Here is a 57671-nt window from a genome sequence, read left to right as displayed (position 1 = left end):
GGAGGCCCCTCCCCTCCCGGAAACAGCGCCGGAGGCAGATCCGAGTCCGAGGATTTAGAGGACTGATTCCTTGTTACGTTTTTTGAACATTCAAAAAATGTTATGGATCGCTTTTTTTCTTTTTGGAATTCCGATTCGATCCTTTTTCGCTCAGGAAGTTCACAGGGCCGCCGCAACATATCGGAGTTCCATTTCCTTTTCGGAACCTCGGATTTCCGATATTAAAGAATCCTTATCTTCGGAATCTCCCAATTTTCCGAATTCGTTTAAACTTTTTTTTCAGGAACTCAAGGGAAACTACGCGATTTTTTACGACTGGAACGGCGAAACGGTATATTATAAATATAGAATCAACAAATTTGACAAGTCCAGACTCAGACAAGTTCGTAAACTCGCGGAAGGTGGTGCATACGAAGTGCGCGGAACTTGGGAAGGTATGATCGTTTTTCAAGTTTCCACCGTTCCGCTTTTTAAAAAGACTTCCGGAATCAGTCTCGAAGAAAAAAAGGAACGATTCTCCATTCCCGTTTTTGATCTGGTAGAATTCAGGGAACTGGCTTTGGATGAGATTATTTATTAAGAAAATTTTAAAACGAAATTTCGAAAGAAAAAATCCCTATGTTTCGTTTATCCTACTTTGTTTTTTAGTTCATTTCTCCTTCAAACAACTGTATGCCTTAGATCCGCTGGACCCGAATCTCTTTTATCAAACTCCGGCCACTCCTTTCGTTTTGAATTTTATTAAGATTCGTTTTCCCGAAAAATGCGAAGTAAGACGCCTGGGAACGGGAAGTCATTGGAAGGCGGTTCCAAGGGAAGGAAGAGCTTGGATGATGATTTTCCGAGAATGGGAAGGAGTTCCTTCCGATGAAGAATCCCTCAAATCCCTTTTGAAAGATTTATTTCCGGACTCAAAGAACTTAACTCTTCCGCAGTTCCAAGGTTTAAAAACGATCGGAGCTGAAAGAAAAGAAATCGTTTCCGGAACCCCTCTTACCGTCCGTTATTTTCTTTTGGAAAAAAATGGAAGGCTCGTTTCAATCTATCTCGCTTTCGATTCCGAAAACAAAATCGTTTCGCTTTTTTTTCAAGACCCGAATCGGTTTCTCGTCGTCTCGGATTCTTTTTAATCCTTTTCGAGAAATTCACTTGAAGAACAAGACTTCCCGAAAATATTGGAGACACTCCGGGCCTATAGCTCAGTTGGTTAGAGCGGCAGACTCATAATCTGCGGGTCGAAGGTTCAAGTCCTTCTGGGCCCAACGGAGTATGCAGTTTCACATGCTTGATCTGCAGACTCATACTCTTCGGGTTGCAGGTGCAAGTCCTTCTGGGCCCAACGGAGTAAACTTCCTTCAAACGAAATCAAACATCAACTCAAACAAAGTTCCAGGAGGACTTGAAGCTTTCTTGCGAGAGCGTTTTGAGCTTCCATAAGAAGCGATAAAACGCGTCGCGAGCCATGGATGGCGAAGTGCGCAAGAAAGACGCCGTGGAGCTTAGTCGAGCACGATGCGAGACTGCGTAACGGCAAGTCCTTCTGGGCCCAACGGAGTAAACTTCCTTCAAACGAAATCAAACCTATATTTCTATAAAGTAACTGAACAGATTCCTCCGAAAGCCGAAATTAGCCAGAGTGGAAACCGTGAATGATCAACGAAGCAAAAGCTGAAGTTAGTCGCTACGTTGCTCTTTCAAAGAACGTAATATAATAATCGGAACTTCTGAAGGACAAAAAAATCGAATAGGGAGAATTGACCAACCGATACCGGATGAAATGAAGACATTCTCCCCTAACTTACTCATTTTAAAACCCTTATCAAAGTTTTGATCCTTTACCGGTAAAATAGGTGAAAAGTTAAAAATTGGAACCCTTACTTGCCCGCCATGCGTATGTCCTGTTAGAAATAAATCCACTTTCTCTTTATGTTTAATATTTGATGAATCAGGGTTATGAGATAATACGATTCTTAGATCATTTGAAAATGTTCCGGACAAAGCTGTATCAATCTCCGTAACGTCCTCCCAAAAATCTCCAATCCCAGCAACTATAAATCGTGAAGTATTCCGGTTTATTGTTATATTTTTGTTTCTAAGTGATCGTTCGCTTTTTTCTAAAAGTTCAAGTGATAAATCGTGATTAGCCCAATGATCATGATTCCCATTTACGAAGTAAACTCCGTCCTTTGCCTTAAGCTCTTTTAGAATAAGCCAAACCTTTAATAATTCCTCATCTGAGTTTCGCTTTTTTACATAATCTCCGAGCCCAACTATTAAATCAGCCTCTTTGGCATTAACTTTATCAATAATCCATTGAATCCAGAATTCCGGATTCAAAAAACCATAGTGAAGATCTGAAATAATTACGATTCGATATCCATCGAAATCTTTGGTGACTTTCTTTGATTTGAACTCATATTCAGGAAATCTAACAAAATATCTTTCAATAAAGAGAGAATCTATTCCTAGAATAAAAACGATTATCACCAAAAACAAAAATATTCTTTTCATAAAATTAAATCCTGCAACATTGCGCCTAACAAGAAACGTTTGTAAAGTTCTAAAGCCCAAACCTTCACTACTTGAAACGTGGGAACTCTTGCGTACTTCCGGCGACTGTTTTATATAGTTCCGAGTAAAATTCAAATCATCGCCTATAAAATGAACGGAAGCTTGAAAATCGGAAACAACTATCGCTCCCTTGCAGATCTCCATCCGCTGAATTATCCGAGCTACCGCAACAATTCGGTTTTACGACGAGTTTCTAAATATCCGTAAAATCCATATTCATTTCTTTTAATTCAAAATTAGATTATAATGAGCTATGAAATCCTTTTTATAGTTATAATTTAGAAAAAGTGACACTCACCTGAAATCGAATTTTTCATTGAAATTCCAAATTTGAATCCGAATATGCCCCTATGAAAAAACAAAACATACTCCTATTTGTCGCAACGATTTGTTGCATTTACATTTCTATATCCGGTTGCAAACAAGATCCGGTAGACTATAATAACAAAATTATGGAAGTCTTGAACGGTTCCATCGACGATTTGGACGCGTTAAACTCCGCAATGGAGAAAGACGATTTTACAAATGCAGAAACCGTTAGGAAAACCTGGGAAGAGAAGCTGAAACAAGCTTCCGAAAAGCTAAAAGGAATCGGAGAGTTTAAAGGTAATTCCGACTTTAAAAACGCAAGCATTCAAGCGATCGAAACTTATAAAAACGTCGTAGGCAAAGATTACAAACGTCTCATAGAATTGCGTGGATTGGGTTCAAAAGCCGACCAGAATGAAGTGAACGAAATCCTAAATCGTATCAACCAGGATTTTGAAAAAGCTGCAACTACTTTAAACACGGCTTCCGACAAATTTGCTAAAGAGTACGCTCAATAATCCTTTCCAAGTTTTTTCCTAAAAGCAAAAAACCAGCAAATTCCTTTATAGCGGCGCTTTGTAGTAAGGTGCCGTTTTTTTTTGCAAAACGGATTTAGAAACATTAGAATGAAACCTTTATTTTTTACTGTCGGATTATTTATAATTTCTTTTTATTCAAACTGCCGTGAGCCGGATCGTTCGCAAGATAAGATCCTTCAGGAAAAAATAGACTATATCGAAGATTGCAACACGATTCTCGGATTGTTTGGAAATATCAGGGACTTTAGAAAGAAAAAATCCGACACGCCCTTTCAAGAAACTCTGAAATTAAACCGAATCGATAAAAAACAAGAAGATCTTCTTGAAATCTGGAAAGGAAAAAGAATCTTCTTAAAAGGCGCGGAACTCGTCGGGCGTCCTCGTCGAATTTATAATTTAGATAAACTGAATATAGACTTCTCCGAATTTTTGGTCGAGGAATATACGGTTACACATCCGCTCGGCGGACTCGACGGTTTTTATATCGTTTCCGATAAAAACGACCTTTCTAAAAAGGAATTCCTACAGGTCCGAATTTTTCGGCTTCTCAAAAATTCCGATCCGAGTGTTCTCGAAATTCGCGGAAGAGCGCCGCTTGAAGGCAAAATTATATCCGTTCATTACGACGGCGGACAAAATAAAAGTCCGAATTCGTTTGAATCGATATACGTCGTTCTGGAATAGAATGAAATGAAAAATAATCTTCCCCAATTCGAAACTACAATCTTCCCTATAAAAAATTCACGTTTATTTAAAGTTTATCTAGGAGTGCGAACCCATGGAATCCAATCTACTGAATTCTCGTTTGCTTAAGGAAGCAAATCAATACCAGCCGAATCTACAAAAAATACAGAGCTATTTGGAACAAGGAGCCGACATCAATTGTCGGAGCGGCCAAACTGGCGGCAGAGACAATTGGGGAAACACACCTCTCCATATCGCAGTGAAAGAAGCGCGATTTCCTATTATCGATTTTCTACTCGATCGGGGAGCCGATATTCACTCTAAAAATACGGAAGGTTATACTCCCGTTTTTAAAATTCCATGGGGGCGGAAGGAAGGATTAGAAATATTGCAACTTCTTCAAAAACGAGGGGCAAACCTTCGGGACGCAAGTAATACCGGAGTTTCTTTGCTTCACTATGCGGCGCTGAACGACAACGTTCCCATTATCCAATACCTTCTTCAAAATAATTTAGATCCGAACTCGTTGACCGAAGAACGAGAAACTCCACTCCATTGGGCGTCGCACGAGAACTGCGTGAAGAGTACAAAAGTTTTGCTCGCCGCAGGTTGCAAAGTGAATCTTCAAAATGCGGAAGGACGTACCGTTTTACACGAAGCCGCGGAACGAGATTCTCAAGAACTGATTCAAGTTTTTTTAGAATCCGGTGCAGATACTGAGATAAACGATGAGAACGGAGACAAACCTATAAACTTGGCGAAAAAAGAAAGAACGAAGAATTTACTTACCGGCAAATCTCTTTCGAAAGAGGATCCGCAACTCCAGTCTATAATTCAACATTTTCTACTTCACCAAAAAGAAAACTTAGGATCGCTTCGAAAAGAAATTCGAGACAACATTTGTACAGCCTTTTCGAAAATCGATAGAACCGATCTAATTCGATCCGTTTCCGAACGTTTACCGATTTTAAAAGAGAAGTGGCAAACATCCTTTCCGGATGTAACCACAATCCTTTTAGAATGGGCCGGAAATACGCAGTCTCCATTTAGCGGCTACGCGTATGCTCGAGGATACGAACAGTTTGAAGCGCTTGGCAAAGATAAGATCCATTTTGAAAACGAACATCTAAAATTCGAAGATTTCGAAAATGGAATCGATTTTACAGAAGCGTTTCAAGGAATCGATTCCATTTTGGAATCCTGTAATTCTAAAGAATACCCTATCATACAAAAAATCTATAATTCGTTTCTAACCGTTTTATTAAATGAGGTTTTTTCCGAGACATTCCGAGCCGAATCGGAATCCGACGATGATTGGTTTATTTTCGGTTCGGAACACGACCAAGATCCCTTTTTGATCTTTCAGTGTTAAATAGAATGCCGATCTTAACTCAAATCTCACTTTCCGTCGGGCGCTCGATAGTGAGTGAAGGCGCTGAGTTTCCCTCGGTCGCAATTTCTTTGCTTTCGCAAAAAGCCACTCTCAACGCTCCACTGCTCGTGACGATCTCGCTTCCCATCGCTCGATAGGGTAAAAATAAAAAGGTCCAAAATGAAATCCAAATACAAACTCGGTACGGTAATCGCTCAAAGAGAAATCCGGATTCAATTCGGAAAAAAGAAATACGAGATCACGATCAAAATCGGCAAACCTATACTGCACCCGGAGCCCGATTTAGACTGGTATTGTCCCTTTCAAATTCTCGGAATCGCTACGGAGCACGTTTCTTCAAAGATTTTCATAAGCATCGGTTTCGATTCGGTAAATGCCATCCATCAAGCTCTTGTATTAGCTGGAATCTTTTTGAGTTCGTATCTTCGAAAGAAACATCCCGAACTCAAACGACTGAATCCCAAAGATTTCGATCTTCCCCAGGCAATGACTCTGAAACGGATTCGATTGGAAGAATTCCTTCGAAAGTTTCGAAAGAAACATTTCACCGTAGAATGGAAGAGTAGTTCTTCCAATTCCGAATCTTGGATCTAAATTTCATTGATCCAAAATATAAATCTCCACCATCCCAAAACTTGTCTTCGTTTAACAAATACAAACCCGCGTGAGCGGTTCGGAAGGCGCGAAGCGTCTTGCAAAGACGAGCGCGGATTCTAACTCAATGTCTCGCTTTCTATGGATCGCTCGACACCTAGAGAGACGCGACCCTGCGACATTACTACTTCATCAAACTCTTATATACTCAGAGTAACAATGTCGCAGGGACACGCCCGTGTGTTTTCCTTATCTTCGCGAAAAATTAATTCCTTTTTTAAAAAAATCATTTTCTTTCGAATCAAAGATTTTATCGCGAACACTCGGCATCGGACATTCCTAAAAAGATAAAACAATCAAGATTCGAACCGAAACTAAGATACAAATTTCGATCGATCCACTCCTGCTTTAATTCGCTTTCGATAGAGATTCTCGTTAAAAAAGATTGAAAATCGTTTAAATCCAGGTTGGCACAGAAGTTTTTGCTAACAATTCTGGCCGTAGTATGGCTGAACTCCTGGAAAAAAAAACTGTAACTCGTAAAAGAAGAGGTAAAAGCGGACTTAACGTAGCGGCTGACGACATTTTTATTTTTCCAATCCCGAATCAGACCTATAAATTTTTGGAAAAGGTCTGGTCCTCCTTCGTAAATAAAATCGTAGCATTAACTTTTACGAACAACCAGCCCATGTTCAACTATGCGGTCTTTGAAGCGATCCAAGACAAAAATCTTAAGATCGTCGCCTCCGCGACTCATTTTAAAATGAAAGAGATCGCAACCCGAATCGGACTTAAGGATATTCAGGAATTTATCAACAGAACGCTTCCCGTTTCGATTCAGGATCAGGACAATCTTTCCGCGAACTTTATCCGAGAAGCGATCATCGCGGTGGAAACCAAAAAACGTCCCGAAGTGGTTTTCAGCAGCCTCAAGGACGAAAAGATTCACCCGAATTTAAGACATCTTCTTTCCGGAACCATGAACTACGCCGCGGGAATTCCTCTTTTCGTAAAAGGAAATCCGATCGGTATGATCTGGGGAATTCGAAGAGATAGAATGAGCGACGAACAAAGGGAGGAAGTCCGGGAACAATTGAGTTCCTTTTACGACGTAGTGGACTTCGTAGTCGCCCGAGAGATGGACAATAAAGCGGACCCTTACATCGCGAAGAAGAATATAGAAAAAGCGGACCTTCATTCCTACGCAAAACATCTCTACTACACGAGAACCGGAGGACAACAACATCCGGTTACTTCGATCATTTTCGATTGTCATACTTACAATTGTTCTTATCGTTTGGATGCCAGTTATATCATCCCGTCTAACAACGGTTTTTCGGTGAGTTTAAAACGGTTCGAACCGGAAAAAACGAATGGCGGCGGAAAAATTCTTCTTTTGATCCCCGGTTTTTTCTGTAGAAGATCCGTGATGGATAAGGTCGCCAGAGAGATGGCCCTCAAATACGGTTACCGAGTCTTTTCAATGGATATGCGGGGTCGCTCCAGACAAACTCTTCCTTACAACGGAATCAAGGAAGGTTGGACGATCGACGATTTCATCCAAGAGGATTTTCCGGCCGTCTTGAACTGGATTCGGGAAAGTTTTCCCAAGGATAAAATCGTAGTGATGGGTCACAGTATGGGAGGAATGATTCCCCGCTACTACGTATCCGCTTACGAAACTTTTATCGCGAAGTATCCGCAGAACAAGGTCTCCCTTCCCGATCCCAAAGAAGTGATTTCCGGAATCATCTCCGTAACCTCGCCTAACTTCGTTTCGGTGGGAACGAATATTCCGGGAATGAGCGCTCTCAAAACGGGGCTCAGTCTGCTTCCCGCAAAATCGATTTCCGATTTTATCTTCGATCTTACCACGTTCTCTCTTCAATCCACTCTTCCGACAGTGGATCTCAATAAATTCTTTAAGTTCTTATTGGGACTTCATTCTTCCTTGAGAACGGTCTCTTTCGAACTCAGCACAAAAGTCGTCAATCTAAGGGACTTTGTAGGCTACAGACAAATCTCTCCTCCGGAATGGTATTTTCTGATCGAGGATATTTTTTGCGAGGAATCGACTAAGGTCATTCTGCAATTCATCCGCTCCCAATTAAGTAAGGATCACGCGTTTTTCTCTTTCGACGGTTCGATCAATTACACGGAACTGCAAAGAAACTTCCAGCTTCCGATTTATTCCGTTTTGGGCACGTTGGATAAAATCGTTCCAGTCGATTCGGTGGAAGAAGAATTAAGGTCGCTCCCTTCTCCCAACAATCAAATCGTAAAATTCGATCAGGGACATTTGGGAATTCTATTTCACATGCCTACGGTTCGCGAAATGTGCGCGGGCTTTCACGATTGGATTCAGAAACTGGACTAATTTCATCGGGAAAGCATTTGACACCATAGGTTTGCAGGGATAGCCTCCAAGGGAATGGATCTTGTAGAAGCAAAAATTTCGGATATTTCTCTAACAAACGTAGGATTCGCCGTCTTTCTAAAAACGAAGGACGATTCCGATTCCAGAGTGGTCCCGATTTTTATCGGACCCTTGGAAACCCATTCCATCACTTCCGTTTTGGACGGCACCAAACCTCCCAGACCGATGACCCACGATTTGATGACCGTACTTCTCGGAACTTTAAACGTGAGTATCATTAAAATTTCGATCGAAGAAATCATAGACAACACCTTTTACGCGAAAATCACTCTGCGTAAGGACGAAGACGTAATCGTCCTGGACGCAAGGCCCAGCGATTCCATCGCACTTGCACTGCGTGCAAACGCCCCGATCTATCTCGCCAAAAAAGTGATCGAAGAAGCCGGAATCGAAATGAAAGACGAGGAAATTCCCGGAGAATCCATTGCGAGAGAAAAAATTTCCCAACTTCCGAAAACTCAATTGGAAATCCTACAAGAATCCTTAAACAATGCGCTGAGAACCGAAGATTACGAGACAGCCGCCAGAATCCGAGATCAGATCAAAAAGTTAATAGAGAATTCTTAATTTTCCAGATACAATTTTAAAAAAGAGACGACTTAGAGTCGGTACCAGTTCTACAATAATCGGTCGAACTCAATGGATAGATCAAAAGGAGAAGCAGATTGGAAAGGTTATTGATGGATATTCTAAACGCGGGAATCGCCCTGTTTCAGAACGGAGAGGTAAAAATCAAACAGTCCTTGGTTGAATTGGATAAGATCTACCAAGAACTGAGAGAAAAAGGGGAAGTGAATCAAAGTATAAAGGCCAATCAGGTTCGAGAACTTCTCAATAAAACGGTTCAAGATGCGAACGAAATTCTTTCCAAAGGTGAGGAGAGCAGCCAACAAGCGTTGGCTAAACTTCAGGAAAATTTCATTCGTCTTTCCGCCGAAATCGAATCGTCCATTCCGGAACCGTTCAAAGCGGCGGCGAAAAACACATTCGAAGAACTGAAACACCTCTTAAGTAAAAAACAATAACTCCCTTTTTTCGAAAATGTTAAGACAAGGCGTGTGGCTTGAAAGACTGTTGTTTTCAGGCCATTCTACCTCACATGAATAAAATCTCTTTTGTACTTTTTTTTACCGTATTTATCGATATGATGGGATTTTCCGTAATCTTTCCCATCTTCCCGGAAACGCTCAAAGCCTTTCTCTCCCAATCCGGAGACCCTGTTCTCGATAAGTTTACCGATTTTACAAGAATTTTGATAGAAGCTTCTTCCGGAGATTGGTCCTTATTCGTCGCTCTTTTCGGTGGAATCGTCGCCAGTCTCTATTCCCTTTTGCAATTCGCATTCGCGCCCATCTGGGGAAGAATTTCAGATCGTGTGGGCCGTAAACCCGTGCTGGTTCTTACGAGTTTCGGAAGTCTTTTCGGTTATGCAGTCTGGTTGTTTTCCGGAAGTTTTTCTCTTTTCGTTCTTTCCAGAGTGATTACCGGAATGATGGGAGGAAACATCTCCGTGGCCTCTGCGGCGATGGCGGATATTACCAACGAAAAAGACCGCGCGAAGGGAATGGGACTCATCGGAGCGGGTGTGGGTTTGGGATTTATAGCGGGTCCTCCGACGGGAGGATTGTTTGCGAAAGTGGATCTGAGCTTTTTAGAACTTACGTTTCCGGATATTACGTTTACCGTTTTTCCTGCGTCGGCTTTGGCCGCCGCCGCGATCGCTTTCGTCAATCTACTCATGATCGTTTTTTGGTTTCGGGAAACTCTGAATCTCGAAGATCGCGCCTCGTCGGAGACGAAAAAGATACATCCGATCATTGGAGTTTTCACTTCCAAAAATAAGGAAGTCGTATTGTACTCTCTCCTTTATTTTGTATTCGTTTTCGCATTTTCGGGTTTCGAGTTTTCGATCAATTTTTATCTGAGTCAATTTTTGAACTATAGTCCGGTTGCGATCGGTTTTACGTTCGTTTATATAGGGATGATCATCGTTCTGATTCAAGGCGGGGTTTTTCGAAAACTCTCCGGCAAGGTTAAGGAAACGAAACTGATTCGAGCCGGAGGACTTTTTTTGCTCATAGGTTTTTCACTCCTTTACTTCGTTTCCAATTCCTATCAGCTTTTTATTGCGCTTACTTTCCTCGCCGGCGGAAGCGCATTACTTCACCCCGCATTGTCCACGTTAGTTTCCCTTGTATCCGGCAAAGAAGCACAAGGAACCAATCTAGGAATGTTTCGAAGCCTCGCTTCCTTGGGAAGAGGACTTGCTCCGTTCGCATTCTGCTTGATCTATTTCAGCAGAGGTCCGGCGATTTCGTTTTTGACTTCGGGAATTATTTGTTTTCTATTTTTGCTTTTTATCTGGAAATTGAAACAACCGAGACAAGTTCTAAATGTTCATCAAAACAATATCGAGCGAGCATAAAAACGAGATAATCAAAATGAAAATGAGGTTCTCAGATAAATTCTAAAATAATTTCCGGCGGATATTTTAAAAACGACAACCGGATCACAATTCAAAATCGTTCTTGTAAATTATTTTTATAAAATCGTCTTTAAAGCGGTGGCCAATCTTTCAAAGTGAAGAGTCTCGTCGAGTTTACTTCCGTTTTCCAATCGGAGTAAAAACGTATCCCGAACTCCGCCGGAATCCGTAACCGCTTTGAAAGAAAGAATATCGATCCCGTAGAGAAACAAAAGTTGCGATATTTCAAAGATGATCCCGGGTCTGTCCTTCATTCTCAAATCCATCACGGTGCAATCGCTTCCTTGAGAATTGAATAAGAACAATTCGATCGGATATCTTTCCTTATTCTTGAGATATTCCGCTTTTTCCGGAAACCTTTCTAGGTAGCTCAGAACGGAAACACCTTGGAAAAACATTTCCTTCAAATCGGTCTGAATGACCTGAAGCGCCTCCTCGGTCATCGGAAGATTCTCCATATTCCTAACGATGAATATATCGCTGATATAACCGTCTTGAGAGGTTTCAGCCACGGCTTCTTCGATCGTCCAACCTCTCACAAAAAGCGCCGCGGTTACTCTATAGATGATTCCGATTTCGTTATTGGAAATATTTACTTTCAACGCATAGGAATCGTCTCTCGGAATACAGGAAATATGAACGGAAGATTCTGTGGACGTTTGAATCATAACGGTTTCCTTAAATACATTCTGTTTATTTCTAATACACTCTTCACAAAAAACGAATCTTTCTGGAAGAGATATTAATTAGAATGCAAAAAACGTGCCGCTCTCTTCAAAGCGCGAACTTCACGCCCAAGTTTGCTGAATAAATCTTGTCGGAAACCATACCTTCCACCAAAATTTTAAAGGCGAGAAGATTGATTTCCACGCCTCCCAAAAGATAATTAAAACTGTCTTTCGCCTTCGCGTCTCCATGACTCCGAATCACTAAGTTTCCCGCAGCAGTTGCGGATTGTCCTTTTAAAAAATCATAAGGTAGACCGGCCGCCGCCGCTTCCAGGGTAAGAGCCACCGGACCACTTACCCCAAGATGTATATTGGAATTTCCCGAATTTTGGCTCATCCCTGCTCCGACAAAGATCGTAAGAAAATAAAATAAACGAACCCCCGTGCGAATATCGATCGGTAAGGATTCGGATCTAGATCTGTAACCCAAAGCAAAGTCCGCGTCCCATCTCCCCGTTGCGGGACCGAAAGAGATCTTCGGAATTGAAGTCGGAGAGTAACCCAAGTTCATCTCTTCGGTCTTACGATGAAATCCGAGTCCCAAACTGAGACCGGTAAACCCGAAAAAGTCCAAACGCGTATAACGTTCTTTGATCAACTGAAAACGAACCGTAGCGCCAAAGGAATTATAGTTACCCGAAAATTTATACTGCTCCGACTGATCGTTCAGAGCTTTCAAATCTCCCTGATCCAACTTTCCTTGAAAACCGTGGACATAAAGATTGATTCTATGAAGAAAAGATCTTCCTTCGTTACTATCTTTCCCATCCTCTTTTTCTTTCTGATCGGCAGGTCCGTTCCCAGTCAACCAACCCAAATTGACACCTGCCATCAAAGTAGGCGCAAGAGATGCTCCCCCATTCGGCAAATTGGGAAGTGTGATTCCCCCATATTGGATTTGGATGTCTTCATTTTTAACGCCCGCTGCGGATACACCGCCGCCGATCTGAAATCGATTGATCGTTCCGGAGCCCATCATGGAAGAATTGATCGTCGTAAGTAAAGCCGCGTCCTCCATCGAGTTGACGACCTCGTTTAGATATTTAGTCCGAATTTCATTTTCCAACCCGTTGAACTGGGAAGAAATATTGCTCGGAATCATCGCACAGGCGGCTCCCGTACATTCGACTTGGGCAAGTAGAGAACTCACCGGAACGAGTCCGGCAAAAGAAAGTATCAAAATAGGAAAAATTTTTCCTACATTAAAGTTGCGGCAGGTATACATCATTACCCCGTTTTCATTGGACGGGAATCGTTGGAAATTTCTTTCAGAGTCCTAGACTTCTTCCTATGATCTCTTTCATAATTTCCGTCGTTCCCGCGTAAATTGTCTGGATTCTCGCATCCAGGTACGCTCTGGCGATCGGATACTCCATCATATAACCGTAACCGCCGAAAAACTGCAAACATTCATCCGTATGACGTTTTTGCATTTCGGTGGAATACCACTTTGCCATCGAAGCTTCCGCGGTATTCGATCTTCCGGCCATAGTCTCCAGAGTAATCTTATCGACAAAAATACGGCACATCTCCAGCTCCGTCGCCATTTCAGCCATCTTAAATTTGATGGTTTGAAAGGTTCCGATTTTCTTTCCGAAGGCCTGTCTTTCCTTAATGTATTGAAGGGTAATTCTTTGTACGAGTGCGGTCGCCTCTACGGCTGCGATGGAAAGTACCAATCGTTCCGTAGCCAACTTTTGCATAAGATATCGAAAACCTTGGCCTTGTTTTCCGATCAGGTTTTCCTTAGGAACGATCACGTCGTTGTAATACAGTTCCGAAGTATCCTGCGCTTTCAGACCGATCTTTTCTAATCTTCTACCTCTTTCAAAACCTTTCATTCCCTCTTCTACCATAAGGAGAGACATCGTGCCGTTGTCATGTTTAACAGCCGTGATGATTAAATTTGCCAATTGTCCGTTGGAAATGAAGGTTTTTTGTCCGTTTACGACGTAATGATCGCTTTTTTCAATCGCGGAGGTTCTGATATTTTTCAAATCGGAACCGGCCCCCGGCTCCGTCATCGCAACGGCAAGAATACTGTCTCCGGTCGCACAACCCGGCAGCCAGCGTTTCTTTTGCTCGTCGTTTGCGTAAGTCGAAATATACGGCGCAATTACGTCGTTGTGTAAGGAAATAAAAAATCCGCTATTCCCTACTCTCGAAGATTCCTCTATTACAATTACGTTATACAAAAAATCGGCGCCGGATCCGCCGTATTCCACGGGAATATCCGGACAAAGTAGGCCGCTGGCTCCCGCCTTTTTCCAAATTTCTTTCGGAACAATTCCGACTTTTTCCCAGGATTCGTGATTCGGAGCGACTTCCGTTTCAAAAAATTTTCGAGCCATACCGCGGAAGGTTTCGTGTTCTTCCGTAAATTGAAGGATTCTATCCATTATTTCTCCCTACGTCTACGAATAGACCGTGTTCATTCTCATGTAAACGCCGGGATTCTTCTTTACGTAATCGATCAGATCATTCTGCTGAATGGAATATAACTCTGTATCGACTTCTGCTTTAAACGTATAATTCGATACGAAGCTTTTGGAGATATTGTATATCTCTCCAACGAAGTCCCCATCCGTTAGTTCGGCTAACAAATTACCGTCCTGATAGACGTTTACTTTTCCATTGCGAATGATATAGGCATCACCGTAAAATTCTTTTTCTTTCACAAGTATTGAACCTGCGTTCACTTTATGCAAAGTCATGATCAACTCTAACTGAGTGATTTGATGACTGGTCAATCCGCGAAAATGTCTGGATTCTGCCAATGCCTTCCACGAGTTCGAATCTCGGATTTCATTCAATCTGGTTAGGTTATTTTTAAGATCCGAATTCCGTATGAATTGTAAGAACTTATTTTTTTCGATCGTAAGTGCGAGCACGTCCGTTTCCGCATAAACGTCAGCCGCCCTCGGGAGATCCAATACGAGAGAGGCTTCTCCAAAATACTCGTAAGTTCCATAACGTTTGATCGGCCCTTGACCCGATTCGTCCTGGTTAAGCCCTTCGAACTTCACGTTTCCGGACGCGATGATATAAAACTTATCTCCGGGAGTTCCCTTACGGATGATTTGATCTCCGCGTTTGTATCTTTCTTCGTTTACGATGAGTAAAAATTCCTTGGCCTTTTCGATCGGAAATCCGTGAAAGATATCGATCTGCGTCAATACGTCCAAAAGATTGTAGGCTTCGATATGTTTCGGAGGAATGATTTCGGGATAAAGGGTGTTCTCTATCCCGAATCTCGCAAGTTTGAGTTTGGTTCCCTCGGGCATATCCTTTCTTGCGATATGATAAACCGTAATCTTTTCCTGAACGTCCTCCGGCAAAGAGGCAAGATAACTGATTCGAGTGTGCAGAGGCGGAATCCCCGCTTCGTGATAAATGATTCTTCTTTCCCAAGGAAACTCCTTGAAAAATTTCCATCTGGATTCCGGAAGAATTCCCTGTGCGTACATTTTGTCGTGAATTTCAGGCTCGTTCAAATGATCCGACGTATAGATAAAGGACTGATCTTGAAAGAAAAATTCGAAACCCACCGAAGGAATCGAATGAAGCGCATAATGAAAATTGAATTCTCCTCCGTTGATCATAGTCGCTTTTCCGATGATGATCGGTTGGAAATGAAAAAGTTCCTGCAATTCCTTTTTGGGAATTTTCGTCAGCGCGGAATACTTCCTTAAGAAACTGTCCATCACGGTTTCGGTCGCGTGAATCGTGATCTTGTTTTCTTCCAAAATCTTTTGAAACGTACCCGCGTCGTGATCGGCGTGGCAGTGGGTTAAAATGACGTTATTGATGAGTTTCGGATTTACGTTCGACTGACGCAACCACTCCGTGGAATTTACGGGCGGATCCACCATAATTCCTTGGTGATTCAGCCAAATGATAAACCCGGAAGTGTTGTCTTCCGGATCGAATCCGTGTGATGGTCCGAGGCAGGTAATTCCGATGATCGGCGCTTGAAACGGTTCGGTCGGTCTTTCACCGATATCATACTTGATGTTAAATCCGACTTCTCCCGGAACCTCGATTTTCCTTTCTCCGTCCTGAATGAGGAAGTCCCCGTTTTCGAGTTTAAGAATAATTACATTTCCGTAATATACTTTGTTGGCCGCGTCGAACACCTTGAAGTCCACGACGTCGTCAAGTCCTTTGTATCCGCGGAAGTAAGCCATCTCCGCTTTCATATCCGGAAATCCGAAGGATTCCTCACCGTTGAGATACTCGCTCTTGAGACTGATATTGTCGGGTCCCATCAAGGATTCTTTGAGTACGGTGATGAGCTGCGTTCTTTGTTCTTCCGTACAAACGATGAATGTTTTTTTCTGTCTTAAAAAGAAGTTATAATAGATCGGGAATTCCAATTCCGCCGTGCTGATTCCCTTTTCCACATGAAAGAATTTATTGGGTAAAATAAAGACCAACGGGGACTTTTTTTCGAGCCCCATCGTATCTTTGATCGTTTCCGGCGGAGAGCCGATTTGAAGATATCCCTCGGAGGTATCGATGAGATAACCTCCTCTAGGTAATTCCGTATAACCTTTGTAAGTTTCTTTCAGCATAGTACGTAATGGAAGGAAAAGAATTATTTATGTCTTTCGATAAAATTCTTAATTTGGGCTTTCGGAAGAGCTCCGATTACTTTATCCACGAGTTGTCCGTCTTTGTAAAGCAACAATGTCGGAATGGAGGAAATTCCCAAACTTTGCGCCGTGTCTTGGTTATCGTCTACATTCAGTTTTTTGATTTTTACCGTACCGTTCAATTCTCCGGAAAGTTCTTCGAGAACCGGGGCCACCATTCTACAAGGGCCGCACCACTCCGCCCAACAATCGATGAGAACCAATCCTCCGGATGTCTCACTCTTAAAATTTGAATCGTTGATTTCTGCCAATGCCATCTTTGATTCAGTCTCCTTTTTTCCTATAATATATATCAGACTCGTCGGGTCTATTTTTTCTTTTTCTTTTTCTCCTTATCCGCTTCTATTGATTCGACTTTATCTTTGAGTGATTCGATCAATGTTTTTGTCTTTTCCAAATCCTCCGTTTCACCGGTGGTCTGGAGAATTTTGCGGTTTACTTCGAGCAAGGAAATGGATTTTTTCAGATCTCCCACGTCCTGGGTGGAAAGATCGAATTTGGCGCGGTATTCCTGTGCGGCGTAGTTACACAGTTCGAGAATCAAATTAAAATGTTCCTGTCGTATATAATAGTGCGGATTTTCCAAATCCCTTTCTTTTTCAAAGGCCCGGAAATCGAAAATGTTCTTACATAGAACGGCGATCTTAAAATGAATTTCCGGAAAACTCCATTTCCATTTACTATTGGTTCCAAAAGCGTCTATCGTTTTGTGAGTTACCTGACGAATCGCTTTGATAAAATTCAATCTCTGAACGGGAATAAATTCCGGAATTTTCGCAAGGAGATCTTTATTTTCCGCCAAACTTCCCTCAAAATCGGCCCCTACTACTTTCTCCATTACGGAAATTGCATTGTATATTTCTTTCCTTCCCGTATTTAAGTAGGTATCGCTTTTGATGTCTAAGATCGCTACGCTCAAATCGTTTACCAAAAGACAGGTATTTATCGTCTTGATCGCGTTTACGGACAACGCGATCTGGTAGTAAGGTTCGAGCCTCGGATCCTTTCTCAACTGAGACTTAAAGAGATTACTCTCCTTTTTAAGGTCGTCCAAATATACCTTGAAGTCCGTCAACTTCTCCGCAAAGTCCTGTTTTTGCTCTTTGGTTAATGCCATCTAAAACAGTTTTTTCCCAACTGATATACTTAGAATATCGGTAATTTCCAATCTGAAAAGGCCAGAATCCCCCATTTTTGGAGAAATTTCGTTCCTAAAACTTAGGTCTCCGAAACCTGCCTTAGAAGAGCGATCATACTTGTGTGTTTACGATTCCACCCGTGAAAGAAACCGGATCCGCGATTAGAATCCCTTCCGATTTTTCAGCGCCGTTTTCCGAGGCGGAAACCGGACCGGTGGAAATCGGCTTTGGTAAGGAAGTGATTTCCGGATTCATAATTCCCGATGAGGAACTTAGAGAAGATGTTTCCATAAAGAGTAGTTTTCCCATCCTTTACCTTCAAGGAAACCTTTTTCCGACAAAGGCAACCGGTCCCCGGATCCTCGTTTTAGTCCCTATTTTTACGTTCGTATCCATGCGAAAGCGATTGATGCGAGATCAACAAATTGAAATTACGAAAGGCTTTCGTTTTTCAAACGAACCGTCAATTTGTTGATCAGAGCTGAAAGCGCGGTCCAGCCTCGTTTTTTCCGTAAGAAAAAACCGGGGCTGGATTCGCCCGAACTTTCTTAAGCGAACTCGCATTATTTTAGGAGTTAGCGAGCGAGCCTTCGCATATTACTTACTATTTGACAGATAAAAGCGAAGGGAAAGTCTAACGAAGGGACGTCGTCCGATTTGTTGACTTTTTTTAATGTGCAAATTGGACTTTTAGGTCGGCTTAAAGTCTATTCTACAATCTAGACTTTTTTCGTGTGCGGCTTTCGCACCTAATCACCGGTTGAGGTATTCAATATGTTTGCACCACTTGCAGTTTTCGGATCACTCGGATGGACTGAAATTCTTCTCATTTTATTCATCGCTCTCCTACTCTTCGGAGGAAAGAGACTTCCTTCTCTGGCAAAAGATTTGGGAGACGGGATCCGATCGTTTCGCAAATCCTTAACGGGCGAATCGGACGAGTCTTCCCAACAAATCAGCGAGGATCAAGAATCGCCTTCTAAAACGAAAGCTTCCAAATCCAAAAAATCCAAATCCGTTTGACGAAACCCGTTCGCGGTATGGCCGTAAAGAAAAAGCCACAAACTTCCCTCCCTCCTCTTCCGGAAGCGTCCCAAGAATCCGTTTCGAGAGATCGGGAAAAGTATATGACGCTCGGAGACCATCTGGAAGAGCTCCGGACGGTTCTCATAAGATCCCTTATCGTGGTTGCTGTGATCATGGGAATCTCCTTGTTTTTCGGAGAAGAGATTCATAAGATTCTCGCGCAGCCCTATAAGAATGTTTTGGGTCCGCAAGCGACCTTCTATCAGATCAAACTAATGGCTCCTTTTATGATCTATTTGAAGAGTTCTTTTATGATCTCGATCCTTTTAGGTCTTCCCTTTGTTCTTTTTTTTCTCTGGGGTTTTGTTTCTCCCGCTCTCGATCGCCAAACGGATCGATACGGTAAGTTTCTCATTCTTTTCAGTACGCTTCTTTTTTGGTTCGGAGTTTGGCTTTGTTGGACCGAGGCTTTCGAAAATCTTTTAAGAATCTTTCTCATCAACTTTCTTCCTCCGGATATAGAAGCCAGACTTCCGATCGACGAATATTACGAAATTTTTTTTAACATCCATTTGATTTTCGGTTTATCTTTTCAGCTTCCTATTGTACTCATTCTTCTCGGCAGTTTGGGAATCGTTCGTTCTTCTTTCCTGCTTTCGAAATGGAGGGAAGCGATCGTCGTTCTTGCGATTGCGGCCGCCGTCCTCTCTCCGGGACCGGATTTGATTTCAATGTTGTTCCTATTCGTTCCATTGACGATTTTGTTCGCGGTGTCGATCGTTCTGATGAAGGTGATAGAGAGAGGATAACTTGTTAATAAAAATTCCTTCTAAACTCAAATTATCAGTCGCCGTTTTCGTTTTGAGCTTTTTATTCTTTCTCATCTACACGGTCACGGACGATATCATTCTCAAATCACCCTTAGGACAACAAAAGGCAATTTCACTTTCCATCCGGCTTGCGCTTTCGATTTCCTTTTCCACCTTGCTTGCCTCTCTCGTATTCTATTCCGTAAAACTAATATACTCTTCGATGCGTTCTCTGGTAACTCTCGTTCAGGACTGGGGAAGCGACGTCTACGAGGAAACTCCCGTTGCGGAAAGAGACGACGAGATCGGAGAGTTAGTCCGCGCCTTCCGTTTGAAATTCTTTCAACAAAAAGAATTGGAAAATAATCCTTCCGAAGAAACGTTAGACGAAAGAACCAAAGAGATCGCCAACTCGATTCAAAGAGCCTTTTACAGAATCCAATTGCCTAAGATTCGAAACTTGGACGTTTCTCTTTTTCCAAGAATGAGCGGAAACTCTAACTGCGATTATGTGAGTGTCATCCCGAGCGCGGACGGTTGTGTGGGAATTTTGGCCGGATTTTCAAGTCCGGGGGTTTTAGAATCCGCGTTCAAAGCGAGGCTTGAAGGAATTTTTTCCTTAGCCAACGAAACCGACACAATACCCGGAGAAGAACTAGTCCTTAAAATCGGTAAAATTCTTTCCAAAATGCCGGTCCCGTTTTTAAACCTTTCTATTTTTTATCTCAAAACCAAAACCGGGGAACTCGGTTCCGTTCACTTCCAAGAACTTCCCGCATTCGTTTACAAAAACGAAAAATTAAATTCTTTGGAAAAAACGAAAGTTCGCTTCTTCGATTACAAAACGATTGATTTAGAAGTGAAAAAAATCTTTCTGAAAATGGGGGAATATTGGATCCTAATTTCGGATCGAACCCTAGTCGGGGTCACGTCTTCCGAATTCACGAAACAATTGCAAAACGACTTAGCGGGTAAGAATTTTCAAAATTCCAGGGACCTGATTTTAGACTGCGGAAGAATCTTGGAAAAAAAATACGGAAAGAATATTTTGGAAACGATCGCCCTTCTTGCCATTACGAGAAAACAATAAAGGCCGCGAGGCGATCCATAGAGGGCTCGCTCGACAAGATCGGGTCGTCGCCCAATCTTTCTTGCACCTAACACATGTTAAATTACTGAATTTTTGAAATGGCCGGGCGTTCGATTCAGCGATCCGGAACGGATTCTTTCAATCAAGCCGAGCGTTTCGGATTCCGGTTCGACGCCGAGTTCCTTTTTCAGAGATTTTTTGAATTCTTCGTACTTACGAAGCGCTTCGTTTTTACGATCCAATCGAAGAAGCGCTTCAAAGTGAAATCTCCAAGCTCTTTCATCCAAATCGTCCATACAAATCCAACTTGCGGAATCTTCCAACAGCTCCTCCATTTCCCTTTTTTCCAAATCCTTTTCACACAAGAACCGAAAGATTCCGATCAAACTTTTTCGGACGTATTCTCTTCGAATTTCGGATTCCGGAAAATACAAATCGAATTCGAAAAAATCGCCGCGGTAGAAAACCCTTGCAAGTCGAAATTCCTGAATCGCAAGATCCGTTTCTCCTTTGCGTAACGCCTTTGCCCCTTCTTCATAGTGTTTTTCAAAAAGTTGAAAATCCGTTCCTACCAAATCCTGTCGAAAAAATAATCGGTCTTCCGAAAAAACAAGTGCTTCCGAATTCCCAATGATTTTTCTCAAACGAAAACAAAGAGCGTGTAAACTATTGAGCGCGTTCTTTTCCGTCATTCCCGGCCAAAGAAATTCCAGCAATTCTTCTCTATGAATTCCTTTTTCAAAACGAATGAGAAGGATTTTTACGAGCTTTAACATTTTCTTTTTACTGGAAATTTCCGTCTGAGGTATTCGCACCCCTCCTTTTTCCAATTCCAAAGCGCCGAGAGTGCGGATAAAAATCCGATCCTTTTCAGATGTAAGCGAACCGGCTCCGGAAATCTTCGGCTGAGTTTCTTCTTTATTACTTTTCGCTCCCCCGTTTTGTTTTTCCAAGGCAAGGGCAAAAGAGATTTTTTTCGGAGATATGAGAACCTGTTTTAATTCTTCTCGAATTTCCCTTACCGATCGATTCAAAGTGAGAATCGAATCCACCGAGAACATAAGAATCAAAAAACTGAAATGAGAAGTATACGGTAACGGAACTAAATTCATCGCTACCAGTATGTCCAAGAATACGTTCGCGCAAAATAAAACGATTCCCACGAATAGAAATAAGTTCTTGAACAGGTCGCGAACGAATTTGGTGATCACCCTAAACAAAACCCATAGGATCATCAATATTCCGGAGAGATATAAATAATGAACCAAAAGAGGTTGATCCGTTTCGTAGATTACGATTCCAAGTAACGGAAATTTTCTTTCACGCGCAAGTCCGACATGATACGAATTCGGATCCATCAAAATCACTGCGGACAAGATCACGTTGAGAAGAATGTAGAGGTATACAAAATCCTTACTAAAAATCCTACGATAGCCGTTTACAAACAAAATCAAAAACGTCCCGAATATGGGAAGGACCGTATTTTCCAACCTTTCCCAAATCAAAGCATCCTCCGCATCGGCCACATTGATCGTCTTTGTAAAAAACAAAAGATACAAACCGTAAGAAACCTGTAGAAAAGCAAAATATAAGAGATAAATCTGTTTTCGATTTTTATAATATATAAATAAATTATGAAACGTCCTATAAGTAAGCACGGTAGTCACTAAGTAACAAGAGATCTGATAGAGTGTTATATCCATTGATTTTCGAATTCCTTTTTTATCTTGCAGGCTTTCTAACTCGTTCGTGAATAAAAGCGAACGATTTTTTATCAATGAAAATTCTTTTGCACGAATTGGAATGTAAGCACCATGATTTTGAAATCGTTTTTCATTAAAGAAGACGATTATTAATATGTAAGAGTAAAATTATACTTTCTTCCGGAATATTTAAATAGTACGACTTAAATTTTTTGGTACTGATAGAGTTCGTTTCCACTCCTTAAGGACAAACGATCAGCGAACTCGGATCGTTTGCGGCTTCTCCTATGAATCTCATTCCGCCTAACAGATACGGATCGGAAGTTTTTTCCGCGCTAAGCGTGAAAAACCGTATCGCGTTACTCCTCGCATTGATCGCACAAGGAGTGTTTTTTGTAGGATGTCTCAGTTTTGGAAAAAGGATTTGAGGAGGTAATGGAACTTCCTTCAGGATACTGTTCATCAAAGGTACAACGAGCGAAACGACTAACGGTTCAATCACTCTAAGGATTCCGTCCGGATCCAACCCAAACGGATTGTTTTCCTTTCCCTCCAATACTTCCACCGTATAATCCAGATTTTCCGTCGACAAGATCACCTGAAGCGCATTCAAATTTCTTAAACTAGAGTCGTTGTTCGGATTGGAAAATGCGATAAACTTAAATTCCGCGTCCGCCGCAAAACTGATTCTAACGGCGCCTAACGTGTATTCGTGTTCGTTCGTCCTCGTATCCTTTCCGCATTCGATCGATTCGGAGCCGCTCAGCCCGCTGCAACTCGCCGGTTTTTTTCCCACGATTGTCAGTTGCATTTCCGTAAAATACATTCGCAATTGAGGGATTCCGTCTCCGGTCATCGGTTTGAATTTTACGCTCGGAGCGAATACCGGTTCCATCAGCATCTCGATATCGTCATAGGATTTAACCGCAAGTGTGTTCGATCCGTTCAAACCCTGCAACTTTTCTCTCCCGGGCGCCAAAATGGATACGATCGCAGATGCTTTGAGTAAAGTAGTTGTCAACTGAAAAAGTGAATTCCCTCCCGAGTAACCGTTGATCGTTTCTATGAAAGATCGATTCATCCTTATATCCAATCCCCTTCGCTGCCAAAGATGAAACGCCGCCTGAGCAATCGTATCCGAATGTAAGGAAAGTAGAAATCCCGGATTGGCGCTACTCTGCTTAAATGAATACGAGGAAGGAATCGCCTGGTTTCTTGTCGCGATCATCCCCGACTTTCCGGCTTGATTGCGAAGTCCCCTCCCTTGCGAATCCACATAATTGCTGTTAAATGATAAATCCAAATTACTCACAAGGCCCTTATTTACACCGTCGTGTTTGACTATGCTCTCCGTTCCCAACTTCATTCTTACTGTTAAAGGGAAGTTCCTTAAAGGATCGGGAAGATAACTCGGCAATTGAATCGTAACTCCTTCGTCTCTCAAAGCCCCGACTACCGAATTCAAAACGTTAGGCGCAATTCTTTGCACGATGTCTTTTAACATGTATTGGGTGATGATTCCCTTTACATACGGAATGGTTCCGGCGGCAAGTTCTTGAACGGATCCTCTGCTTACCAAAGGAACGAGAATATTGTCCACGCCGCTTTCGTTCGATCCGACATATTGCATCGGAGACGTATACATAAAGTCCATGAGATCTTCCGGCTTGGAATAGATTCCCATCGGCAAAGAGGTTGGATTTGCCCAAGGAAGAACGAAGAAGTTATTCCTTAACGAATCTATATCCGCATTACTCGGGTTATTCGGAAAAAACACGTCGCTTACCGTAAACGGAGTTCGAACCTTCAGGGAAATATTTCCCGTTGTGTCCACGGACAAGATATTTCTAGTTCTCGCCATTCTCAAGTTAGGAGTCGTCAGATAAATGTTCGGAAGTCGATTGTTTCCGCCGTTCAAACTCGGATCGGCGTTCGAATCCCAATTCAATCGCGCCGTCGTTTTGAAATACATCAGCGTTCCGGTCGAGATAAAGATGGTATACCAATCTTCGTAACGGGATACGATGAAAAGATCCACTTCCACGTAACGAGAACTCAGATCCAATCCCAAACCGGGCGCGGTGTTTAACGTTCCCGGATTGACCCTCAAATCCGTGGCGACGTTTGCATGTTGGGTCCCGCTCGAATCCCTTACAAAGGGAGGGAGCCTCATATCGGTGACATACACATCCATCGTAACGGTCGCCGCTCCCAAGGAATCTTCCAAGGGAGCATGATAACGACTGAAAGGTTCGGGCGCTTTCGGCCATTTGTTGAACGCCCATTCTCCACTTGCGCCTTTCGGCTCTATTACGGAAGTTGAATACTCGGGATAGTCGGGCGAAGGAACCCAACAATATCCTCTTCCTTCCGCTCCGGGTTTAGAACCGAGAACGGAGATAAACCGCTGATTTTTAAAATCGTCCAACCGATTGGTTCCGGTGGAACCGGATTGTCCGGGACGAATACAAGCTTCTCCGATATTCCATCGACCGTTATCGTAGAATTTCTTTTTCGAATGATCGGGAAGTCCGATTAAAAATTCCTGAAACGTACGAGGAGTTCCGTTTACGTCCTGCACCTTGAACGCTCCCGTCGTAAACTTCTGAATCACCTTTCCTAAAAAAGGAAGCATCTGCGACTCGTCCATGATTCCGATCGATACGTTCGTAAGAAGATCGTTCGGGTTGTTTAGATTTCCGTAATTAAAGCTGAAGTATCGATTATGAATCGGACCGAAATTGGTCTTAATCTCGTAGTAGTACGTGTTCCCGCCGATCGTAGGAGGCAAAACGGAAGCGGAAAGATCGACGTTGATCGTACTCATAGAACAAGTCGCCGGAGGAATCTCTCTCGAACAAATCTTAACCGAAGAAGTATTTCCGCTTTTTCTCAGATAAATCGAATCGATATAATTTTCGCCGACCGCCGGATTTTGAAAGGTTGAATGTACGATTACGTTCGAGGACATGTCCAAAGAAATATCATCGCTTCCGTTCAAAGGTTTGTTCATAGCGCCTTGAACGATGAAGTTGTCGAGTACATAATCCAAGGCCGTCTTAAATTCCTGTTTATAGGGAATGAGCGGTTGATTGGAAACCGTCCATGCATCTTGTCCGATTTGGAGAGTGTATGTTTCTCCCGGTTTTAATTCTCGATACGGATTGAGAATCAGCCTTTGTTCGCTGGCCCAATAAAATTCCACTCCGATCCCGGGACCCGGAAGCGGTCCCGTACTTGCGAAAAGCCTTATATACTTTTCCGTAAGCGCGCGGTTCATCGGTTTGGAGAATCTGATTTCCAGATCCTTATAACGATTTACGTTTTCGTAGGAATCGATAAACAGATACGCTTGCGGTCCCTCGTTTCCGAAATTTACGGGAAGCACGGCGATTTGATTGTCCACATTGTCGTAAGGAGAGACTACGACGGAAGTATGTACGTTCGAAGAACCACCCGGATCAAAAAATACAGTCCAATCAATACCGAATTCTTTTTTTTGACCCGAACAATAGATCGTAAACCAAAATAGAAACGATACGATTCCGACGAATTGAATTTTTTGAATCAACATCCGACCTTCTAGTTTCCGTTTCAAGGACAAAAAGAAAGAATAGATTATCCTTCCGAATTATTACTTACATAGTACTTATATTTTTGATTTTTTCGGATGTTCGAATGAAAATACTTTTTTTATAATATTTGTTTTTATCCTGAAAACTTCTATGAAAATTCGACAGGATCCAAAACCGAAAGTATCTTTCCCATTTCGCATTAAAAAAATGCAATCGATGTCGCCTAACGACTAAAAATCGAAGTTAGGTTGTCCCAGTAAGTAGTCGAATCCTCGTTTTTATTGAATCGATCCCAGAACACGGTTCCATCCGGAAAGGGCCTTCTTCCCTTTTCTACAATCTCAGCGAAAAGATTCATTAGGATCCCGGCGCCGTAAAGGAGAGAACGATTTCCGGAGCGGCTTTGGATCATATCCGAAACGGTCAATCGATCCAGGTCGTCGAAGATCTCTCGAATGGAATACGGAGTCGACATGTTCTCTTCGAGATAACTGAAAAACTCTCCCGTCAAAAACAGTCCTATCAAAACTCCGTTGATACATTTTCCATAAGAAGCGGAAACTTGAATCAAAGCCGAAGTATCCGAAGTTAGAAGAGCCGTGATCAAAAAATCCCTTTCGCCGGAATCGTTTTGAAAGACGGAACCGAGAAGGTTTAAAAGAGCGGCAATCTCCCGCTCGGAAGGAGCCGCGTCCAAAACGAAATCCAAAAAAAAGTCCAACATCGGAATCAGGGAATATACGGAGTCGCGCGAAAGATAATCTCGAATACGGATCGCGACGACGGCAACGTCGTCCCATAGAGGATCGTATACGTTAGTCGGCTTTGAGTCCGGGTATTTAGCCAAATCGGCGCCCCATCTTTCCAAATACGTCTGAATGTTGAACTGAACTTCGGAGGGATTTTCGGAAGTGATTTTGATCTCCCCGGCCACTTCGGCCAATCCCGCAAAAAAAAGATTCGCGCCGGTTTGTCTGCTCGGCCTTCCTATTTCCGCGGACAGAAAAAATAGATTGGTCAGAAGTTTTGTCTTTGATACGAGATCCAAAAGCCCGTCTTGAAATCCTCTCTCTTTTTCAATCAACACCGAAAGCGGACTTCGAATCGGTTCTTGAGTGACCGGATCGTTTTGCCGGAACAGATATTCGTCTGAATTTGCAAAACGGTTTCTAAATTTTCCGTTCGGCATTGCGGTTTTCAGTACGGTGATGGTTCTTCCTCCCGAATTACTTTCCGCGTCCGTAACCCGAGTCAACAAGGGACGGGTAAACGCAGCGCTGAGCCCGGTCAAAAGTTGAAACGGATTTTTATTTGCGACCGGATCGGATTGGTCCATTAGAATTTTTGCAAGCGTTACGACCAAAGGAAGAAATTTATTTCTTCGATCCCAGTACGAATCGATCCGGGAAGTAAAAACGGAATCCGACGTTAAAAAGGACAATCTTTCCATAACGGGAAAATTGAATGCGAATACGGGAGGCAAAACTCCGTATCGAGAAGTAGGCGGATAAAATATATTATAAATGCTGAAATCACCGAGACTGTTAAACGTAATCGGCCCCGTTCCGCTCGTTCCGTAATCCCAAACCTCCAGAAAAAACATACTATCTCCTGGAAGAGAGGAAAAATTTTCTTCCAGAATCGGAGTTCCCGCAACTCGAAAATTCGGCTGCGAAGAAGAAGCACATCCCGGTTTCCAAAACGAACCCAACCGATTCCATTTTCCGTTGATCTTGAAAGTACAACCGCTTCCGTCTTGAAACTGGGGTTTCGCTTCCATGAGTCCCTTCAATCCGTTAGCGATTACGGTTGCAAAGGCCGCCATCTTATACGGAACTCCCGGACCGAGAGAAGCCCTAAGAGGAATGATCGCGACCATTCTTTTTTCGAAAAGAAGCCACTGAAAGTTTTTATAAATCGTTTCTTCGTCCGTCTCCAAAGCCCTTTCGGAATGCGTTTTTGAAATCTCCCAAATCGGAATACTCCAACCTTTCGTTCCGCTCGCGTTCACACCGGAGGAAACAGGATCAAATCGGTTATTCGTATAACCCGCGTTAGTTTCTCTTCCGCCCGGACCGACCCAACGGCAAAGACCGCCGGAAGTACAGCGTCCATCTTTCGTATCGGAAAGTTTGATTCTATAATCCGAACTGGACCAAAAGGATTTATAGATGAGATCGTTTCCGTTCGAATCGATGTAAAGCTTACCATCCGTCGTAAAAATATTACCCGTCTTGTCCTTTCGATTTTTATTGTAGTAAGGTCCTCCTCCGGATAGAACCGTGTTTACGATTAGCCTCATCATAAACGGAATCGTTTTTGTAAAAACGGGGTCCGCCGCGTCCGGAACGACGGAAGGATCGGGGGATTCCAAAAGGGACAAGGTGGGAGTGTTGATTTCCATCCGAAACGGAATCGGAGAAATCGGATCTCCGTTCCGATAAACGGCGCCGTCGTTTGCGCTCTGATTTAAAAACGTTTTAACACCCAGATTTCCGGTCATCGCGGAACCGAGAGAATAAATACTGTCACCCACCGTTAACACTCCGCCCGTCATCGGCCCGCCGTTGACGGAGCCGTTCGGTTCCAAACTCATGACCGTATTGTCCGCAGGTTTTTCCCAACGAAAGCCGAACGTGTCGGCTAACGTTAGGAGAAACATCAAATGTTCCAAAGCGGAAACCTTGTATTCAAAACCGCCGTAAGTACGGTCCCTTCCGAGATAATCCAAACGAATCAATTCCTTCAGAGAAGAATCGGTTTCGATCGGAAATCCGAGATTGAATAAATTTTTACCGAATTCCTTTCCCAAAAGAACGTTCGGATCTTTTGTATAAACTCCGCCGGTCGTCAATAAAGGTTTTAGATAACGAAATGCTTCGGTCAAAACGACGGAGAAGTCGCATGGAAAATTCGGATCCCTATAATCTCCGATTTTGGAAGAGTCGTAAACGGAGCCTCCAGGTGTATAATACTTTTCTAAATTAACGACCAGATCTTTGAGGACCGTGTCCGAGGATTTGAAATCTTTGAAACCCGCTCTTTGTTGAAAAGCGTTTCCGATTTCGGCAACCAAATCGATCATCCGATTTTTCAGGACCTTATCCGTACTCAGAATCATTCCTTTGAGAATGGATTCCACCCCGGCCCTTGCGTTTGTGTTTTGTACGAGAGCCTTATGAAGGACGGTTTCGAGATCTTGAAATAACTCGATCATATCCGGATCCTTGAGAGCTTCGGCCAATTCCTCGTATTTAGTTTCCGTATCCGTAACGTCGTAAGTGTTGTAAAGGTAGATCAAAACTCCCTGACTGATCGGAGAAAGATTTCGAAGAACCTTTCTCGGAGAATTCCGAATTTTTTCCAACCAAGGAAGAGCCGTTTCAAAAGCCCCGGAAGGAGCGTCTCTCAAACGATGAATCAAAATGTTTACTTTGAGAAGGGATTCCCTCAGTTTAGATTCCGGTTTTAAAAGTATATCCGAAGAAACTCTCAAAAAACCGGTAACATCCTTACGCGCCGGTTTACGTAAGGAACGATCTAAATGAAGATTGAACGGTTCCGATTGGAGACTTTGAAAACCGGCTTTGAGCGAAGGATACTCGTCCAAGAGATTGAACAAACGAAGACTTCCCTCGTTTGGGATATTGTCGTAAAAAAAGAGCGTATCGAATTTACGATCTTCCGGTTTGCAGGAAAAAAGTTCGAGCGCCGTCAGAAAAATTACGATCCATTTCCGAGCCAATTCCTTCCTTCCTCCAATTCGAAAGGAAAGAATACGGTTCTTTGCACATAGTCTCCTTATTTCAGGCTTATATTTTCAGGAAATCGGTAAAAATAATTTAAAAAACGAGTTCGGCAAAACGGCCTCTTCTACTTGAGAGAATCAGAAAATTCTTATGTTCAAAAAGTATTCTTTTCTCTCCAAATCGAAAAAACTCGGAAAATTTTTCTCCGAAAAAAGGAGTCCCGAGAATAGAGAGACATAGGTTCGATTTCAAAGGTGCGATACGAAGCTAAAAATCCCACTCGGTTTTTTCAGTAGGCAATTCATAAAATATGAGATTTTCTTGACAATTTTTTGACCATGATTACCGTAAGCGCGACTGGAATCTTTAGCTGCCTTTTCCCGGGTCAGTTAGGAACTTTTAAATAAATAGAGCACCAGGATCTTTCTCGAATCCCGCCGATTGATTGGTCTCGCCTTGTATTCTATTCCGATTTAGAAGCCAGTAATTTTTTGTAAGGACCCTTTCTCATGAACATTTATATAGGCAACCTCGCCTATCAGGCAACCGAAGACGACCTCCGTAAAGCATTTGAATCTTTTGGAGAAGTAACCTCTGTACGCATCATCACTGATAAACTTTCCGGCAAATCCCGGGGATTGGCATTTGTGGAAATGGCGAACAAAGACGAAGGAAATGCGGCAATTGACGGCTTAAACGGAACTCAAATCCGTGGAAGAGAAATTAAAGTCAACGAAGCGCTTCCTAAAAAACCTTTTCCGGAAAAATCTCGATCCAGGTATTGATCTTTTTCAAAGGGAGAAAGACGTTTGTTTTTCTCCCTTAACGAAACAAGCCCGCTTTATAACATCCGCTCTTCGAGAGGATGTTTTCTTTTCTCTCCTCAAAGTTCGAATTGTCTGCGTTGACTTTTATGATATATAAGCTCTCGGCTTAAACCCTGAAACTTTCCCATTTTTCGATCCGATTTTTTTTCAAATCGAAAAGGTTGTGATAGGGAACGTTGCACTGAGTTTCCGGTTCACGCCCAACCTTTCTTACATCGAACTCATTTTATTTTAGATGACTGGGAAAATTTAGACTTCTGAAAATTAAAGTCTGGAAAACTTTCATAAGAACAAAAGCTAAAGTTGTCGGTTTCATGGACACGGCGATAATCGACGAAGTTACGAAAAGAAATTTAAAACTTTAGACTTTAGATAAGAAAATAGGAAAAGATTTAAGTTCTAAAACATTTATCATTCAAAGTCATAATGGGTACTTCGGCTGTACTCCGGGCTCCGCCGTATTGTTTTGTCGTTTCGGCCAAGGATTTTCGAATTGATCCGCCATTTTGAATCGTTTCCAAAAATGCCGCATGACGTTCTTAAACGGGATTTTAAAACAAATTCTGGTCGAGCTGTTTTGAAAATAAGTTTTTATAAATCCGCCGAACGCTTCCAATGTTTACTCTCTTTCTAAGAAAAAATTTCCGGAGCTTATGTCTAAAGCGCTATTAAAATATTTTCCAGAAAGAAAAAGAACGTAAAATTATTGGATCGAATTCGGTTTCATTCTTTTTTAGAGGCCCGTTTATTTCTAGAACAAAAAGAAGATCCAATGTTCCTAATTTATCAATCGACAAAGTGTTACCGCCTGCAACTTCATAAAAAGAATTGAGTTTGACAGATTCCGCCTTGATAAATAAAATTTTGGTTATGTTTGTAAGTGCGAACGTTTTTATTTCGTATTCAAAAAATATGATCTTCTTGAAACAAATTCTAAATTCGATTTCGAAAAAGACCCGTTCGATTGGAGTTTTCCGCAATACTTTTCCGGGAGTTATGTTCCTTATCCTTCTTGCCGTACAATGTTCTTCCGGAGACAAAAAAATACCGCCTAACGAACCTACAAGCGAAGCCGTCCCTTACGAAAGTAAAAAAACGGAACCGAGCGAACAAACCTCCGACACAGTCGCGTCTGTCTCCAACCGTTCGGCGCCCGCGCAATCCGATACGATCCGAGGTTGTATACGAGGAGATTGTTTTTCCGGAACGGGAACTTATGTCTATGATAACGACGACGAATATACTGGTTCCTTTTCAAACGACCTTAGAAACGGCCCGGGACGAATCAAATACAAGAACGGAGATAGATTTGAAGGAAGTTTTAAAGACGATTTGAGGGACGGAAAAGGAACCTATATCTTTAAAAACGGAGCAATGCTGGAAGGAACGTTTCTAATGGGACAAATGATCGGCCCCGGAAAAGTTCGTTTCCCCGATACCAGCATCTATGAAGGAGAATTTCAGGACGAAAAAAATTCATCCGAAGGAGTGTTGTATTCCTCCTTTGACAATTCCAAAAGACATTGTAAAATCGAGGATAAAGTTGTTCTCTGCGGAGGGCCTTTGCTCGAATCCGGGGATATCCAACCTCTTCATTGAAGTCAAACGATGATCTTCCGCGAAATGACGTTCTTATATCAACTTAAAGTTAGTTTGGCATAAAAAGAAGAACGATCCGAAGAACAAGGCATATCCGCTTCAGCTTGTGTGTAAATACTTGTGAATTAACAAAAAGTAACCAGGATTGTCGGCTCCGTTTATCGCCAATACTCAAACCGCTTTACTCTTCGTTCGAGACGGTTCCGATTCTTTTTTGATAGAGCTGAATTCTCTCCTCGTCCATTCCCACAAGTGTATGAGTAATTTTTAATTCTTTTCCCATCACTTCCCCTCCCGTTCTTAACTCGACGACCCTGTACCAAGTTTCTCCGGGAGGAATGTAAAAGGCGTGATTGATACAAAGACATTTGAATTTGAATCCTAAAGAACCTTCTGCCGGTTCCATAGAATGCGGGGCCGCAAAAAAATAAAAATCCCGATCGTTTGTGTTTTTTACGACGAGCACAAATCTTTTTTTAGAACCGGGTTTGAGATAAAGATCGTTTCCTTCCATTTTTACGGAAACAGGAGCCTCCGACATATCTTTTACCGTTCCAGTGGCCCAGAGATCCACGGGCCTTTGGGACGCCCCTTCGTAGAGTTCTATTTCCAAAGGAAAATTTTTTTTCTCCCAGAGAACCTGAACCCGAACTTGTCGATTGGGATCGGAAGAAAGAAGTTCCGAGTTTCCCGAACTTCCATTGGAAATTTCTTTTTTACACGCGATCAAACAAACGAGAAGAATCCCGTTTCCTATTTTACGTCCTAAATTCTTCAATTGAGAATCACCTCCCGGATTTTAGATCGTATTCTATTTTTTGAATCTATTACTCGAGAGCCATTTCCAACGTTTTAAAATCCAATTTCCGGCTCGGGCTCGTATTTTGAACGTAAACGTTTCCGTTTAATTTTTTGATCGTGATGAAATCCTGAAAGATGATTTCTTTTTTATCCGGATCCTTGTCCGCCATGTTGCAATCGCGTCCGCACCCGTTGCAATCCATGTCTCCCTCTCCATGCGATTCCATATAAGAAGATGAGTATTTTCTCATATACCCGAATACCCTGAGTTTTAACGAATCGGCTGAAGATTCTTTGACCTCGTAGTTTCCAATCGCGTAGAACTTACTCGTTTTATGAAGAGTTCCCGATCCCTCGTAATTCTGATCTTGAGTATCCCCTTCCATAAAAAAAGAACCGTCGGAACGCATTCGCAGAGACCAATTGGACTCTATTCTTTCTCCGCTGCCTTCTTCCGTAACGGGAGTCTCCGAAGAGGCGATCGTTTCCGAACTTTGAATTTCCGAAGGCAGTTCCGAAACCTCCAAACCTCTCAGACCGTGATTTAAAATTCCGTCCAAATCGGGAGGAGTAAACTGAAGGTGATTGGATTGCGCGATACTCTGAGATCTGTGGATCGGGTTGATGAGAACCCAATTCTTATCCTTTCCAAAACGAATCTCGCTCAACACAAATCCCTTATACATTTTTCCGGCGTAGATATCATCCACAGTCAGACGCAGAGAAGTTCCTTTGAAGGTTTTTTCGAGAGCAATTTCTTGAGGACCGAGAATGTCTTGGAGTTGGATCTTTTGAGAATAACCGTTGTCGCCCGTAAGAGTCGCCGACTTCAATCTTCCATTGGAATAACAGTGCTGATCCGATCTTTGATAGCCGTTCCAGATCTTAATCGTATTAAACTTTTGTGATTCCTTGAATTTAAAATCCAAGGTAACTCCCTTTCCTTTTTTATCCGAGGCCCAGGCGTATTCGTATCTCGAATCGAATAGATTCATCACGTCGTAAGATTGTATAGGAGCTACAGTTTCGGAAGCCTTTACGGAACCTTCCACGATCTTTGGAAGTTTCAGGGAGAATTGTTTTTCCTTCTCGTCGTAAAAACGAATCTCTCCGATACAAAGATCCTTGTTCTTTCTGAAATTGATCGTTACGGATCTTGCATAGACCGCGTTTTCAAAATTTACGAGAGCCTTTTTAGCCGCAAGTTCCGCTGTCGCACTGAGCTCGTCAAAGTTGATATAGGCGGTCACCGCATCGGTAAATTCTCCCTTGCAAGAATCCACTTCTACCTTTTTCAATTGGAACCCTTCATCCGGATAAAAATGAAGTTTTACGAATTCGGCGCCCTCTTCCGGTTTCCAGCTTCCGCCTCCGAGTGCGGCAAACGCAAGTTTATCGCTTAAAGAAGTCGACGTTGCCATGGATACGCTGAGTTCCTTTTTGCAGTTTCCAAAGGTTAAGATTAGGAAAGAAATGATTAACAAAAAACGGATTTTACGATTCATTAGGACGGATTCTCCAAAAATAATTTTTACGATTCTTCATACCAAACCTTACTTGTCAAATGCAAAAGAATTTAGGAACTCAAGCAGCGTAACCCGGAAATATTTGACGCCATACGTTTGATCGGTTTTCAACTGTGGATCCAAATCTTCCGCTTCGATATACCCATATGATAACAAACGGATATTGATTCCCAAATCAAAAGAAAGAATATCCTCATAATATCGAATCAACTTCAAGATTGTGTTAGGCGTATTTCCGTGTCCACTCCCGCCTTTAGCTCTTGAGTTTCAAACATAGTTTTCTCTTTTCTATGTATTGAATGTTAAAGATAGAGACTAAAAGATACAACACAACCGCTCAAAACATATTTTTAGAAAGAAAAGAAAATTCATAAATCACCGAATTTTAAGTGCAACAAAGTAGATTCGTTGACAAGAAACGAATTCCGATTAAAAAGTTTGGATTCTTATCCTAAAAAAATTCTCAATCTCTCAAAGGAGCTTTATGGCATTTCGAAGAACTATCGGAGCGAGCGCGTCCGAAGACAGGCTGGAAAAATTAATTCAAGAAAGATTAAAACCCGGAGCCGATAAATTTAAAATCGATCAAAGGATCTGGGATCTTTTCGGAGAAGATTGGTGTGTGATGTTCACGGATCTATCCGGTTTTTCCAGAGGCGTCGAAAAATTCGGAATCATTCACTTCTTACAAACGATTCACGAATCGGAAAGAATTCTGATTCCGGTCATAGAAGATCACGACGGAATCCTTTTGAAATCGGAAGGAGATAGCTTTTTAGTCATCTTTAGAAACGTCGCCAAAGGAATTACGTCCGCAATCAAAATGCAACAGGAATTGGTTACCTACAACCAAGACAAAATCCCGGAAGAAAAAATTCTTCTCTGCGTCGGGCTCGGCTACGGAAAGGTTTTAAAAATCGGTGACACGGACGTATTCGGTTCCGAAGTAAACACCGCGAGTAAACTCGGAGAAGACACGGCCGAAGCCGGTGAAATTTTAGTCACTCAGTCCGTGTTCGATCAAGTCGTGGAAAAACACCTTCAATTTGAGGAATTAAAAGAAGTTCCCGCGGGAACCCCCAAAGCTTACAAACTTCTATATTCTTAAAATTGAATATGATTGATTGAAGTAAGATTTTCAGGACAGGCGTTTTCTAATCTTTCATTGTTTTGCAAGCCATTCCAATAGCTCGTTTATGCTGCAGATCGCAAGTGCGATGCTCGTATCCGCAGCGCCGTAATAAATATTGAGAGTATCTCCGTCGGCGCCTAACGTATATCCGCAGGGAAACACTACGTTATCCACATCGCCTCTCTGCTCATAAGGTTCCTTGGCTCCAAAGATCCATTCCTGGCCTCGTTTTAAACAGAGTTCGGGCGTGTTCAAATCAAACAACGCCAAACCAAGACGATACAAAGCCCCCGAAGCGTTATGACGTACTCCGTGATAGATGACCAACCAGCCCTGAGGCGTTTCTATCGGAGGCGGTGATAACCCGATCTTATTTGCATCCCACCATCCGCCCAATCTTGCTTCCAACATCAGCTTATGATCCCCCCATTGTTTCAGATCGGAGGAATAAGAAATCCACATATGGGCTCCGTGAATTCCGATCGGTCGATGGATCATCGCCCAACGCCCTCCTATCCTGCGGGGCAATAAGGTAGCGTCCTTGTCTTCGGGTCGGAGAATCATTCCGTAACGTTCAAAGTTATGAAAATCTTTCGTAAACGCCAAGGCGACACCCGGACCCTCTTTCGAATACGCGGTATAGACGATTGCATATTGATTCAATTCCGCGATGTATGTGATGCGTGGATCTTCGATTCCCCACAATTCTTCCGGAAAATTTTCCGGATCGGCGATGAATGTCGGCTCGGTATCGATCTTCCAATCATCCACACCGTTGGAAGAACGCGCCGCGCAGAGATGAGATTTTCCGGTACGATCTTCCACACGGCATAACAAAAGCGTGGTTCCGTCCTGCAACTTCGTCGCCCCGGGATTGAATACACTGTGAACCGGATACGGCCAATCCTTTGCGGTCAAAATGGGATTTTGTTCGTATCGATGGAAAAGTTCCGGATAGGTTGTTTGGTTCATTGTGTTTTTAATTCTTCTTGGTCAAGGGCATTCTCGGCTAAACGCAGTTCCAACAAACTCTGAAGAAACGCTAACGTGGATTCCGCGCCCTGATTTTCATTGACTCGATCCGGATGCAAGCCGTCTCTACAGCCACCCGTGGTCGGATCATAAACGGGAGCGTTCAAATCGTTGCGTCCCAGAAACCATTCGAAGGCGCGTCTTGCTTCTTTGCGCCATCGCATATCCCACGTTATGCGATAGGCTTCTAAACATGCGGAAACGGTCGCCTGCACTTCTACGGGTTGTTGATCAAAACGAGCGTGTTCTCCTCCCTTCCGGTAAAAACCGTTGGAACCGATCGGGACAAAGTGACCTCCGTCCGCGTCCGCACGTTGTAAATCCGATAACCATTCCAACGATTCGAGTCCTACTTGAGTCATCTCCGGATTCGGAATGGATTGACCCGATAATAACATCGCGTGAGACAACGCCGCGTTGCAATAGCTAAGTCCTTCCTCGAACCAATGCCATTCCTTAGAATTATTTCTCTCATAGAGTCCTAACAATCTTGCGGATAATTCTTCCCGGACCTGACCCGCCATACGATCTCCCTCAAATCTCCGCAGATATTCGTGAATTCCGATGAGTGCAAACGCCCATGCACGAGGACTGGAAGTAGCGAGTATCGCTGGAAGGGCTTGTTCGAATAATCTTCCCGCAATGCTGGGTAACGTAGGCGCGCTTGCTCTTCCGAGAACGGTTCCCAAGGCCCAAAGCGCGCGGCCGTGACTGTCGTCCGAACCGCTTTCTTCCAGCCAGCGACGTTGGTAATCCATGAAGTTGCGAAAACGTCCGGTTTTCGGATTGTATGCGTACCATACAAAAGCAAGATAACGGAATGTCAGTTCAAAGACCTCTCCGTTTCCCAAGTCCTGCATGAGAGTACTTACCATCAACGCGCGCGCGTTATCGTCTATCGTATAACCTTCGTTATAGTTCGGAATCGTAAAGTATGCGTGTTGTAAGATGCCAGTGCTGTCAGTCATGTGACGCAGATGATCCAGCTTGAGAGGAGGCGTTTCATTCGGACGTTTGTCCAGAGGTCGGATCGCAAAACCGGGCGGAGAAAAATGACGTCGTTCGACTCGCGCTCTTTCAAAACTCTGCATATATCGTTTGGCGACCTTCGGCCAAATCATCGCTCGTCCGTAGAGATAGGCGCGCTTTCGCATCGCGTGACGTTTGGATTCGTTATCCAAAAGATCGATCACTTGTTCCGCCAACGTATTCGGATCTCGAAACGGCACAAGCACCCCCCGTTCTTCGGCCAACATCTCTTGGGCATACCAGTAAGGTGTGGAAATCACGGCCTTCCCCGCTCCCAATGTGTATGCGAGAGTGCCCGAAGTGATCTGAGCGGGGTCGAGATAGGGAGTGACATAGATGTCGGTCGCTCCGATAAACTCGATGAGCTCCTCCAGACTGACAAACCGATTGTAAAAAATCACGTGACCTTCCACATTCTTTTCATGAGCCAAACGTTGGAGGAAAAGTCTGTATGTCTCCCCTTCGTTTCGCACAACGTTAGGATGTGTGGCCCCGAGAATGATATAGACTACGTTCGGGTGATTGATCAAAATCGCGTGTAACGCGGAAATCACGGTTTCGATCCCTTTGTTCGGAGAAAGCAATCCGAAACTGAGTAATACGATTTTACCTTCGACGCCGAACTTATCCTTATGAAAGCTCGGGTCCACAAAGGACACGTCGGGAATTCCGTGAGGAATGAAATCGATCTTGTCGGCTTGAATCCCGTAAACAGTTTGCAAAAATTCCACACCGCGCTCGCTCATGACCACTAAACGATCCGAAAGAGCCGCTACCTGTTTCAATACTTTCAATTGATCCGAATCCGGATCGTGAAGAACGGTGTGCAGAGTCGCAACGATCGGCATTCGTAAATTGCGCAAGAGTGCGAGGATATGACTTCCCGCCCTTCCTCCGAAAATTCCGTATTCGAATTGAAGACATACAAGATCCACGTTATTGACGTTCAAAAAATCCGCGGCCCGGTGATACGATTCGATATCCTTTTCGGTGATTTCAAAACGCACTCGAGACGGATACGCATAACCTATCTCTATGTCGTTGACCGGTATCGCGATGCAGGTCGTTTGCGGATGTTCCTCCGCGATGGCCTCGCAGAGATCCGTCGTAAAGGTCGCAATGCCGCATTGGCGGGGCAAATAATTTCCGATAAAGGCGATTCGGTTCAGAGTAGAAAGAGTCGAACTTTGTTCCATAAGAGTATTTCCTTCTTCGATAGAACGATTGAAACAAACCTTAACAGATGGAATCTGCGACGGTTGGAAATACATGGAAGTATACGGCGCATTTTAACGCATAACATTCGTATTTTATGTAATTTTAATTCTTAAGAATTCTTTCTGACTGTCCTTAAGCGAGAATTATGCTCCTCGGACATTCGAAATTAAGACATCCATTCAGAAGTATCAAAGACAACCAAGCGGCGTGTTTAAAAGGTTTTCGCCTATATCTTCTCTTTAAAAGAAGGTCTTGTCCATCATTAAACGAATATAAAGGTTTTATTTCGTCGAAATTCGATTATATTCCATCTTTAAGTGGAACACGGGATCGATATCTTACTATTTTCTGCTAATTACGAATCGAACTTGAAACAAAGCATTCATTTATGCTTTCATGACTTAAGAAGAAACGAACGGGAAGTCTTTCCGATTGTCTCGATCTTAAAGGAGTAATCATGTCACATTGTATTCTATGGATCGATCAGTCCCAGGCAAAAGAGTTCGTTTTTGCAAAGAATTTCTCCCGCTCTGAACTAACCCTTCATAAACCCAAACCGGAACGTCACGAACATCACCTGGATCGAATTGATACAATCGAGAAGGAAGATTTAAAACATTTCTTCGAAGAAGTTGCGGGAAAGTTATCTAAAACGGAAGGCCTTTTGATAGCAGGACCTGGATTAGCGAAAACTCACTTTCATAGTCATTTAGAAACACACTACCCATCGATAGCGAAAAAAGTTCTTGGAGAAATCAAAATGGAACAATCTACCGATTCGGAAATTTTATCCGTCGCAAAAAATTATCTTCACGAACACCGTTTAGATAAAAAACCCCAGGCTAAGATAAAAAGAATTCTAGGAAAAAAGAATAAATCATAATATTCTAAAACAAGAATGTAATCTTAGACGTCGTCCCTCGGCGTTCCCACAACGAGATAAGACTTATGGGACTTCCATTCGAAAGGAATCGTAAAAACGGGCATTTTCAAGGGTAAATGTATATTATGACCTTGCCCCGTGATCACCATAGGAACGGAAATTCTAAAATTCTGACCGAAAAACTGTTCCGCATTTCCGGAAATATTATTTGCAAGTTCGCCGATCGCGTCCAAACGCAGCGACTCATCGGCCTCGCCCAATCCCATGGCTATAATTAAATCGTTGAGCATCCTTAAGGTTGCTGTTACGTAAATACAACCCTTTCTCGCTCCGGATATTCCAATCACGCCTGAATAGTCTAAAAAGACAAAATTATCATTTTGAGGATACGGTACGCCTACAACGGGTTCATCCCCGTTAAATTGACTGAAATAATTCATCATACCTTTTATAAAGATTTTTAATTCCTCTTGTTTCATCTTATTCCCCCAATATCTTTTTAAGAGTATCAGTTAACTTATGAGCCAATAAGGGTTTAATCAAATAGGAAACCGCGCCCGCGTTAACCGCCTTTACAACCGTCGTTTTACTAGTTAAAGCGGAGATCATGATGATTTTCGCATCCGGTTTGATTTTTAACATTTCCCCAAGCGCGGCAAGACCGTCCATTTCAGGCATAGTAATATCAAGGGTTACAATGTCCGGTTTATGAACCTTAAACAGTTCGATTGCCTGAATACCATTCGAGGCTTGCGCAACGATTTCAAGTTTGGTAAGTTTTAAATAACGCTCAATTACCATTCTTACTATAGTTGAATCGTCAACGATCATGATCTTCATAATTCCTCCGGATTTAGCTGAAGTATTCAAATTGGAAATATAAACTTAAATTCAGTGAATTGACCTGGATCATAATTTATCTTCAGTTTCCCTCCAATTTTTTTGACTCTCTGTTTGATGATATCCATGCCCATTCCGCGCCCGGCGTGCAGAGTCGACTCGCCCGCAGTGGAGAACACAGGTTCAAACGTTAACTTTATTAATTTGGTTGCAGCCCAATTCTTGATTTCGGATTCCAGACCTTTGCCCATCTGAAAGGCTTTTGTTCGAATCGCGCCAAAATCAAAAGAACTTCCGTCGTCCCGGAAGTTTACGCATAAACTATCGCCTACCGACTTCATACTTAGAAGTAACGTCCCGTATTCCTCCTTACCTAACCGCAGTCTAATTTCGGGACTTTCGATACCGTGCGTGATCGCGTTACGCGTCAATTGAACCAATATATCGCGCAACGCGTACGCATATTTATTGGATATTCCGGTGAAATCGATATCGGTCGCAATCAGTCTCACTTTTTTTCCAAGCTCGGAGGCGATTCTCAAAGCAAGTTGATTAATCGCTTCCGGTAGAGCGGATAACGCGGACTTGGTATCCCCGCCTTTGTTTTGAAATAAACGAATGCGCTGAACCAATCCGTGCATTTCTCCGTATACTTCCTGAAGTTTTGCAAGGTCATACGCGATCGGCAAAAAATCCTCCCAGGTCGGATTTTTATTTTCACGCAAGACGATCATCTTCTCCTCAAACTCGTTCGCCTTTTCCGCGAGAAATTTCAGGTCCAACAGCGCCGCATTCCCTTTGATAGAATGTACGGATCGAAATATCGTCTCGATTGCAGTCGAAAAATTCTTATGATTTTCTTCATCGCGTAAAACGCCGTCGATAACTGAAAGTTCAGTATCGATACCTTCCATAAAATCCTGCAATAAAGCAGGACCGATATGAAGAATGGAGAGCATCATCTGCGTTTCCTGTTCTGCTTTGATTTCGTTATCGCGCAGCTGATGTTCCATCTCGACTTCTTTCGTAACGTCCTTGATACTGATTAAAAAATCGGTATTTTGATACGCCTGCGTTATGCGCTTAAATCCGAATTCGAGAAACTTAGTGACGTTGTTGATTCCAAGCTGAATCGCCGCCCCTTCTCTCTCAAGAGGATTCAGATCGCGAATCATGTCCTCGTCTATGTCCTTCGAGGAAATCATGACCAGATATTCGATCAACTCGTCGATTTTTTTTATGGAAAAATACTCCGATAAAACTTCCGTAAATTTCCGCCCCGATAGTATGACACTTCCAAGAATTTTCTTTACCGACTCCGATTGGTGTTCGCCGATAAAATATTGGCCGTCTACTTTGTGAATGATGAACAACCCCTCGTCCACCGAGTTCATAATCGTATCCTGTTCTTTTTTGGCCGTTTTTAATTGACTATTAGCGTAAAATTCTTTCCGAATCAATTGAAAATGGACTCTGTTAATCGATATCGCGATGACCGCGCTCGAGGATAAAAAATAGAGATTATTAACGAGTATATTATAGTGAAAAGAATTCGGGAAAAAAAAGTTCAAACACAAATAACTCCCGATGATCAACAGAGAGTTTATAACCGCATGATCGAAATCCCAAGGGATCAAAACAATCACCGCGATCATAACAAGGTTTAAACCCGCGTAATAACTGGAATCGAACCCTCCCAATTCCAATGTCATCAGAGAAATCATCAATCCTACGACAATGGAAAAAAAATACCCGTGCAAAGACGCATAACCGGAAGGTTTGGTCAGTCGAAGAATCAAATACTGAATCAATATTAAAATTGTTGCAATCGTTCTGTAGAATACAAAATTCTTAAATCGATCCGCCGGAATCATAAAATAATCCAGCGCTATAAACAAAGGGATCAAAGTAAAACCGAGAATACAGAGCGTTTTTAACCAGCTGTGTCGTATATCGGCGAGATACGTTCTAAAATTTTCGACGTCGTCGACGGCGTTGAAATCAAGCCGTTGATCGACTGCGTTGTCCGTTTTATAGCTCTTCTCCTTCGGTTTGTTGGATTTTTCTTTCATGACACTACTCGTTTATTAACTTCTGCATTAAGTTTAATGCAAGTTCGTTTCTCGGGTCAATGCCGATGATTTCCTTTAAAAGAAGTTCCGCCCTTTCTATGTTTCCGACACGTCTGTATGAATTGGAAAGTACGAGAAGATTGTTTTTATGCCCCGGCTTTCTATGCCGAAATCTTTCCCCGAAGTCGATCGAATCGGTGAAATTCTTTTGGCGGGACAGTTCCCTTGATAAAAAGTAAAGATATTTTGTTTCTCCGGGAAATCGATACACGATTTCTTTCGCGTGGTCTACCGCTTCCTCGATTGCTCCGTATCTAAAACTCAAAGAAACGGCTTCTTTTAATATTTCCGGGTTTCGAATTCCGTCGTTCAATTTTTGACGGATCGCGGTCAGTCGTTCCTGAGCCGAAAGTCCTTGAATATTTCCTTTCCAATCTCCGTTAGTTGAATTGGATTCGACAGGTTGAAATCTTATTTTCAACAGGGAAAGATCGTCGATGATTTCACCGGATTGATACAGTTCTTTCACGATCGTATTCAGATCGCCTTGACCGCGTGTGGCAACGTTCAAAAAGAAATTATCGTCTTCTATGATCAACCTGCTCTTCGTCTCCGGATCGAAGACCATCACGTCGTCCCTTCCGTCGGAGCCGAAGATAAGAACGTCGTCCGGCGCCATTTGAAAGATACTCACAAAAAGCCTGGATGTGAGTCCCAACATACCGACCTTTTTAAAATAAATTTCAGAATCGATATAGGAAGCCTTTCCATCCCGAAACAAAACAGGAAATGGATGTTCCGCATTGATATAATACAACAATCCGTTTTTTTCGTCGATCAAACCGATGACCATCGATATCATCATCGCTCCGTCGAAACTCTCGAACGTTTTCTGCATTTCTATGACTGTATTCTTCAACCATCGTTCAGGATGCTGGTCCTGATTGTTTTCCGAAAATTTCGTTCTTTGCACGAGCGCGTGAAACACCGCTCCGAACACGAGCGCTCCTCCGGCTCCCTGCATCGATTTTCCCATAGCGTCCGCGTTTACAAAAACGATGTAGTCTCTTCCCTTTAATCGAATATTATGCGAAACGCATATATCTCCTCCGATTTCCTCGTTCCAGATCTTAAACGTGAATTTCTTCTTTTGACTCGTATAAAATTCGACAAGAACGGACTCACTTTTGGAACGATTCAAGCTGAGCGGCCTCAAAATCAGAGAAGTCAAAAAATAGTCCCCGTCCTGCTGAGATTTCAAGTTGCTGATTAAATTCATCTTTTCAAATTCCGATTTCGTAAGACTGAACTTAAAATGTGCGATCGTGACCGAAATGATCGCGGTACCCAACATAAAATAAAGATTATTTATTATGGATATGATCTCGTAGTCGTGATCGAAAATGAAATTCGCAGCCAGATACTGAGCTACAATAATGACGCTGTTCAAGGCCCCTTTTAACGCGTTCCATGGAAGAAAAAGATTGACCGCTATCAAAACAAGATTGAGTCCCGCGTAGTAGGAAGATTCAAATCCTCCAAGCCTGACGGTCATGACCGAAATGATCCCTCCTACCACGAAAGTAAAAAAATACGCGTGAATCGCATTCCACCTCCCTGGTTTAGAATTTTTTAATATAAAAAATTGAGTGAGTACGATCAGACTCGCCGCACCTCGAAGCATAAAAAAGAATCCAAGATTCTCGTTTAAATATTGAGGAGGAATGATAAAATAATCCAGACCTCCAAATACCGGAATCAACACGAATCCGAGAACACAAACGATCTCGATCCATTTTTTTTCAAGAACCCATGCGAATTGGTTGAAATCAGGGGGAGCGTTTGCCTTTGCCTGAGTTCCGTTCGTTGCTCCATTTTGATGTAAATTCATAAACTTATCCTCCGTTCTTTAATAACAATAAGGTCATATCGTCGCTTTGAGTTTTCCCAAAGTTCGTGATCCCCCAAAAGATCTCTTCGCCTAATTTTTTAAGCGACAAATGTGTATTCGATTCCAGTAATACGCTCAGCCTTTCTTCTCCGAATAATTCCTCTTCCTGATTTTGAGCCTCTATGATTCCGTCCGTATACAACAGAATAATATCTCCGTTACAAATAGGAATCCGAAGGTCTTCCAATGCCGAACCGAGATCGTCTATGATGCCGAGCCAAGATCCGTTAGTCGAAATCACTTCGACTTTTTTCTGTCCTGCGCGATAAACCATTATGTCCGTGTGTTTACCGGACACCAACAGATGGTCGTCTTCCAATTTAAAAAGAATCATCGTCATATAACGATCCGTTTCAAGACGCTCTATATTGTCCTTGATAATACGATTGGCCTGAATCAGCACTTCGGATGGAAGAAGCGTTTTCTTTTGTTGAAGAATCGCCTGGATCGCGGTCTGAGCCATCATCATAACAAGTCCCGATTCCACACCATTACCGGAAACGTCTCCGATCCCCACCCATTTATCTCCGTTCGGAGCGTCGATAATATCGTAATAGTCGCCACCCGCCGAATCCGCCGGAACCATCAGAGCGGATACTTCATACTTTCCAATCTGCGTCCTTATCGGTAAAAGAGCCGTTTGTATCATATTGGCGAGCTGCATCTCTCCCCAGAGTGCGTTTCTGACTCGAAGCACCTCCGCACGCGACTGATCCAAATTCTGATTTGCGCCAAGCAACTGAGCGCGTAAAAGATACTCCGAACTTACCAATCTGAATCTCACCCACGAGATGGCGGTAGTGATCATGATCGTGGATACAAGAAAGAACAGATTGTTTACTATGATCCAGGAATCGAAAGATTGATTCTCATATACGTTGAATCCAAGATAGAGCAAAAGAACCAAAGTACCGTTGATAGCGGAATGAATGGGATGCCAAGAGAGAAGCATGTTCACGGCCATGATGATCAACATCATCCCCGCATAATAACTTGAATCGAATCCGCCTAGGTCCACGGTCATCAGGACCATCATTAAACTGGCCACTATGGAAATCGCATATCCATGCAAAGGATAATAACGATTCGGTTTCGTAAAACGGATCAGCAAGTATTCTATGACAATAAGAACGGTTGTGGAACCTCTGTAGATCGCGAAACGGATATGTAATTCGGGAGGTTGAGTATAATAATCTAAAAGTAAAAAAAACGGGATGAGCGCGATACATAACAGGGTGAGAACTTGCATCCACTCTCGAACGATCTCTTGAAGATATTTTTCGAAATCCTCGTCGATCTTCAAATTCATGATTGTATTGTTTTTGAAAAGCATACTATAAACCCGTGGGCGCCTCTATCTCCAAAAACATCTGGCATCCGGTCTCATCGTAAAAGACTTTACTTTCTCCCGGTAAATCCTCGCATAACTCCAACATTTCTTCCTCGGTTCTATGATAAAGAATCCAATCCAACCAATACTCCATAAACGCTTTATCCGGATTACTAACGTGAAAGTTTCCGATTACCAATCGTCCGCCGGGTTTCAACATCTCAAACATTCTCGCAAGTACCGCGCGCGCTACCGTAGGAGTCAGATAATCAAACAATCCCATCGAATAGATAAAATCAAAACTGCCCCATTCTTCCCGAAGATTTCGGATTCGAAGCATAGAGCGGACGGAATCATTGATGTATCTAACGTTGATCACCAATCCTCTCTCAAGTTTAAATTGATTGACTGTATTCCGAGCCACACGGAGCGCTTCCGTATCCTGATCCAACAACGTGAAATGAACATGATCCACCTCGGTCATTTCACTGAACACTTCCTCGATTTCATCGGCGGGACCGCATCCGATGGACATCGCCCGAAATTCCGAATCGCCGTGATTTTGAATCGCTTGTCGTATTTGAGAAGCGATCAGGCTTCGTCGATTTCGGACCGCAACCGCAGCCGGAACCTGAAGCGGATAACCGTGCAGAAGTTGTGAAAAAATGGTCTGTCCAACCGTCTCGTTTCTGTAGATCATCTTCATCATCTCGTAGTCGCCGGCGTAACCTCGCGGCTTCAAATTGGTTCGTACCATAAAAGCGGAATGAAGAATGAAGTCCCAAACTTGTTTTCTAAAGAAAAAACCGTGAGCTTCGTTTTCATCCTTTGTAAAATATTTTGTTTGTTCAGCTAGTTCCTTTACCTTGGAATCGAAAAATTCTATGAAAGACTGACCTTCTCGGTCCAGGATCATTTGGTGCAGATGTCCTTTAACCGGTTCCGGTTCTTTTAAAAACTGTCTGTCCAAATCGTCGAAGAATTGTTTGTAGACGTTCAACTCAAAGGTAAGATTTGCGCTGTATTCTTTAAAACGCTGACTTACTTTTTCTTTTTGATTGAGAATGAGTTTAAGATTAAAAAGACCGGTGTCGTAAATCGTTAATCGATTCCTTCCGGTCAGATCGACAATATCGATGATATCGTCTTGAATCAAAACCGTGTATTCGGCGCCCGATGAGCTTCTTCCTTTGATCGGTACCAAACAACATTTACCTAATTCGAATTCTTTTCCTTCGGATTGGATCGTAAAACGTTCGGCGGTAAGAACCGTGTAAAGCGGAGTGTGAGGAAGACGAATCTGAAACGAATAACGCGTATGTCCGCAGATTTCCACTCTTATAAATTCGCCATTCGACTGAAGCATGCCGCCAATGACTCGTTCTTGTTCTGCAATCATGATTTATAACCCTATAACCTGAATTCTTCCGTCTTTGGTTTCAAAGATTCTTAAAGCGGAAAAACTTAGGTCCTGCCACTTCTTAGTTTTGTTATAGATGAGTTTAACCTTACCCAATCCTTTTTTTACCATCTCCAGAGTTTTAATCACCGGAGTGATCGTGGAGGAATTCATATATTCAAGTTGCCTAAAGTCCCAGACAACGGTCTTATCCTGATCCACTCCTCGTTTCATCACATCCGATAAAGTCGGAATGATGAACTGACTGGGATTTCTCTGTACACTCTTACCGAGCCATAGGACTTCGATATCTTCTCCATCCATGACCTCCAGCTGTAACTGATCTTCCGAAAAAACCTGATTATTTATATTATTCATTTTTCAACCACCCGTTCCCTATTGAATTTTGGCTGTAACGCCGAGAAATAGAGAATATCATTTTCGTTTACATAAAAATCCAGAATCGCTCCGCCCTCATAAGCAACGCGAATCAATCCGAGACCGCTTTCAATATCTTCCAGGGGTTGCCCCGCGACCAACTTGAGCCTTTCGAGATAAGCCTGAAACGGAGATTGAAAACTTCGGATCCATTGAACGATAGAATCCAAACGACGTAGATTTTCTACGATACCCGCGGCCGGAAGAGGACTCCACGCCTGCACGAGCATTCCGTCCTTGCTGGCTTCTATCCTAAAAGTAAACTCGTCGTTTTCGTCTATAAAGGATCCAAATTTGATTGCGTTCTCGAGAATTTCCGAGGTAATCATACATAACCCATCTCTAATATCTTCGCTCAATTCCAGTTCGTTTAAAAAAAACCTACATTCGTCCCTTGCACGTTCGATCTCCCCCCAAATGGGGCGGAGTTTCATTTCAAGTAGTTTGCGCTCAATTACTGTTTTCATCTAAATCTCCAGCCAGTCGGCTCTATTGTTTTTGCTAACGCTAAAAAAGGCGTTGCGACCTTCATAACATTCCCACCGGAAAAAATATTTCCTGCGGTTCTTTTTTTCCACGGATCTGAAACTCTCCTATCATTTTGATATCGATTTTATGACTAACACAACGAGCGGTATAAGAATCCAAAAGAATATCGTACCCCATGGTCTTGGTAAGAGCTTCCAGTCTGCTCGCGGTGTTGACTGCGTTTCCGAGTACGGTGTATTCCATGTGGCGGGGAGAACCGATGTTTCCCGCAAAAACAATTCCCGTTGAAATTCCAATCCCCATCGAAACGGGAGACTTAAGTTTTGCGTTTCTGTTATCATTGAACGCTATCAGATATTCTCGCATCTGTAGCGCAAAGCGCACACAATTGATCGTGTCGTCTTCTTCGGGAAAAGGACATCCGAAGGTAATCAAAAGTCCGTCTCCTAAAATTTTATTCACCGAGCCGCCGTTTGCATACGTTAGGTCCATAAGTCCCGTAAACAATTCGCTTAAGAATGCTGCGAACTCGCCGGGATTCAATAACTCGGAGATTTCGGTAGAATTTCGAACGTCGCAGAATAACATTGTCGCTTGAACGTTTTTGCCTTCGAGCTCCGTTTGATGTCTTTGATCTACGAGGTAATCGACAAGATTTTCCGGAAAGTACCGCTCCAAAATACGTTTTGCATGCTCTACGCCCTCAATCCGTCTGCTGAGTTCTGCGGATTTTGCATGAAGTGCGCTGATATCGCGTAACGTGAGAACGGAACCTTGCTCTATCCCTGCGATATCGTGAATCGGAGCTACGGTACAAATTACATGAATACTCTTTCCATCCGTTCCGGATAACATAACGCGTTCAAAAGCGAGGGACTTGCGATTTCCCGTGGCTGTGGCATCGGATAGCAGATTCGGAACGAGCAATCCGTCCGCGTCGTACAAACGCATGATCTCATTCACGGAATATCCGCGCACGTCCTCTTCCGCGACGCCCAACAACGCCTCGGCAACCGGATTTAAAAATTTGATCTTGGAGATAGAATCCGTCGCGATCACTCCGTCACCGATAGAGCTTAACGTCGTATTCAGCCACGCGGCATTCTCACGAAAACGTTTTTCCATCGAGTGCCTGTAAAGCCCCATCTCGATAGCAATTTGAAGTTCCCGAACGTTAATCGGCTTTAAAATATATCCATGCGGGTCGGTAATTCGAGCTCTTCTTAACGTGGCCTTGTCGCTGTGAGAGGTAACATAGATAACAGGGACATCCAACAATCCTTTGAGTCGAAACGCGGTTTCGATTCCGTCGATATAATCCCTTCGAAGAACGATATCCATCAATATAAGATCCGGAAGCGTTGCCCTCGCTATCTCGATCGCCTTTTCGCCGTTAGTTGCAATTCCGACCGAGACGTAACCGAGTCCCTGTAGAATTCCCTGGATATCACGAGCGACGATCCGTTCGTCCTCGACGATGAGAATCCGATAGACATCGGACGCCGTTATTTTGGTATCTTGTATCATCTTAACACCGGCAGGAACGGAGATTCCCGAGCTATCACTACGCTAAAAACGATTACCTCGCCGACAAGACGGCCGTTTTCGTCCCTCAATTTGGAAACCGTAGAATGAATCGATTGTTCTTTTCCCTTTTTTGAGATGAGAATCGTCTCATGAAAATATCCGGTTTGAAGATTTATGCGGTCGGAAAACTGAATCCACGGACTCAGGAAGTTCTTACGCATTAGAACATTAAAAATTGCTTCTAGATCCCTTCCATGGGCGTCTTTTCGACTCCATTCTGTCAGAGCTTCCGCTACCGAATTGAGAAAGACGATCTTGCCGTCCACGTCCGTCGCGATCACCCCGTCTCCGATACTTTCTAAAATTGTGGACAACCAAGTTCTGTTCTGTCTTAAATCCCGCTCGATCTTATGTTTGAAAATTGCGATTTCGATCGTGATCTGTAGCTCTCTCGCCGAAAAAGGTTTGATCACATAGCCGTACGGTTCCGTAAGTTGTGCGCGTTTCAGAGTATCGTCGTCCGTGAAAGCCGTTAGATAGATTACGGGAAGATCGAACTCGGATCGAATCATCGCCGCGAGTTCGATTCCGTCCGGTTTGGACCCAAGACGAATATCCATAAGAATCAGATGAGGCTTGAGAAGCGGAATAACGGCCATCGCTTCGTCGCCGGACGATACGATCGAAGGCACATCGTATCCCATATTCAATAAAACTATTTGAATGTCTTTAGCCACCAACTGCTCGTCTTCTACGATTAATATTTTACAATGCGACATTTTATCTCTCCTTAATCTTTCGGTAGCTCGCTTTTCCAATCCGCCGTATAGATTGCGTATGCATTCTTGCCTTTTGGTTTGGCGAGATACATCGCAGTGTCCGCATAACGTACCAATTTCTCGGCTTCGGTTCCGTGTAACGGAAATAAAGCGATGCCTATACTCGCGGTAACTTTGATCTCCGTGTCTCCGAGTCTAAAGTTTTCATCCAGCCCTTTTAGAATTTTTTCCGCGACGTCCTTCACGTCCGATACGCTTGCTATATCGTTGAGTATGATGATGAACTCGTCGCCCGCAAGCCGCGCAACCGTGTCGTCGTCGCGGACTGAAACTTTCAAACGTTCAGCCAATTGTTTTAATAACATATCGCCTGCGTCGTGTCCTAAGGAATCGTTCACCGTTTTGAAATCGTCCAAATCCAAAAACAACAACGCAAGATTCCTCGAATGGCGAGTCGACTGTGCGATCGCCGCGTTCAGTCTATTATAAAATAAAGTTCGATTTGGAAGTCCTGTGAGATAGTCGTGATATGCGAGGTAGCGCAGATATTCTTCCGCCACTTGTCTTTTTGTGATATCTCTAAATACGAGTACAACTCCGTCGGGTTCGTTACGATCGTCCACAATCATCGTCGCGGTAACGTCGATAGGAGTTGCGGGACCTTTAGCGCGCATGAGTAGAACATCCGAGTAACTGAGTCTTTCTTTTTTTGTGGCAAGAAGTTCCGTTGCAGGATCTTTAAGAATTTCGTATGTATTCAGCGCGTCTCGAGAACGCAGCGTGAAAATCTCCTCTATCTTTTCGCCGATAAGCATTCCTTTTTTTTTGCCGAGCATAGAAGTAGCTACGCGGTCTGCGACTTTCACAATACCGAAGGTGTCGGTTGCGATCACTCCGTCTCCGATCGACGCAAGCGTAGTGGATAGACGTCGATTGGCTTCGTTCAATTGATTCTGCAGACTGTATCTCTGAAGTGCGATTTCGATCGCGATCCGAAGTTCTCCCGTTTCAATGGGTTTTACCACGTAACCGTACGGTTGAGTCAGTCCCGCGCGAGCGAGAGAGGATTCGTCCGAATAAGCGGTGAGATACACGATCGGAATTTCAGAGTTTTCTAAAATCTTTTCAACCGCTTCCACTCCGTCCATGCCTTCTCCGAGTTGAATATCCATGAGTACGATTTGCGGGGACATTTCGAGGGCGAATTTCACGGCCGCCTCTCCTGTAGAAGCGATCCAATCCGCTTGATACCCGATCTTTCTCAGACGTGTCTGTATATCCCGAGCAACCAAGGCGTCGTCCTCTACGATTAAGATTCGAACAGGCTCTTTCATGACACCTCGCCTTTCAAACGTGGATAAGGAAATTTGAATATAAAACAAGCCCCTGCGTCTCTGCGGATTTCGAGAGTCGCTCCGATCTGATGGATCAGAGTGTCTACGAGTTGTAAGCCCATCGAGGTTGCGGTTTTGACGTCGAGATCGATAGGCAAACCGATACCGTCATCCTCTATGGTGAGAATACAGATATTATTTTCCACTTTGAGGCTAACGCTGATTTTACCCTTACGTCCATCTGGAAACGCATATTTGATCGAGTTGGTAAGCAGCTCATTCACAATCAGTCCGCAATGAATCGCGGAATCGAGTTCCATCAGTGCCGGATCGGATTCTACGACGTATTCGATTCGGTTTGGATCCGTTCGAATCGTTCTGAAAATATTCTCCACTAAATTTTCAAGGTAATCCTTAAATTCAATTTTTGCAAGATGACCTTGTTCGTAGAGAAGCTCATGAACGAGTGCTATGGATTTGATCCTGGACTGAGACTCGTGAAAGATCTCCAGCAGATGCGGTTCTTTTATATAATTGGATTGAAGACTGAGTATGCTCGAAACGATCTGTAAATTATTCTTAACACGATGATGAATTTCTTTGAGTAGAAGATCTTTTTCCTTGAGAGAATCGCGGATCTGTTTTTCCGCAGCTTTTTGTTCGGTGATATCCATCGTTACACCGCTCATACCGATCGGCTCGCCGAAATCATCCAGGATGACCGCGTAGTGCGCTTCCACCCAGATTTCTTTTCCGTCTTTCGTCATCCATCGGAACCGGCTCGTTCCGGACTTCTTGTTTCTATAAGCCTCGACCATCATATCAGCCGTCGTTTTTCTATCTTCCGGATGGACGATCTTAAGCCAGAAATTCGGGATGATCAACCAGTCCTCGATGGAATAACCCAAGAAGGATTGAGCAAAGTCACTGACAAAGTCGACACACTGAGCGTCGGTGTTTGGTGTACCCCAACCTTCCCATACTACTCCGGGAACGTTAGTCACGATGTTGGTTATCATTTTTTTCTGAGCTTCGAGCGCTTTCAGAACCACGTTGAGTTCCGAGTTCGCGAGACCCAGCTCGTCGTTGGTTTTCGCGAGTTCCGCCGTTCGTTCTTTGACTCGTCTTTCCAATTCGTCCCGACTTGTACGAAGCATTTGTTTCTGTATGCGAAGAATCTCGTTCTTTCTATAAAGTTCCACAAACGCAGCCGCTTTAGAACGGAGTATCTCCGGAGCTACCGGTTTTACAAGATAGTCCACGGCTCCCAACGAATAACCTTGGATAATTTGACGGGCGTCTTCCCTTGCGTATGCGGTGAGAAACATGATCGGAACGTGCGCCGATTTTCTACGTTCTCGAATGATACGAGCGGTCTCAAGACCGTCCATGATGGGCATACGCACATCCATAAAAATTAATGCGAAATCATATTTTAGAATTAGTTTTAGCGCGTCCCTTCCCGAAAGGGCGGTTACAATCTGATAAGGTTCGTTCTCAAGAATCGTTTCCATCACATCCAGATTGTCTTGATTATCGTCGACGATGAGTATTTTTACCGGAATCCGGGATTCGGCGATTGCTAAGTCGCCATCCAAATCAACGGGGTCATAAACGATTGTTGGTTCGAGAACCATTTCTTCCGATGTCATAAATTTACCCGATCGGCAATATCTCGAATTCCGATCCGAAGTAATGAAAGAAGTTGATCTACGTCAACCGGCTTTGTTATATAATTGCTCGCACCCGCATCGATACATTTCTGCCTGTCCCCTTTCATCGCTTTCGCGGTGACCGCGATGATCGGAAGTTCCGAAAATCGACTCAATGTCCGTATCTCACGCATCGCGGCATAACCGTCCATATCGGGCATCATAATATCCATCAGAACCGCGTCCAAATCCGGTTCCTTCTTGAGTAGATCGATTCCTTCCCTCGCATTATCCGCGTAGAGAACCTTCATATCGTGCTGTTCAAGAACGCTCGTCAGCGCGAAAATATTTCTGATATCGTCGTCAATGACGAGTATCTTTCGATTGGCAAGAAAAGGATCCGGGATTCGAATCTTTGGAACGATCTCTTTACGAGAGGAATTGAAAGCCGTATTTCTGCGGTGCAGATAAATGGAAGTTTCGTCAAAAAGTCCTTCCGGAGACGTGACTTCTTTCACGCCTTCGTTGTCCGTTAAACGTTTTAATTCTTGAGCGTGTTTTCCGCGGAGATCGCTATCGGCAAAGCCGGTGTAGATGATGATCGGCAGGTCGCGTAAGCCGATCTGTCTCAGCTGAGATACGACGTCGAAACCGGATATATCGGGAATGCCTATATCCAGAACGACACAATCCACGTCCAACGTCTCCACCGCTTTCAGAGCGTCCGATCCGTTTTCAACTGCGATCGTTTCCAGATCGTCGTCGCTCAACAGTTTAACAACACTTTGGCGATGAGCTTCGTCCGGATCTACGATCAACACCATCTTTACTTTACGATCGATAAAACGATTGATTTTATCAAAGGCGACTTTCAGAGATTCAAGATCTATGGGTTTTGTGATATGAGTGATCGCGCCCATACGCCGACTTTTTCTCCATTCATTGTAAGCGGAGATCACTTGAATCGGAATATGTCTATATTGAATGTCACGTTTCAAACGATCCAAGATTCCCCATCCGTCCATATCCGGAAGTCGTATATCCAGCATGATCGCGGAAATCCTGTAGTTCTCGATCATATTCAGAGCGCTGTCTCCGTCAAAGGCAAGGATCCCTTTGAATCCGTTTTCACGCGCAAGATCCAGAAGCAAACGAGCAAAACTCGCGTCGTCGTCGACGATCAATAAAACTCTATCATTGCGTTGAACGTCAAATCGATCGTCCAAAACTTCTTCGTATGCCGCGCCGTTTTGTGTTTCGGAATTATTCTTAATCCTCGTAATGAATTCGTCCGCGTTTGTGGGCTCTATACGAAAGGGAGTTTCTACCGGAACTTCGGATTGAAATTCATTTTCAATATAAGTTTCCGGAAGAAAGAACGTGAATTTGCTTCCTTCTTTCAACTCGCTTTTCAAAACGATCTCACCGCCGAGAATTCGAGCGATCTCTCGACTGATCGAAAGACCAAGTCCCGTGCCTCCGTATTTACGGCTAGTACTTCCGTCCGCTTGACGGAACGCCTCGAAGATAAGAGCCTGTTTCTCGTCGGAAATTCCGATTCCGGTATCCTGTACGGAAAACGATATTGCTCTTAAAAGTTTGCCGAGTATCGGATGAACCGGATTCCAGCCCGATTCGACCATTTCGATTCGAACGATAACGCTTCCGCATTCCGTGAACTTAAACGCGTTTGAAAGAAGATTGCGCAGCACTTGCAAAAGTTTCTGTTTATCCGTCAATAGGGTTAGCGGCAGCTTGGGTCCGAGATTTACGAGAAATTCAAGGCCTTTGTTGTTTGCAATTTCGGAGAATGTCCGTATCAGATGTTCTTCGAGTTCTTCAAAATGAATCTCGTTGATTTCCACGCTCATCTTTCCGGATTCAATTTTAGAAAGATCTAATATATCGTTGATCAATTGAAGTAAATCGTTTCCGGACGAATGAATGGTTCTGGCAAATTCGACTTGTTTTACGGAAAGATTTCCCGGATCGTTCTCAAAAAGAAGTCTTGAAAGAATCAACATATTGTTGAGAGGAGTTCGGAGTTCATGCGACATGTTGGCGAGAAACTCGGACTTATATCGGGAGGTAAGCGCGAGCTGATGCGCTTTTTCTTCCAAGGATCTTCGACGCAGCTCTACTTCTTTATTTTTGCGCTCTATTTCAACGTTTTGTTTTGCAAGCGATCTTGTTTTTTCTTCCAGCTCCGTATTCTTTCTTTGCAGTTTAGCCTGTTCTTCAAGACCCAGATTGATTCCCGTAAGTTCTTCCTGACGTCCTTTCAGCTCTTCGGTCAGAATCTGCGACTGTTGTAAAAGTTCCTCGGTCAACATACTCGTACCGATCGTATTGAGAACGATCCCGATATTTTCAGCAAGTTGATCCAAAAAGTTTAGATGAATTTCCGTAAATTTTTGAAATGAAGCAAGTTCAAGAACCGCTTTTATTTCCCCTTCGAAAAAAACCGGTAGAAGGACGATGGTGAGAGGAGTACCTTTTCCCAATCCGGAACTGATCCAGATATAATCGGACGGAACGTCTTCGACGAGAATTCTCTTTCTTTCAAGAAGACACTGACCGGCCAATCCTTCACCCGCTTTGACATTGTCCCGAAGTCCTTCCGTATATGCGTAACTTGCGAGCAGTTTGAGAGAAGAGACCTCGTCTTTCGTTTCGGAGATAAAAAACGCACCGTGTTGCGCCGAAACCAACGGAGCGAGTTCGGAAAGAATCAGCTTACTTGCGTTCGCAATATTTCGTTGCCCCTGAAGAATCCTCGTAAATTTTCCGAGGTTGGTTTTAAGCCAATCCTGTTCGGTGTTGATACGTTTGGTTTCTTTCAGATAGCGAATCATCTTGTTGATCGTATCTTTGAGTTCAAGAATCTCGCCTTTCGCGTTAACCGTAATCGAGCTTGAAAAATCTCCCGAAGCGACGGCTCCGATGACACGGGCAATCTCAGCCGTTGGTCGTACAAGATCTGAGACTAAAGAATTTATGGAATCGACGGATCGAGCCTGCCAGCCCATAAAAGCGGCGACGTCGATACGTTGGTTTATTTTTCCGTCCTTACCGACGGATACGGAAATTCGTTCGAATTCCCGAGATAGTTTTTCATTTTGATCGATAAGATCGTTTACCATATCCGAGACCTTTCCGATCAAACCGATTTTATCGACTGACATTCTCGTAGTGAGTTCGCCGCGTTTCAGCGCCGAAAGTACGATCATCAGTTCTGTAAGATCTTTAGATTCGAAAGTTTTTTCGAGAACCGGTTTTGAAACTTTAGCTGACATTCAGATCTCCTTGAAGCGAACGCGAATCGTTGATTCGGTTTAAAAAGAGACTGAGTCGTTTGTCTTTGAAGAATTTTATCTTTTTTAATATGATAATATTACGTTTAATCCAAATCGAAACCTTTGTCCGTGTGTTAATATCGGAAACGATGATGCCGCACGCATCGGCGGTATTCATATCAACAACCTATAATCCGGAATCTCCCGGTTTTTAGATTGAAGACTTGTGAGACTTGTTTCGTATCGGCAACTCCGTTTACCTTACTCAGATTCGTATTCTGAATTATTTTCGTATAACGGACTTTTTTATCTAAATCCTCTGTTTGCACAGAAATAGTGTGAGAAGCGAGCATGTGTTCCCTCTTTCACCGTAATATATCAGTTGTCATGCCACATCTTAGAGATTACTCGATTCTGGGGGACAGGGAGGGGGGACTTGTGCATAACCTTACCCACAAATATGAGAAAAAACTAGATTTTTCAACCTTTATTTCCAAAGTTAGTAAGGGCCTTATAATGAACACTACACATTGGAGTAGTACACTCGGAACGGAATTAGATTGGGTGGAAGAAGAATATTTATCGCTGAACTTGGGAGATAAGCGATTGGATAAACGACTCAAGAAAATCGTGAGCGTGATGACAAAACGAGGAGGAACGAGTTTGCCAGATATATTTGGCAATTGGTCAGGCACGAAAGGAGCGTATCGCTTTTTTTCGAATCCGAAAGTATCATCGGAAAAGATCATAGAACCTCATAGTCAAGCAACAAAGAAACGACTTCACCAACAAGAAACAGTCTTGGTATTAAGCGACACAACGGAAATCTATTATAGAAAAAGGGATCGTGTAGATGACTTGGGGCCGATGAACTCGGAATACAATCAGGGTCTTCTTTTGCATCCATCGATAGCTTTACGACTGAGGAATCCCTTTAGGCATCCTGGATTTTAAAATGTGGTCACGTACGGAATTAGGCGCCAACCAAAATCAAGACGGAAGAAAAATGTCCATAGAACATAAGGAAAGTG

Annotated in this window: 47 protein-coding genes, 1 tRNA gene and 2 pseudogenes (1 of these 50 running past the window's edge); 20 read left to right on the top strand and 30 right to left on the bottom strand. The window is 43.1% G+C overall.

From position 1 onward, the window contains the following. From LEP1GSC194_RS06050 to LEP1GSC194_RS06035, 4 genes are all read left to right on the top strand, one after another. On the top strand, nucleotides 1-66 hold the 3' portion of the coding sequence (locus LEP1GSC194_RS06050) for a HEAT repeat domain-containing protein (protein ID WP_081605044.1). It extends 1254 nt beyond the left edge of the window; 66 of the gene's 1320 nt are visible here — the last part of the coding sequence; the start codon falls outside the window, past its left edge; it ends in the stop codon at nucleotides 64-66. Between the two features lie 4 nt (nucleotides 67-70). After that, nucleotides 71-580, top strand: coding sequence for an LIC_11959 family protein (locus LEP1GSC194_RS06045; RefSeq protein WP_020772874.1), 510 nt, complete (start codon nucleotides 71-73; stop codon nucleotides 578-580). Then, nucleotides 564-1130 (top strand): hypothetical protein, encoded by a 567-nt coding sequence (locus LEP1GSC194_RS06040; RefSeq protein ID WP_020772838.1) that lies wholly within the window; start codon nucleotides 564-566, stop codon nucleotides 1128-1130. Before LEP1GSC194_RS06045 ends, LEP1GSC194_RS06040 begins: the two co-directional genes overlap by 17 nt. Nucleotides 1131-1188: 58 nt before the next feature. Continuing rightward, nucleotides 1189-1262, top strand: a tRNA-Ile gene (locus LEP1GSC194_RS06035). A gap of 412 nt (nucleotides 1263-1674) precedes the next feature. On the opposite strand, the gene LEP1GSC194_RS06030 is transcribed toward LEP1GSC194_RS06035, so the two are convergent. After that, the gene (locus tag LEP1GSC194_RS06030) at nucleotides 1675-2511 is read right to left on the bottom strand and encodes a metallophosphoesterase (RefSeq protein WP_036041638.1); all 837 of its coding nucleotides are present in this window, start codon (nucleotides 2509-2511) and stop codon (nucleotides 1675-1677) included. A gap of 410 nt (nucleotides 2512-2921) precedes the next feature. On the opposite strand from LEP1GSC194_RS06030, the gene LEP1GSC194_RS06025 reads away from it, so the two are divergent. The 8 genes from LEP1GSC194_RS06025 to LEP1GSC194_RS05990 all read left to right on the top strand — a co-directional run bounded on the left by LEP1GSC194_RS06025 (nucleotide 2922) and on the right by LEP1GSC194_RS05990 (nucleotide 10952). Beyond that, on the top strand, nucleotides 2922-3398 hold the full coding sequence (locus LEP1GSC194_RS06025) for an LIC11966 family lipoprotein (RefSeq protein ID WP_020772825.1): 477 nt from the start codon (nucleotides 2922-2924) through the stop codon (nucleotides 3396-3398). 108 nt (nucleotides 3399-3506) lie between these two features. Then, complete coding sequence (locus LEP1GSC194_RS06020; protein ID WP_036041566.1) at nucleotides 3507-4103, top strand: hypothetical protein; 597 nt, start codon at nucleotides 3507-3509, stop codon at nucleotides 4101-4103. Nucleotides 4104-4197: 94 nt separating this feature from the next. Continuing rightward, on the top strand, nucleotides 4198-5475 hold the full coding sequence (locus tag LEP1GSC194_RS06015) for an ankyrin repeat domain-containing protein (RefSeq protein WP_020772896.1): 1278 nt from the start codon (nucleotides 4198-4200) through the stop codon (nucleotides 5473-5475). 180 nt (nucleotides 5476-5655) lie between these two features. After that, the gene (locus LEP1GSC194_RS06010; RefSeq protein ID WP_017809315.1) at nucleotides 5656-6090 is read left to right on the top strand and encodes a DUF6968 family protein; all 435 of its coding nucleotides are present in this window, start codon (nucleotides 5656-5658) and stop codon (nucleotides 6088-6090) included. A 505-nt stretch (nucleotides 6091-6595) separates the two neighbouring features. Continuing rightward, nucleotides 6596-8467 carry an alpha/beta hydrolase gene (locus tag LEP1GSC194_RS06005; RefSeq protein ID WP_020772893.1) on the top strand — a complete coding sequence of 624 codons (1872 nt, stop codon included), beginning with the start codon at nucleotides 6596-6598 and terminating at the stop codon, nucleotides 8465-8467. Nucleotides 8468-8521: 54 nt separating this feature from the next. Then, nucleotides 8522-9094 (top strand): bifunctional nuclease family protein, encoded by a 573-nt coding sequence (locus LEP1GSC194_RS06000; protein ID WP_000366622.1) that lies wholly within the window; start codon nucleotides 8522-8524, stop codon nucleotides 9092-9094. A gap of 98 nt (nucleotides 9095-9192) precedes the next feature. Beyond that, complete coding sequence (locus LEP1GSC194_RS05995) at nucleotides 9193-9552, top strand: phasin-related domain-containing protein (RefSeq protein ID WP_021064634.1); 360 nt, start codon at nucleotides 9193-9195, stop codon at nucleotides 9550-9552. A gap of 74 nt (nucleotides 9553-9626) precedes the next feature. Further along, nucleotides 9627-10952: an MFS transporter gene (locus tag LEP1GSC194_RS05990; RefSeq protein ID WP_020772956.1), complete on the top strand. Its 1326-nt coding sequence runs from the start codon at nucleotides 9627-9629 to the stop codon at nucleotides 10950-10952. Between the two features lie 116 nt (nucleotides 10953-11068). Here the strand turns inward: LEP1GSC194_RS05990 and LEP1GSC194_RS05985 are convergent, their stop codons facing one another. The 7 genes from LEP1GSC194_RS05985 to LEP1GSC194_RS22175 form a co-directional block, all read right to left on the bottom strand. Next, on the bottom strand, nucleotides 11069-11680 hold the full coding sequence (locus tag LEP1GSC194_RS05985) for a hypothetical protein (RefSeq protein ID WP_017809729.1): 612 nt from the start codon (nucleotides 11678-11680) through the stop codon (nucleotides 11069-11071). 106 nt (nucleotides 11681-11786) lie between these two features. Then, complete coding sequence (locus tag LEP1GSC194_RS05980; protein ID WP_086005155.1) at nucleotides 11787-12968, bottom strand: Lsa36 family surface (lipo)protein; 1182 nt, start codon at nucleotides 12966-12968, stop codon at nucleotides 11787-11789. A 40-nt stretch (nucleotides 12969-13008) separates the two neighbouring features. After that, nucleotides 13009-14139 (bottom strand): acyl-CoA dehydrogenase family protein, encoded by a 1131-nt coding sequence (locus tag LEP1GSC194_RS05975; protein ID WP_020772889.1) that lies wholly within the window; start codon nucleotides 14137-14139, stop codon nucleotides 13009-13011. Between the two features lie 15 nt (nucleotides 14140-14154). Next, nucleotides 14155-16314, bottom strand: a complete 2160-nt coding sequence (locus LEP1GSC194_RS05970) for a cAMP/cGMP-dependent 3',5'-cyclic-AMP/GMP phosphodiesterase (protein WP_020772740.1) — start codon at nucleotides 16312-16314, stop codon at nucleotides 14155-14157. Nucleotides 16315-16337: 23 nt separating this feature from the next. Continuing rightward, on the bottom strand, nucleotides 16338-16652 hold the full coding sequence (gene trxA, locus LEP1GSC194_RS05965) for a thioredoxin (RefSeq protein ID WP_003000400.1): 315 nt from the start codon (nucleotides 16650-16652) through the stop codon (nucleotides 16338-16340). Nucleotides 16653-16702: 50 nt separating this feature from the next. Beyond that, the gene (locus LEP1GSC194_RS05960) at nucleotides 16703-17512 is read right to left on the bottom strand and encodes a hypothetical protein (RefSeq protein WP_020772933.1); all 810 of its coding nucleotides are present in this window, start codon (nucleotides 17510-17512) and stop codon (nucleotides 16703-16705) included. Nucleotides 17513-17645: 133 nt separating this feature from the next. Then, a complete protein-coding gene (locus LEP1GSC194_RS22175; protein ID WP_155826371.1) occupies nucleotides 17646-17825 on the bottom strand; it encodes a hypothetical protein in 180 nt (59 codons plus the stop codon). Nucleotides 17826-18308: 483 nt separating this feature from the next. On the opposite strand from LEP1GSC194_RS22175, the gene LEP1GSC194_RS05950 reads away from it, so the two are divergent. From LEP1GSC194_RS05950 to rktP, 3 genes are read left to right on the top strand one after another with little or no spacing between them, the layout of a single operon-like run. Further along, complete coding sequence (locus LEP1GSC194_RS05950) at nucleotides 18309-18557, top strand: Sec-independent protein translocase subunit TatA/TatB (RefSeq protein WP_020772764.1); 249 nt, start codon at nucleotides 18309-18311, stop codon at nucleotides 18555-18557. Then, a complete protein-coding gene (gene tatC / locus LEP1GSC194_RS05945) occupies nucleotides 18554-19369 on the top strand; it encodes a twin-arginine translocase subunit TatC (protein ID WP_086005154.1) in 816 nt (271 codons plus the stop codon). The genes LEP1GSC194_RS05950 and tatC overlap by 4 nt, the downstream gene beginning before the upstream one ends. A gap of 1 nt (nucleotide 19370) precedes the next feature. Then, nucleotides 19371-20459, top strand: coding sequence for an Arg-Lys translocation region protein phosphatase RktP (gene rktP, locus LEP1GSC194_RS05940; RefSeq protein ID WP_020772867.1), 1089 nt, complete (start codon nucleotides 19371-19373; stop codon nucleotides 20457-20459). Nucleotides 20460-20536: 77 nt separating this feature from the next. Here the strand turns inward: rktP and LEP1GSC194_RS05935 are convergent, their stop codons facing one another. The 4 genes and pseudogenes from LEP1GSC194_RS05935 to LEP1GSC194_RS22920 form a co-directional block, all read right to left on the bottom strand. After that, nucleotides 20537-22162 carry a BTAD domain-containing putative transcriptional regulator gene (locus LEP1GSC194_RS05935; protein WP_036041635.1) on the bottom strand — a complete coding sequence of 542 codons (1626 nt, stop codon included), beginning with the start codon at nucleotides 22160-22162 and terminating at the stop codon, nucleotides 20537-20539. Nucleotides 22163-22403: 241 nt separating this feature from the next. Then, entirely contained in the window at nucleotides 22404-25736 is a 3333-nt protein-coding gene (locus tag LEP1GSC194_RS05930) for an Ig-like domain-containing protein (RefSeq protein ID WP_020772785.1), read from the bottom strand. A 224-nt stretch (nucleotides 25737-25960) separates the two neighbouring features. After that, nucleotides 25961-29482 (bottom strand): hypothetical protein, encoded by a 3522-nt coding sequence (locus LEP1GSC194_RS05925; protein WP_020772772.1) that lies wholly within the window; start codon nucleotides 29480-29482, stop codon nucleotides 25961-25963. A gap of 252 nt (nucleotides 29483-29734) precedes the next feature. Next, nucleotides 29735-29948, bottom strand: a pseudogene (locus LEP1GSC194_RS22920) (hypothetical protein). 47 nt (nucleotides 29949-29995) lie between these two features. Here LEP1GSC194_RS22920 and LEP1GSC194_RS05920 point away from each other — a divergent pair. Further along, entirely contained in the window at nucleotides 29996-30271 is a 276-nt protein-coding gene (locus LEP1GSC194_RS05920) for an RNA recognition motif domain-containing protein (protein WP_002152104.1), read from the top strand. Between the two features lie 912 nt (nucleotides 30272-31183). Continuing rightward, nucleotides 31184-31912 (top strand): MORN repeat-containing protein, encoded by a 729-nt coding sequence (locus LEP1GSC194_RS05910; RefSeq protein WP_086005160.1) that lies wholly within the window; start codon nucleotides 31184-31186, stop codon nucleotides 31910-31912. Nucleotides 31913-32093: 181 nt separating this feature from the next. Here LEP1GSC194_RS05910 and lsa20 read toward each other — a convergent pair whose 3' ends face one another. Together lsa20 and LEP1GSC194_RS05900 are read right to left on the bottom strand one after the other, a co-directional pair. After that, nucleotides 32094-32690: an LIC11469 family lipoprotein adhesin Lsa20 gene (gene lsa20 / locus LEP1GSC194_RS05905; protein WP_020772908.1), complete on the bottom strand. Its 597-nt coding sequence runs from the start codon at nucleotides 32688-32690 to the stop codon at nucleotides 32094-32096. A 49-nt stretch (nucleotides 32691-32739) separates the two neighbouring features. Continuing rightward, a complete protein-coding gene (locus tag LEP1GSC194_RS05900) occupies nucleotides 32740-34218 on the bottom strand; it encodes an NADase-type glycan-binding domain-containing protein (protein WP_020772743.1) in 1479 nt (492 codons plus the stop codon). A 505-nt stretch (nucleotides 34219-34723) separates the two neighbouring features. On the opposite strand from LEP1GSC194_RS05900, the gene LEP1GSC194_RS05890 reads away from it, so the two are divergent. Beyond that, on the top strand, nucleotides 34724-35347 hold the full coding sequence (locus LEP1GSC194_RS05890) for an adenylate/guanylate cyclase domain-containing protein (protein WP_020772948.1): 624 nt from the start codon (nucleotides 34724-34726) through the stop codon (nucleotides 35345-35347). Between the two features lie 54 nt (nucleotides 35348-35401). Here LEP1GSC194_RS05890 and LEP1GSC194_RS05885 read toward each other — a convergent pair whose 3' ends face one another. Together LEP1GSC194_RS05885 and LEP1GSC194_RS05880 are read right to left on the bottom strand one after the other, a co-directional pair. Then, nucleotides 35402-36343 (bottom strand): glycoside hydrolase family 130 protein, encoded by a 942-nt coding sequence (locus LEP1GSC194_RS05885; protein WP_017810256.1) that lies wholly within the window; start codon nucleotides 36341-36343, stop codon nucleotides 35402-35404. Continuing rightward, nucleotides 36340-38628, bottom strand: coding sequence for a glycosyltransferase family 4 protein (locus tag LEP1GSC194_RS05880; RefSeq protein WP_020772951.1), 2289 nt, complete (start codon nucleotides 38626-38628; stop codon nucleotides 36340-36342). The genes LEP1GSC194_RS05885 and LEP1GSC194_RS05880 overlap by 4 nt, the downstream gene beginning before the upstream one ends. 479 nt (nucleotides 38629-39107) lie before the next feature. On the opposite strand from LEP1GSC194_RS05880, the gene LEP1GSC194_RS05875 reads away from it, so the two are divergent. Beyond that, nucleotides 39108-39533: a hypothetical protein gene (locus tag LEP1GSC194_RS05875; RefSeq protein WP_017810259.1), complete on the top strand. Its 426-nt coding sequence runs from the start codon at nucleotides 39108-39110 to the stop codon at nucleotides 39531-39533. 23 nt (nucleotides 39534-39556) lie between these two features. On the opposite strand, the gene LEP1GSC194_RS05870 is transcribed toward LEP1GSC194_RS05875, so the two are convergent. The 14 genes from LEP1GSC194_RS05870 to LEP1GSC194_RS22915 form a co-directional block, all read right to left on the bottom strand. After that, entirely contained in the window at nucleotides 39557-40012 is a 456-nt protein-coding gene (locus tag LEP1GSC194_RS05870; RefSeq protein WP_017810260.1) for a chemotaxis protein CheX, read from the bottom strand. Nucleotide 40013: 1 nt separating this feature from the next. After that, nucleotides 40014-40373, bottom strand: coding sequence for a response regulator (locus LEP1GSC194_RS05865; RefSeq protein WP_036041552.1), 360 nt, complete (start codon nucleotides 40371-40373; stop codon nucleotides 40014-40016). A gap of 26 nt (nucleotides 40374-40399) precedes the next feature. After that, the gene (locus tag LEP1GSC194_RS05860; protein WP_020772800.1) at nucleotides 40400-42445 is read right to left on the bottom strand and encodes an ATP-binding protein; all 2046 of its coding nucleotides are present in this window, start codon (nucleotides 42443-42445) and stop codon (nucleotides 40400-40402) included. A 4-nt stretch (nucleotides 42446-42449) separates the two neighbouring features. Continuing rightward, nucleotides 42450-44336, bottom strand: coding sequence for a PP2C family protein-serine/threonine phosphatase (locus tag LEP1GSC194_RS05855; RefSeq protein ID WP_020772745.1), 1887 nt, complete (start codon nucleotides 44334-44336; stop codon nucleotides 42450-42452). A gap of 4 nt (nucleotides 44337-44340) precedes the next feature. Further along, a complete protein-coding gene (locus tag LEP1GSC194_RS05850; RefSeq protein ID WP_051185284.1) occupies nucleotides 44341-45705 on the bottom strand; it encodes a PP2C family protein-serine/threonine phosphatase in 1365 nt (454 codons plus the stop codon). A gap of 25 nt (nucleotides 45706-45730) precedes the next feature. Further along, entirely contained in the window at nucleotides 45731-47092 is a 1362-nt protein-coding gene (locus LEP1GSC194_RS05845; protein WP_020772732.1) for a class I SAM-dependent methyltransferase, read from the bottom strand. A 36-nt stretch (nucleotides 47093-47128) separates the two neighbouring features. Beyond that, a complete protein-coding gene (locus LEP1GSC194_RS05840; protein ID WP_036041548.1) occupies nucleotides 47129-47503 on the bottom strand; it encodes a hypothetical protein in 375 nt (124 codons plus the stop codon). Then, nucleotides 47500-48030 (bottom strand): hypothetical protein, encoded by a 531-nt coding sequence (locus LEP1GSC194_RS05835; protein ID WP_020772837.1) that lies wholly within the window; start codon nucleotides 48028-48030, stop codon nucleotides 47500-47502. The genes LEP1GSC194_RS05840 and LEP1GSC194_RS05835 overlap by 4 nt, the downstream gene beginning before the upstream one ends. A 61-nt stretch (nucleotides 48031-48091) precedes the next feature. Then, nucleotides 48092-49579 carry an adenylate/guanylate cyclase domain-containing protein gene (locus LEP1GSC194_RS05830; RefSeq protein WP_020772748.1) on the bottom strand — a complete coding sequence of 496 codons (1488 nt, stop codon included), beginning with the start codon at nucleotides 49577-49579 and terminating at the stop codon, nucleotides 48092-48094. Continuing rightward, on the bottom strand, nucleotides 49576-50358 hold the full coding sequence (locus LEP1GSC194_RS05825) for a response regulator (RefSeq protein WP_020772803.1): 783 nt from the start codon (nucleotides 50356-50358) through the stop codon (nucleotides 49576-49578). The genes LEP1GSC194_RS05830 and LEP1GSC194_RS05825 overlap by 4 nt, the downstream gene beginning before the upstream one ends. Before the next feature lie 11 nt (nucleotides 50359-50369). Next, entirely contained in the window at nucleotides 50370-51692 is a 1323-nt protein-coding gene (locus LEP1GSC194_RS05820; protein ID WP_017809340.1) for a diguanylate cyclase domain-containing protein, read from the bottom strand. Further along, nucleotides 51689-53344, bottom strand: coding sequence for a histidine kinase dimerization/phosphoacceptor domain -containing protein (locus LEP1GSC194_RS20815; RefSeq protein ID WP_020772880.1), 1656 nt, complete (start codon nucleotides 53342-53344; stop codon nucleotides 51689-51691). Before LEP1GSC194_RS20815 ends, LEP1GSC194_RS05820 begins: the two co-directional genes overlap by 4 nt. Continuing rightward, nucleotides 53341-56640 carry a response regulator gene (locus tag LEP1GSC194_RS05805; protein ID WP_020772942.1) on the bottom strand — a complete coding sequence of 1100 codons (3300 nt, stop codon included), beginning with the start codon at nucleotides 56638-56640 and terminating at the stop codon, nucleotides 53341-53343. Before LEP1GSC194_RS05805 ends, LEP1GSC194_RS20815 begins: the two co-directional genes overlap by 4 nt. Beyond that, complete coding sequence (locus LEP1GSC194_RS22915; RefSeq protein ID WP_020772771.1) at nucleotides 56630-56818, bottom strand: hypothetical protein; 189 nt, start codon at nucleotides 56816-56818, stop codon at nucleotides 56630-56632. The genes LEP1GSC194_RS05805 and LEP1GSC194_RS22915 overlap by 11 nt, the downstream gene beginning before the upstream one ends. Nucleotides 56819-57156: 338 nt before the next feature. Here LEP1GSC194_RS22915 and LEP1GSC194_RS05795 point away from each other — a divergent pair. After that, nucleotides 57157-57671: pseudogene (locus tag LEP1GSC194_RS05795) on the top strand (IS4/Tn5 family transposase DNA-binding protein); the annotation flags it as partial.

The organism is Leptospira alstonii serovar Sichuan str. 79601, from assembly GCF_000347175.1.
In the GTDB taxonomy this organism is placed as follows: domain Bacteria; phylum Spirochaetota; class Leptospiria; order Leptospirales; family Leptospiraceae; genus Leptospira; species Leptospira alstonii.
This window is presented reverse-complemented; position numbering and strand designations above follow the sequence as displayed.

Coding starts and splice junctions, on each gene's coding strand:
- LEP1GSC194_RS22915 (WP_020772771.1), bottom strand. CDS start 56,818: ATGAATACCGCCGATGCGTGCGGCATCATCGTTTCCGATATTAACACA.
- LEP1GSC194_RS05890 (WP_020772948.1), top strand. CDS start 34,724: ATGGCATTTCGAAGAACTATCGGAGCGAGCGCGTCCGAAGACAGGCTG.
- LEP1GSC194_RS05850 (WP_051185284.1), bottom strand. CDS start 45,705: ATGAATTTGAAGATCGACGAGGATTTCGAAAAATATCTTCAAGAGATC.
- LEP1GSC194_RS05805 (WP_020772942.1), bottom strand. CDS start 56,640: ATGTCAGCTAAAGTTTCAAAACCGGTTCTCGAAAAAACTTTCGAATCT.
- LEP1GSC194_RS05860 (WP_020772800.1), bottom strand. CDS start 42,445: ATGAAAGAAAAATCCAACAAACCGAAGGAGAAGAGCTATAAAACGGAC.
- LEP1GSC194_RS05985 (WP_017809729.1), bottom strand. CDS start 11,680: ATGATTCAAACGTCCACAGAATCTTCCGTTCATATTTCCTGTATTCCG.
- LEP1GSC194_RS05835 (WP_020772837.1), bottom strand. CDS start 48,030: ATGAAAACAGTAATTGAGCGCAAACTACTTGAAATGAAACTCCGCCCC.
- LEP1GSC194_RS05975 (WP_020772889.1), bottom strand. CDS start 14,139: ATGGATAGAATCCTTCAATTTACGGAAGAACACGAAACCTTCCGCGGT.
- LEP1GSC194_RS05980 (WP_086005155.1), bottom strand. CDS start 12,968: ATGATGTATACCTGCCGCAACTTTAATGTAGGAAAAATTTTTCCTATT.
- LEP1GSC194_RS05930 (WP_020772785.1), bottom strand. CDS start 25,736: ATGTTGATTCAAAAAATTCAATTCGTCGGAATCGTATCGTTTCTATTT.
- LEP1GSC194_RS05880 (WP_020772951.1), bottom strand. CDS start 38,628: ATGGAACAAAGTTCGACTCTTTCTACTCTGAACCGAATCGCCTTTATC.
- LEP1GSC194_RS05820 (WP_017809340.1), bottom strand. CDS start 51,692: ATGAAAGAGCCTGTTCGAATCTTAATCGTAGAGGACGACGCCTTGGTT.
- LEP1GSC194_RS05950 (WP_020772764.1), top strand. CDS start 18,309: ATGTTTGCACCACTTGCAGTTTTCGGATCACTCGGATGGACTGAAATT.
- LEP1GSC194_RS05990 (WP_020772956.1), top strand. CDS start 9,627: ATGAATAAAATCTCTTTTGTACTTTTTTTTACCGTATTTATCGATATG.
- LEP1GSC194_RS06005 (WP_020772893.1), top strand. CDS start 6,596: ATGGCTGAACTCCTGGAAAAAAAAACTGTAACTCGTAAAAGAAGAGGT.
- LEP1GSC194_RS06030 (WP_036041638.1), bottom strand. CDS start 2,511: ATGAAAAGAATATTTTTGTTTTTGGTGATAATCGTTTTTATTCTAGGA.
- trxA (WP_003000400.1), bottom strand. CDS start 16,652: ATGGCATTGGCAGAAATCAACGATTCAAATTTTAAGAGTGAGACATCC.
- LEP1GSC194_RS06010 (WP_017809315.1), top strand. CDS start 5,656: ATGAAATCCAAATACAAACTCGGTACGGTAATCGCTCAAAGAGAAATC.
- LEP1GSC194_RS05830 (WP_020772748.1), bottom strand. CDS start 49,579: ATGATACAAGATACCAAAATAACGGCGTCCGATGTCTATCGGATTCTC.
- LEP1GSC194_RS05900 (WP_020772743.1), bottom strand. CDS start 34,218: ATGAATCGTAAAATCCGTTTTTTGTTAATCATTTCTTTCCTAATCTTA.
- LEP1GSC194_RS05845 (WP_020772732.1), bottom strand. CDS start 47,092: ATGCTTCAGTCGAATGGCGAATTTATAAGAGTGGAAATCTGCGGACAT.
- LEP1GSC194_RS05920 (WP_002152104.1), top strand. CDS start 29,996: ATGAACATTTATATAGGCAACCTCGCCTATCAGGCAACCGAAGACGAC.
- LEP1GSC194_RS05970 (WP_020772740.1), bottom strand. CDS start 16,314: ATGCTGAAAGAAACTTACAAAGGTTATACGGAATTACCTAGAGGAGGT.
- LEP1GSC194_RS06020 (WP_036041566.1), top strand. CDS start 3,507: ATGAAACCTTTATTTTTTACTGTCGGATTATTTATAATTTCTTTTTAT.
- LEP1GSC194_RS05910 (WP_086005160.1), top strand. CDS start 31,184: ATGTTTGTAAGTGCGAACGTTTTTATTTCGTATTCAAAAAATATGATC.
- LEP1GSC194_RS05865 (WP_036041552.1), bottom strand. CDS start 40,373: ATGAAGATCATGATCGTTGACGATTCAACTATAGTAAGAATGGTAATT.
- LEP1GSC194_RS05855 (WP_020772745.1), bottom strand. CDS start 44,336: ATGAATTTACATCAAAATGGAGCAACGAACGGAACTCAGGCAAAGGCA.
- LEP1GSC194_RS20815 (WP_020772880.1), bottom strand. CDS start 53,344: ATGACATCGGAAGAAATGGTTCTCGAACCAACAATCGTTTATGACCCC.
- LEP1GSC194_RS05875 (WP_017810259.1), top strand. CDS start 39,108: ATGTCACATTGTATTCTATGGATCGATCAGTCCCAGGCAAAAGAGTTC.
- LEP1GSC194_RS05885 (WP_017810256.1), bottom strand. CDS start 36,343: ATGAACCAAACAACCTATCCGGAACTTTTCCATCGATACGAACAAAAT.
- LEP1GSC194_RS06025 (WP_020772825.1), top strand. CDS start 2,922: ATGAAAAAACAAAACATACTCCTATTTGTCGCAACGATTTGTTGCATT.
- LEP1GSC194_RS06040 (WP_020772838.1), top strand. CDS start 564: ATGAGATTATTTATTAAGAAAATTTTAAAACGAAATTTCGAAAGAAAA.
- LEP1GSC194_RS05960 (WP_020772933.1), bottom strand. CDS start 17,512: ATGGCATTAACCAAAGAGCAAAAACAGGACTTTGCGGAGAAGTTGACG.
- LEP1GSC194_RS06000 (WP_000366622.1), top strand. CDS start 8,522: ATGGATCTTGTAGAAGCAAAAATTTCGGATATTTCTCTAACAAACGTA.
- LEP1GSC194_RS06015 (WP_020772896.1), top strand. CDS start 4,198: ATGGAATCCAATCTACTGAATTCTCGTTTGCTTAAGGAAGCAAATCAA.
- LEP1GSC194_RS05935 (WP_036041635.1), bottom strand. CDS start 22,162: ATGGATATAACACTCTATCAGATCTCTTGTTACTTAGTGACTACCGTG.
- LEP1GSC194_RS22175 (WP_155826371.1), bottom strand. CDS start 17,825: ATGGAAACATCTTCTCTAAGTTCCTCATCGGGAATTATGAATCCGGAA.
- LEP1GSC194_RS05840 (WP_036041548.1), bottom strand. CDS start 47,503: ATGAATAATATAAATAATCAGGTTTTTTCGGAAGATCAGTTACAGCTG.
- LEP1GSC194_RS05825 (WP_020772803.1), bottom strand. CDS start 50,358: ATGTCGCATTGTAAAATATTAATCGTAGAAGACGAGCAGTTGGTGGCT.
- LEP1GSC194_RS05870 (WP_017810260.1), bottom strand. CDS start 40,012: ATGAAACAAGAGGAATTAAAAATCTTTATAAAAGGTATGATGAATTAT.